The following is a 55,130-nucleotide window of genomic DNA, read 5'->3' on the forward strand; positions in this document are numbered from 1 at the left end:
GCCAGCATCCGATGAACCGACATGGCCCGGTCCATCGCCTCGGCGGTGACGTCCAGCCAGCGTTGTCCGCGCAGGGCCTGCCAGAGGATTTCGTAGCCCTCCGGGTTCGGGGCGTTGTTCAGGTATTCGAGTGAGGTCATCTGGCAGGCGGCGAGACGCCCTTCCGCCAGCAGCGTCTCGAAGCGCTTCCGAACGACCGGGTGACGAGCCTGGAGTACGTAGACCGAGGTGTCCGCGAGGTAGATCCGGCCAGCCATCAGGCGGCCGCCTCACCCTCACGTGCGTTCTCGGCCAGCCGGCTCAGGTCCCGCCCGCCGCCGTAGCGCCAGGCCGCGGCCGACTCACTGAAGTCCATCTCGACCTGGTCGAAGGCGGCGACGATCTCCCGGGCCTGCCGGCGGACCGCGAACGCGTGCAGCGCGGCGTTGATCGTGGCCACCTTGGTGTCGGTGCCCAGGGCTTCACGCGCCGCTTCGAGCCACTCGTCGTTCACATCCACCGTGATGCGTGTCATGCCTTCGAACGTACACCAGAATCGCCGCCGCGTAGGCATCAAAGGCGAGCCTGGCGTGGTGCGTCAGCGGGTCGTGAGGCCGCGCCAGGCGGAGCTGTCGGCGGGCTGGGTGTTCAGCTCGGCCCAGGTGAGTCCCCGGTCGCGGGCCTCGCGGTAGCCCGGCTGCGCCGGGAACCGCCCGGCGGAGTCGGCGGCCCGCCAGCTCTGCTCCGCGTCCTGCTGGAATCGGTCATTCGGATGATTCGGCATGACCACTACCGTCCCAGAGAAACTTGTCCATGTATGGAAATGAATATGACGCAGGATCGATGCGTGCGGTTCCGTCGGGGCGTCAGATTCCTGCGGCCGGCAGGCGGACCACGAATCGGCATCCGTCGCTGACGTTCTGCACCTCTACCCGCCCGCCGTGCGCCTCAACCAACCCGCGCACGATCGCCAGGCCGAGGCCGCCGGACCCGCCCGGCTCGACCGCCGGGGTGCGGGCCGGCTCACCGCGGAACGCCACGTCGAAGACGCGGGACAGGTCGTCCTCGGGGATCCCGCCACAGGTGTCGGCGACGGCCAGCCAGGCCGTGTCGACCTCGCACCCGGCGTCCACCCGCACCGTGCCGTCCTCCGGGGTGTAGCGGATCGCGTTGAGCAGCAGGTTGCCCACCACCCGGGCCAGCTCCCGCTCGCTGGCGGTGACCGTCGGCCAGCCCGCCTCGGGGGCGACGAGCCGGATCCGCCGGGCCGCCGCGAGCGGGGCCGCCCCGGCCAGCGCGTCCGAGACCACGTCGCCGAGCGGCACCGCGGACATCGACAGCCGCAGCGCGCCGGCATTGATCCGGGACAGTTCGAACAGGTCGTCGACCAGTCGGGTCATCCGGTCGGTCTCGACCCGGATCCGGCGGTGGTACTCGGCCACCGTGGCCGGGTCGCCGACCACCCCGTCCTCCAGCGCCTCGGCCATCGCGCGCAGGCCGGCCAGCGGTGTACGCAGGTCGTGCGAGACCCAGGCGACCAGGTCGCGCCGGCCCTTCTCGATCCGTCGCTCCCGCTCGCGCGCCTGGTCGGCCCAGACCGCGGCGGCGGCCAGCCGGCGGCCGAACAGCCAGCCCACCGCCAGGCTCACCACGCCGCCGGCGGCCACGGTGGCCAGCACCACCTGGAGGTCGTGCGGGGAGAGGAACATGGCCTGGGCGACCCCGGCCACCCCGGCGGCCACCGCGCCGACGGTCATGGCCAGCAGCACCGAGATGTGCACCGTGATCGACCGGCCGCGCAGCAGCCGCAACGTCACCGCGCCGACCAGCCCGACGGCGAGCGCAGCGGCCAGCGCCACACCGAAGATCAGCGCGAGGTCACGCATCGGCCGGCTCGTACCGGTAGCCGACGCCCCAGACCGTGACGATGCGGCGGGGTCGCGCCGGGTCGTCCTCGATCTTCTCCCGCAGCCGCCGCACGTGCACGGTCACCGTCGACTGGTCGCCGAAGCTCCAGCCCCACACCCGGTCCAGCAGTTCGGCCCGGCGGAACGCGCGGGCCGGATGCCGCATCAGGTGGGCCAGCAGGTCGAACTCGCGCAACGTGAGGGTCAGCTCGCGGCCGTGCAGGCGGGCCACGCGGGGGCCGGTCTCCACCTCCAGGCCGCCGTCGGCGAGCAGCTCCGGCGGCGCGGCGGCCGGCTCCCCGCCGGCCCGGCGCAGCACCGAGCGGACCCGCAGCACGAGCTCCCGCGGGGAGAACGGCTTGCCCAGGTAGTCGTCCGCGCCCAGTTGCAGGCCGAGGATCCGGTCGGCCTCGTCGCCGCGGGCGGTGAGCATGACGATGGGTACGCCGTCCGGCCGCTCCCGCAGCCGCCGGCACACCTCCAGCCCGTCCAGCACGGGCAGCATCAGGTCCAGCACCACCAGGTGCGGCGGACGGCGGGCCACGCTGTCCAGGGCCGCCGACCCGTCGCCGACGTGCTCGACCTCGTAGCCGGCGTGCTCCAGGTAGCGGCAGACCACGTCCGCGACCGTCCGGTCGTCGTCCACCACCAGCACCCGCTGCGCCACGCGCACCTCCCGCGTACGGAGAGGCCAGCGTAGCCACGGGCGGGAGCGTGAGCCATTGCCAGGTTCTTACGGTGTGCGCGGTTCGGAGCGGGTCCGGCGGGCGTACCGTGATCATGTGCTCGACCGACGGCTCTTCCTGCATCTGGCGACCTGGTTGGGGCAGTGGCCGGCGGCACCGGGATGGCACGTGGTCCGCTCCTACCGTCGTGCCCGCCCGGCCTGGGACGGTCGGCTGCGCCCGGCGATCGGGGTCGCGGTGGACGGCAGCGCGATCCTCTCCGTGGCGCCGGACCGGGTGGAGGCGGTCCGGGCGCTGATCCGCGGGCGTCCGCGCGACGAGTGGCTGCCCGCGCTGCCGGCGACGGTGGGCACGCCGGAGTTCACCACGCAGGCCGGAGCGTTCCGGTGGTGCACCGACCCGGCGCCGCTGCCCGACGTGGGGGAGTGGCTGCCGCCGACGGTGCCCGGCGCACCGCCCTGGCTGCGCCTGTTCGACCGGGAGGTGCTGGTGGTCCGGGACGACGACGGCGCGTACCTGGCCGGGGTGGGGATCAAGCGGCACGACGCGTACGGGCACGAGTTGGCGGTCGGCACGACGAAGGCGGCCCGGGGGCGCGGGCTGGCCCGACGGCTGGTCGCCCAGGCGGCCCGGCGGGTGTTGGACGAGGGCGCGATCCCCACCTACCTGCACGACGCGGACAACCACGCCTCCGCCCGGGTGGCCGAGGCGGCCGGGTTCCCGGACCGGGGGTGGACCTCGTTCGGCGTCTTCCCGCACTGAGCCCGACCGCGCGCGACGTGGGCGCGGACCGTGGATCCCGGGCCGGATCCACGGTCCGCTGCCTCTCCCCCCAGGTCCCGACCCTGGTAACGCTATGTGTGCGAACGGGTGACGGGCAAGGGACGTGGCGGCGGTTGACCCTGTCCGGTTACGGACTTGACCTGCGCACTCCCGTCGGGCGGGACCGCCGGGCTCAGTGACGCAGCGTGTGGATCACGCTGAGCGCCTGCCGGGTGACCGGTCGCAGCACCCGCAGGCGGGACAGCCCGACGAGCCGGTCGACCAGCGGCACCACGCCGTCGATGAGCTGGCGGGTCTTGACCTGTCCGGGCGAGCGGTCGTGCACCCAGTAGAGCACCACGCCCATGTAGCCGAGCCAGAGCAGTTCCGGCAGCGACTCCCGCAGTTCGTCGTCGAGCTTGGCGGTGGAGCCCGCGAGCACCTCGCGGAAGAGCGACACCGACGCCTCGCGGGGGGCGGACGACTCGGTGGAGAACGGGCTGAGCGGCGAGGTGGGCTCCGCCGCGGTCTTGAAGAACGTGCCGGCGAACGAGTGGTACGGGCTCAGCACGTCCACGCCGGCGTGCAGCACCCCGGCCAGTCGCGGCGCGAAGTCCCGTTCCCGGGCGAGCACCGGGGCGGCGACCGCCCGGTGCTCCTGCTGGGTCTCCGCGTAGAACTCCTGGATCAGGTGTTCCTTCGAGCCGAAGTAGTAGTAGGCGTTGCCCACCGCCACGCCGGCCTCCTGGGCCACCGCCCGCATGGTGGTGCGCGCGTACCCCCGCTCGCGGAACAGCCGCAGGGCGGTGTCCAGGATCAGCCGGCGGGTCTGCTCACCCCGGGCGGTCGACCCGGTGCTCGGGCCACCCGCAGCGGTCGTCGGCGCACTCTGCTCGGTCATCGTCGTCACCGTATCCCGGTTCCCGGATCCGTTCGCGGACCGCGGCGGCGGCCGCCACGACCCGCCGGGCCAGCGGCAGCAGGTGCGGGCGGGCCAGTCGTTCGGCCGTGCGGCGGTGCTCGGCCAGCGCCCACAGGCAGGCGAACCAGGCACCGTCGCCGGTGTAGACCGCGCCGGTGTCGGCCACCACGGTCAGGTCCCGCAGCGTGGCGTCGTGGTCCAGCCCGGGGAGGCGCCGCCGGGCCTCCGCCGACCCGGCCGGCACGAACTCCAGCGGTACGAGCTGGGCGCGCGAGGCGAGCCACCGCCGGGCGGCCCGGCACAGTGGGCAGTCCGCGTCGTAGAGGACGGTGAACCCGCGGATCCCACCGGCCCCGTGCCCGGTGGGATCCGACGGGTGCCCGCCCGGGGCGGACGTCACCGGGCCGGCGGGATCGGCCCCGCCGGTGGAACGGGGTGCGGGCCGCCCTGGGGCGGGAGCACGGCGACCGGAGGCAGCGGCGGGTGGGTCGCCTGCTGCCGCAGTCGGCCGCGCCGGTAGCGGCCGAGCGCGAACACGTTGAAGAAGTGCAGCGCGCCCAGGACCAGCAGCACCAGCCCCACCTTGAGCGAGAGCTGCTCCAGCGCCTGGCTGGCGTCGCCGACCGGGCCGGACTCCTTCATGGCCACCGTGACGTAGCCCAGGTTGAGCAGGTAGAAGCCGACCACCAGCAGGCTGTTGACCGCGTCGGCCAGCCGGCTGTCGGCGAACACGTCCTGCAGGAACACCAGCCCGTTGCGGGAGAGCGCCCGCGCCACCCAGATGGTCAGGCCGATGCTCACCGCGAGGTAGGTCAGGTACATCCACACCTTCACGTCCATCCCCCGTCGCCTCTCTTGAACGCGTTCAAATTGATGTCGCGCCGAGCGTACGACGTTTCTTGAACGTGTTCAAGTCCGGAACGTGCGCCGGCCCGCCGTCGCGGACGGCGGGCCGGGTCGGGCGGTACGGGTCAGTCGGTCAGGCCGAGCACCTTCGCGGCGGCGCGGCCGTTGGCGTGGCTGGCGCCGTAGGTGGCGACGAAGGCGCGCGCCCCGGCCGGCCGCCAGGCGCCCGGCCAACCCATCTCCACCACCGTCACCGGGTGCGTGGCGGCCAGCGCCTCGATCAGCTCCCGTGCTCCGGGCAGCCGGTGCAGGTGACGCCCGACCAGCACGACCGGCCGGTCCCCGGCGAGCGCGCGCAGCTCGGCCGGGTCGGTCTCCCCGGCCACCGCCCGGGCCTGCGCCACGTCGGCGGGCAGGTGCGGCCCGAGCCCCCACGGCACCCGTCCCTCGGCGATCGTGGAGGTCGCGTGCACCTGCACCACCAGCGGCGCGCCCGCGGCGGTCAGGTCGCCCTCGACGTGCACCGCCCGCAGCGCGGCGGCGTAGCCCAGGTCGGCGGCGACCGGCGCGGGCCCGTCGGCCGGGCCGGTCCAGGCGGCGAGCGCGGCGGTGCGGCCGGCGGCCTCCTCGACCCGGGCCCGGTCCAACCGACCGTCGCCGATCCCCGCGACGATCTCCGCGGCGACCAGCTCGACCAGGGCGGCGTCGACCTTCGCGCCGATGCAGAGCAGGTCGGCGCCGGCGGCCAGCGCCCGGACCGCGGCCGGACCCACCCCGCCGGCCGCCAGCGCGGCGCCCTTCATCTCCAGCGCGTCGGTGATCACCGCGCCGGTGAAGCCGTACTCGCCGCGCAGCAGGTCGACCAGCACGGCCCGGCTGAACGTGGCCGGACCGTCGCCGGTCAACGCCGGCACCCGGATGTGCGCGGTCATCACGGCCCGGACGCCGGCGTCGACCACGGCGGCGAACGGCGGCAGGTCGCGCTCGCGCAGCACGGCCGGCGGCACGTCGACGGTGGGCAGCTCGTGGTGGGAGTCGGCGACCGTGGCGCCGTGCCCGGGGAAGTGCTTGGCGCAGGCGGCGACGCCGGCCGACTGGAGGCCGGCCACGGCCGCGGCCGAGTGGACCGCCACCCGCTTCGGGTCCGCGCCGAACGACCGGGTGCCGATCACCGGGTTCTCGTCGGCGGTGTTCACGTCCACCGTCGGAGCCAGGTCGAGGGTGAGGCCGAGCGCGGCCAGCTCGCCGCCGATCGCCGCGTAGACCCGGCGGGTGAGGTCGGGGTCGTCCACCGCGCCGAGCGCCGCGTTGCCCGGGTAGGGGCTGCCGGTGGCGTGGGCCAGCCGGGTGACGTCCCCACCCTCCTCGTCGATCGCCAGGATCACGTCGGGACGGCCGGCGCGCAGCGCCGCGGTGGACGCCGCCACCTGGGCCGGGTCGTGGACGTTGGTGCCGAACAGGGTGTGCCCGGCGAGCCCGTCGGCGAGCAGGTCGACCGCCCAGTCCGGCGGGACCGGGCCGGCGTACGCGGCCAGCAACGTGCCCAGCGCGAGCCGACGGAGTCCTGGATCGAGCCCCACGAGTATCCCCTTTCCCTGCCGGGTCGTCCGACCTCTCGGGACCGGGGTGGCCGATACGCTAACGGGCACCCTTCGGCAGGCGTTTTATGGTTAGAAACTTTACGGAAAAATTGAGGACGTTGGCATGAGTGCGACCCGGCTGCCCGGCACCCCCCGACTGTTGCGGGCGCTCAACGACCGAGCGGCGCTGGAACTGCTGCTCGAACGCGGGCCGCTGACCCGGGCCCGGATCGGCGAGCTGACCGGGCTGTCCAAGGTCACCGCCTCCCAGCTCGTCGAGCGGCTGGAGGAGCGCGGGCTGGTCGCCCGGGTCGGTGAGCAGGCCGGCGGGCGGGGCCCGAACGCCCAGCTCTACGCGGTGCGACCGGGCAGCGCGTACGTGGTCGGCGTGGACGTCGGCGCCGAGCGGGTGGTGGCGGCCTGCGCCGACATCACCGGCGCGGTGGTCGGCCGGGTCGAGCAGTCCACCAGGGACACCGACGACCCGGTCGGCGTGGTGCACAACGCGGTGGTCCGGGCGGCCAGCAGCGCCGGGGCGGAGCTGTCCGCCGTCCGGCGCGTGGTGCTCGGCACCCCCGGCCTGGTCGACCCGCAGACCGGCGACATCACGTTCGCGTTCAACCTGCCGCGCTGGCACAGCGGCCTGCTCGCCGCACTCCGCGAGGACCTGGACACGCCGGTCGTCTTCGAGAACGACGTGAACCTGGCCGCGGTCGCCGAGGCGCAGTCGGGCGCGGCCCGGGGGACCGCCGACTTCGTACTGGTCTGGGTGGACGCGGGTGTCGGCCTGGCGATCATGCTGGGTGGCCGCCTGCACCACGGCAGCAGCGGCGCGGCCGGCGAGATCGGCTACCTGCCGGTGCCCGGCGCGCCGATCCCACGGGACGTGTCGAAGCGCGCCAAGCCGGCGTTCCAGCAGCTCGCCGGCGCCGACGCGGTCCGCGCGGTGGCCGCCGAGCACGGCTTCGCCACGGCGGACGCGGTGGAGCAGGGCGCCGCGGCGGCCCGGGCCGCCGAGGCGGTACGCGCCGCCGTCGCCGCCGGCGCCGACGGTGGCCCGGTGCTGGACGAACTGGCCCGCCGGCTCGCGCTCGGGGTGGCGAGCACCTGCGTGGTGCTCGACCCGCCGCTGGTGGTGCTCGCCGGCGCGGTCGGGCAGGCGGGCGGGTCGGCGCTGGCCGAGCGGGTGCAGCACGAGGTCGCCGCGATCACGCTGGTCCGGCCCCGGGTGGTGACCACCGGGCTGACCGAGGAGCCGATCCTGCGCGGCGCGCTGCGTACCGCGCTGGACGCGGTCCGGGACGAGGTGTTCGGCTCGACGGTCGGCTGACCGCGTGCACCCTGGCGCCATGTGAAGGAATCCTTCATCATGGCGCCAGGGTTCGCAAGGAGTTGCCGGGGCGGGGTCGCCCTCAGATCAGGTCGCGCCGACGGAACACGGTGAACGCGGCGGCCACCAGCGCGGCGGTGAGCCCGAGCAGGACCACCATGCCCGACACCCAGGTCAGCGTGTACGAGCCGTCGCAGAAGCCGGAGATCCCGGTGCTGCACGCGTTGCCGTCCCAGAACCGCACCTCGCCGTTGAGCCAGGCGGCCAGGTAGCTGGAGAGCATGAACCGGTCCGGGCGGCCGACCTCCAGGATCTGGAACACCAGCCGCGCGCCCAGTTCCCACACCACCACGTACGCGGCGACCGTGCCGAGCGCCGCCGAGGTGTGCCGGCCCAGCGTCGCGACGGCGAACCCGAGTGCCGCGGTGGCCAGCACCAGCACCAGCCCGCGCGCCCAGATCGCGCCGAGCGTCACCCAGAAGTCGCCGCCCGTCCGGCCGGTCAGCCCGGACGCCTGCCCGATCAACCAGAACGACCCCAGGTAGGCCACCGACGCCAGCACCGAGAGCGCCAGCAGCCCGCCCAGCAGCGTGCCGAGCTTCGCGGCCAGCACGGTCGGCCGTCGTGGCCGCCACAGCAGCAGGTTGACCACGCCGCCCGAGTTCAGGTCCGCCCCGATGTACGAGGCGCCGACCAGGAACCCGAACAGCGCGAGGAACGCGATCAGGAAGAACAGCAGCGGCTCGGCCTCCTTGGCGAAGACGAAGACGCCGCTGAGGTAGTCGGAGGCGGTCGGCAACGTGTCGGACTGGGCCGGGTCGATCTGGGCGCAGTCGCGCGGCAGGTAGTCGTTCTCGTCGGCGGTGAGCGTGCCCGCCTTGATCCGCAGGCAGCGGTCGTGCGCCAGCTCCAGCCGCCGTACCTCCTCCGCGGCCTGCGCCTGGGCCCGGCCCAGCTCCACCTCGGTCGGGCGGTGCGAGCCGCCCAGCGTGGTCACCACGGTCACCGCGAAGGCGGCCGCCAGCAGCACCACCATGAGTTGCACGAAGCGCCGGGCGGCGAGCCGCTCCAGCTCGGCACGGACCAGGTTCACGCGTCCACCTCCCGGCTCTCGCGGACGTCCAGGTCGATGACTCCGTCGCTCGGCGGCGCGCCGTCCACCTGCCGCGGCACCGCGACGTGCTCGTGCCCACCGGTGAGCTCCAGGAAGACGCTCTCCAGGTCGGGGCGGAGCGGGATCAGCTCGCGCACCCACAGGCCCTGCTCGCCCAGCGTGCGGCTGATCACCTCGGGGTCGACCACGCCGGTCACCACGAGGTGGTCCGGCCCGGCGGTGACCGTCAGCCCGGCCCGGCCCAGCAACTGCTCGGCCTGCTCCACGTCGGCCACCCGGACCTGCCACTGGTGCTGGTCGAAGCCGGCCAGCACCTCGTCCACCCGCCCGTACGCGACCCGCCGCCCCCGGCTGACGATCGTCACGTGGTCGCAGATCAGCTGGATCTCGGCCAGGATGTGGCTGGACAGCAGCACGGTCACCCCGGCCGCGGCGAGCGACCGGGTGAGATCGCGCATCTCGCGGATGCCGGCCGGGTCCAGCCCGTTCGCCGGCTCGTCCAGGATCAGCAGCTCCGGGCGCTTCAACAGGGCGGAGGCGACGGCCAGCCGCTGCTTCATGCCCAGCGAGTAGCCCTTGACCCGCTCGTCTCCCCGGTCCCGCAGGCCGACCTGCTCCAACACCTCGTCCACCCGGCTTGTGGGCACCCCACCGGCCACGGCCAGCAGGCGCAGCGTCCGGTGGGCGGTGAAGTTGCCGAAGAACTGCGGGCTCTCCACGATCGCGCCGACCCGGCCGGCCACCTCGGGGAGTCGCTCGGGGGACCGGACACCCAGCACCTGCATCGAGCCGGAGTCCGGCCGGACCAGCCCGAGCAGCGCCCGCAGCGTGGTCGTCTTGCCGGAGCCGTTCGGCCCCAGGAAGCCGTGCACCTGGCCCGCCTCGACCAGCATGTCGAAGTCGTCGACGGCGACCCGCCGCCCCTGGCGCACGGTGTGGAACGTCTTGCGCAGACCGGCGATCTCGATGACCGCGCTCATCCGCGTGCCTCCCGGCAGGGGTCGGGCATGAGTCGTCCTTCCGGATGCGGTGACCAACGACACGGCGCCCCACCCTATGGCGGCGGCCCCGCCCGTGGGGGGCGCCGGGCCGGGTGCGTGATTGGATGGGGCGGTGACTGGTGACCTGATCCCCGGCGCCCCGGGCGCCCCCGCCCCCTCGACCGTGGACGCGGATCTGGTGGTCAGCCTCGACGGGGTGGGCGTCACGCGCTCCGGCACCGCGCTGGTGCACGACGTCGACTGGCGGGTCGAGCTGGACGAACGGTGGGTGCTGCTCGGCCCGAACGGCGCCGGCAAGACCACCCTGCTCAACCTGGCCGCCGGCCGGCTGCACCCGAGCAGCGGCGTCGCGCACGTGCTCGGCGAGCGCATCGGCCGCACCGACGTCAACGAGCTGCGGACCCGGATCGGCCTCTCCACCGCCACCCTCGCCGAGCGGATCCCCGCCGAGGAGCGGGTCGTCGACGTGGTCGTGACCGCCGCCTGGTCGGTGGTCGGCCGCTGGCGGGAGAGCTACGACCGCACCGACGAGGCGCGCGCCGCCGCGCTGCTGAGCCAGCTCGGCGTCGGCCACCTCGCCGACCGCGCCTACGGCACGCTCTCCGAGGGCGAGCGCAAGCGCGTGCAGATCGCCCGCGCGCTGATGACCGACCCGGAGTTGCTGCTGCTGGACGAGCCCGCCGCCGGGCTCGACCTGGGCGGGCGGGAGGACCTGGTCGCCCGGCTCGCCGAGCTGGCGTACGACCCGGACGCGCCGGCCATGGTGCTGGTCACCCACCACGTCGAGGAGATCCCGCCGGGCTTCACGCACGCCTTGCTGCTGCGCGAGGGCACGGTGGTGGCGCAGGGTCTGCTCGCCGACGTGCTCACCGCCGACAACCTGTCGAAGACCTTCGGCCTGCCGCTGGTCGTCTCGCGGTCCGGCGACCGCTGGACCGCGCGCGCCGCCTGAGCGGACGGGACCCCGTCGTGCAGCAGACCCGGATCGCCGTCGTCGGCAGCGCCAACATGGACCTGGTCGGCACCGCCGCCGCGCTGCCCCGGCCGGGCGAGACCGTGCTCGGCAGCGAGTTCGTCATGCTGCCCGGCGGAAAGGGCGCCAACCAGGCGGTCGCCGCCGTGCGCGCCGGCGCGTCCTGCGTCTTCCTGGGCGCGATCGGGTCGGACGCGTTCGGGGTCACCCTCCGGGCCCGGATGACCGCGGCCGGCGTGGACACCGGTCACCTGCGGGTGATGTACGGCCCGTCCGGCGTCGCCCTGGTCATGGTCGGCGGCGCGGGGGAGAACGCCATCCTGGTCACCCCCGGCGCGAACGAGGCGTTCACCGCGCCGACCGAGGACGAGCTGACCGCCGTACGCGAGGCGGACGTGCTGGTCGCGCAGCTCGAGGTGCCGGTCGAGACGGTGACCGAGGCGGCGCTCGCGGCCCGTGCCGCCGGCACCCGGGTGGTGCTCAACGCGGCGCCGGCCCGGCCGCTGCCGGCCGACCTGCTGGCCGCGACCGACCTGCTGGTGGTCAACGAGCCCGAGGCGCAGGCGCTGACCGGGCACGGCCGGGACGCGCCGGCCGCGCTGCTCGACCTGGTGCCCCGGGCGGTGCTCACGCTCGGCGGCGACGGCGCGTGGTACGTCGACCGGGACCGCCCGGCGGTGCACGTGCCGGCGGTGCCGGTGGAGGTGGTCGACTCCACCGCCGCCGGGGACGCGTTCACGGCCGCGCTCGCCGTCGCCTGGGGCGAGGGACGGGACCTCGCCGAGGCGGTGCGGTGGGCCGCCGCGGCCGGGGCGGCCTGTGTCCGCAAGCTCGGCGCCTCGGTGGCGCTGCCGCACCGCGCGGAGATCGACGCGCTGTTCGCCGGGTGTTAACAAGGGCCCCTTCCACTACCGGAGGCGTTAAGAGGGGGCCCTTCCTTACGCACCCTCGGAGCGCTCGCCGCGCCGGCGCAGCATGCCGAGCCCGGGGATGCCGGCCACCGCGAGCTTGAGGTCACGGGTGACGTCGAGCAGGTCGTGCAGGTCCGGGCCGACCCGGTCCAGCGTGGCCAGGATCGGCAGCACGTCCGAGGTGAGGTGCTCCTTGAGCTTCGGCAGCTCGTCGACCAGCCGGATCGCGGCGGTCACCTCCTCCGGGCTGAGCTGCTCCACGAAGCGGGCCGCCATCGGCGCCGCGCGGCGCAGCGTCGACTCGTACGCCCCGAGCAGCTCGGTCGCGGTGCCGGCGGCCTGCTCGGCGGTGGCCACCGTGCCGGCCGCCCGGCCCGCCACCGCGTCCGCCTCGGCCACCACGACGGCCGCCGCCCGGGCCACCCGGTCGGCCTCGCCCACCACGGTCGCGGCCGCGGCCGAGACCCGCTCGGCCTCGCCGACCACCACGGCGGCCGCGGCGGCCACCTCGGTCGCGGTGTCGATCGCCACGGTCGCGGCGGCGCTGATGACGCCCACCTCGCGCACCGCGGCCTCGGCGTCGGTGAGCACCCGGTCGGTCCGGTCGAGCGTCCCCTCGATCCGGTCGACCACGCCGTTGATCCGGCGCACCAGCGCCTCCACCTCGTCGAGCACGGCGAAGGCGCGGGCGGGTACGGCGGCGAACGCGGCAGCCGAACCGAGCGCCTGGTCGAGGGCGGAGCGGGTGAGGCCGACGACGGCGCCGGGCCGGGGAAGTGGGATCGCCATGCCGACCAGTGTGCGTCGCCCCGGCCAGTCACGCCGGGTGAGGACGGGCGGCGCACGTCACGCCGGCTCTCCCGGTCGGGGGCCCGGACGCGTAGGGTGCCGGCATGCCCGACCCCGGCCCGGCTCCGCGGCGTCTCCTCGCGTTCGGCGCGGTCGCGCTGCTCGCCGTCGTCCTCGGCGCTCTGCTGCTGGTCCGTGCGGACGCCGGCCTGGACACCCGGCGGGCGACCGTCGCCGGGGTGCCGCTCACCGAGGTCCGGGCGGCCGGCGGGGGCGACGGTCCCCGGCCCGGGGTGGTGATCGCGCACGGGTTCGCCGGCTCGGCCCGGCTGATGCGGCCGCTGGCCGACTCGGTGGCCCGGCACGGCGGGGTCGCCGTGCTGCTCGATTTCTCCGGGCACGGCGCCAACCCGTCCCGGCTGCCCGGCGCGGGTCGGGACGACCAGCGGGCGCGGGCGCTCCTGCGGCACGACCTGGACGTCGCCGTCGGGTGGCTGCGGAGCCGGCCGGGCGTGGATCCGGATCGGGTCGTCCTGGTCGGACACTCGATGGGGGCCGGCGCGGTCACCCGTTACGCGGTCGACCACCCGGAACTCGCCCGCACCGTGGCGATCTCGCTGCCTGACGCCGGGGACGTGCCGGCGGGCTGGTCGGGCAACCTGACGCTGGTCGTCGGCGGGCTGGAGTTCCCCGACTTCCGCCGCGCCGCCGACCAGGCGGCACGCGGCGGCCCGCCGGGATCGCGGCAGCGGGTGGTGGCGCCCGGCACCGAGCACATCTCGGTGCTCTTCGCGCCGCGCACCCACGCCGCGGTGGTGGCCGCGATCCCCGGCCGTCCGGGTGGCCCGCCACCCGCGCCGCTGACCCGTCTGGCCGGCGCCGGCCTGCTCCTGCTCGGCCTGGGGCTGGGCTTCGTGCCGCTGGCCGCGGTGCTGCTGCGCCGCCCGCCGGACCCGGTGACCGCCGGCCCGCCCGAGACGGTCGCGCCCAGGGCTGCCGGCCCGCCCGCCCCGGTCGGGCCCGGGGCCGCCCGCCCGGGCGCCGCGTGGCCGGGTCGGTGGCTCGTCGTGGCGGTGGGGGCGGCCGGGCTCGGCGCGGTGCTCGCCGCCCCGCTGCCGACCGCCCGGCTGCCGCTCGCGGTGGGTGGGCATGTCGCCGTGTTCCTGCTGCTCACCGGCGGGCTGCTGACGGCCGCGCACCGCTGGTCGCGTCCGGCGGCGCCCGGGGTCACCGTCCGGGCGGGGCGAGCCGTCGGGGTGGCCGCGGCGCTCGTCGGGTACGCGGTGCTCGCCGTCGCGCTGCCGCTGCACCTCGGGTTCACCTCGGCCACGCCGGTCGGCGCCCGCTGGTGGCTGCTGCCCGTGGTGCTGCTCTGCTGCCTGGCCTTCCTGCTCGGCGCCGAGCTGGTCGCCGACGGCCGGGGCGGCCGGTACGCGGTGGTCGGCGGGCTCGGCGTGGTGGTCCTGGCCGCGGCCGCGGTGACCGGCCTGGCCCCCGGGTTCGTGCTGCTGGTGGTGCCGCTCTTCGCGGCGCTGGTCGCCTGGCAGGTGGCCTGGGCGGGGGTGCTGCGCCGGCGGGGCGCGCCGTGGTGGCTGCCGCCGCTGGTCGGCGCGGTGCTGCTGGCCTGGCCGATCGCCACCACGCTGCCGCTTGCCTGAGCCGGGGCGGGACCGCCCGCCCCGGCCCGCCCGCTCAGCGCACGCCCTCGAAGACCACCTGCGGGTCGGTCCGCGCCGGGGTGCCCCAGACCGCGTCCTCGTAGGCCGCGTCGCCGGCCAGGTGGCGCAGGAACCACTCGGTGAGCAGCCGTCGGGTCAGCTGGAGCTGGACCGTCCGGCTGATCGAGCCGCTGTCGCAGAAGAGCGAGCCGCTGTCCATGAAGCCGCAGTGCGAGCCGCCCCTGACGGTCCGGAGCTGCTTGGTCGGTGGCTTGGCGGCGTAGATCGGGCGCTGGTGGTCGGCCGGTGGCGCGATGCCGTCGCGTTCGCCGGCGATCAGCTGCACCGGGACGGTGACGCCGGCCGCGGCCGACACGGCGGAGGGGTTGGTCTCGGCGGCGGCCAGGTTCGCCACCGTCACGACGCGCGGGTTGCGGGCGGCGGCCAGGATGCTCGCCCCGCCGCCCATGGAGTGCCCGGACAGGCCCAGCCGGTCGACGGCGACGTGCCCGGCGAACCGGGAACCGGCCGTGGTGTCCTGGGCCACGGTCCAGGTCAGGGCCGCGTTCAGGTCGTCGGCGAAGGCGCTGTGGTTGGGCGACAGGCCGCCCTGCGAGGTCGGGGCGACGACGATGAACCCCCAGGTCGACAGGTGGGACAGCGTCGAGGAGTACTTCGACACCGACTGGAGGAAGCCGTGGCCGAACGCGATCGCCGGGAACCGGCCGGCGGCGACCGGCTGACCCTTGCCGGCGGCGGTGGCCGGGTAGGTGATCCGGGCCGAGAAGGAGCGGCCGGACGCGCTGACGGTGGCGTCGACGTAGCCGGCCGCGTACGGGCCGGGCGCGGACGGGTCGGCCGACGCCGCGCCGGCGGCGTGGACGCCACTCGCCGGCAGCGTCAGGCTGAGCGCCGCCGCGACCGCGACGGTGAGTCTCCGCAACATGGCACCCTCCTGCTGAGCGATGGACATGAATGTCCACTCAGGAGAGCAGGGTCGGCGGCCGGGGGTAACACCCCGGTTGGTCAATAACCGCTGTGTTATGACCGGGCGACCCGCAACGCCCACCAGATCAGCGGCGCCTGCATCGGCACCCGGCCGTAGGCGATCGCCCGCTGCGCCGGCCGGCGTCGGCGCCAGTCCCAGGCCATCTGCGCGTTCGCCGGCAGCACCGCGGCGAACAGGGCCGCCGCGGCCAGCCCGCCGCGCCGCCGGGTCGCCGGATGCGCCACCGCCGCCGCCACGGCCAGCTCGGCCACCCCGGAGGCGTACGTCCAGAAGCGGGCCGGCCCGGGCAGGGCGCGCGGCACGATCGGGTCGTAGAAGCCGGGGCGGGCGAAGTGCGTGACGCCCGCGGCGGCGAGCAGCCCGGCGAGCGCGACTGCTTCGCCGCGACGGTGGGTCATCGTCGGTCTCCCTGCTGTTCGACGGCGCGCTGCACGGCCCGGTAGATCTGCCCGAACCGTAACGCGTCCGGCGTACGCACCAGCATCGACTCCCGGCCGTGGTGCTGCACCCACAGCTCGTGCACCCGGTTGCCCCGCTCGTAGGAACGGTCCAGCCAGCCGAGCGGCACCTCCAGGAACGGGGTGAGCGCCAGCCCGCCGACCACGAACGCGGCCAGGATGATCAGCGCCAGCTGCCACTCGCCCCGGTCCTGCGCCGCCCACGCCAGCGAGAGCACGCAGACCAGCGCCACCAACGGGGGCAGCGAGAGCAGCAGGACCAGCACCCCGCGCCCGAGCACCCGGCCCCGGACCGCCAGCGTGGTCGCGCCGCGGGCGTGCCAGACGTACGTGACGTCGGCGAGCGCGATCACCTGGCCCCCCGCGTGGATGGCCTCCGAGGTGACCTGTACCGCGTCGTCCCGGTAATAGAGGGTCATAAATCAGCGTAACCATCTGTGCGCCACCCGTGCCGCTGCGTGTTCCGCCGGTCGTCGTGCCGCCGGTCGCCGTTGCTCGCCACTTCGGCGAAGTGGTCAGGTCCGCACTCGTGATCGACTCCATCTCGGCGAAGTGGCGGTATCGAAGCGTGTCCGGTCACGCCACCTCGGCGAAGTGGAGGGGATCAAGAAGGAGGGTGGCCTGGTCAGGAGGTGAGTCGTTCGTGCCATCAGCTCGAAAGGCACCGCGTACAGCCTCAGCGGGCGAGCGGGCAGGATCTTCGAGACGCTAGCGTGCCGGGCATGACGGATCGGGACGAGCGGGCGCGCAACGTCGAGGTGGTCCGGCGTTACCTGCGCACGTTCGTCACCAAGGACCTCGCCGAGTTGGCCGAGGTGGTGCACGAGGACGTGGAGGTCTACGGGTCCGGCACCCGCGTGCGCGGCCGGCGGTATGCCGAGGCGGCCGTCTCCTCGCCCGGCCTGACCGTGCTCGACCAGGAGATCCTGGAGATCTTCGCGGCGGAGGACCGGGTGGTGGTGTCGATGGCGCAGACCTACCGGCGGGACGCCACCGGGGCGACCACGGTGCAGAGCGCCTGCAAGATGTACCGGCTGGCCGGTGGGCGGATCGTGCAGTTCTGGGGCGAGCAGGACACCTACGGTCTGCTGCGCGGTCTCGGGCTGCTGCCGGACGAGCCGATCACGTTCTGACCGGGAGCGGTCCGGCCGGGAGCGGTCCGGCCGGGGCCGGCGGGCACGTGCTCCATGGCCCGCTGCACCGCCCGGTAGATCTGCCCGAAGCGCAGCGCGTCGCCGGTGCGCAGCAGTCGCACCGGGCGGCCGTGCCAGCGGGCCCACATCTCCAGTTGGCGGCTGCCCCGCACGTACGAGCGGTCCAGGTGTTCGAAGAGCACGTCCGCGAGCGGGCCGACGGCGAGGCCGACCAGCACCGAGGCGCCGACGATCGCGATGGTCACGGCGGGGGAGCGGTGCAGCCAGACGGCCAGCCCGATGCCGAGCAGGGCGGCCACCAGCGGGCCGGCGAGCGCGGCGCCGATCGCGCCCCGCCCGGCGAGCACCCGCCACGAGCGGTCGCCCCGCCGGTGCCACACCATGGTCAGCTCGGCCAGCGGGTAGCTGCGCCCGTCCACCCGTACCGTCGTGGACGTGACCTGGACCGACCGGTCGTCGTAGTAGGTGATCATGGCCTCACTCCCGGTGGCCGGCGACCCGGAGCCGTCGACACCACACTGTCTACCCCAACGATCCGGGTCGTAAGGTTGGCACGCTACTTCGACGCGGAAGTGAGGGCAGCGTGGGCGAGTTCGTCAGGCTGGAAGTGAAGGACGGCATCGGCACCATCCGGCTGGAGCGGCCGCCGATGAACGCGCTCAACACCCAGGTGCAGGAGGAGTTGCGCGCCGCCGCCGCGGCGGCCACCGCCGACGCCGAGGTCCGCGCCGTCATCGTGTACGGCGGGGAGAAGGTCTTCGCCGCCGGCGCGGACATCAAGGAGATGGCGGACATGTCCTACGTGGACATGGCCGAGCGGGCCGCCGACCTGTCCAGCGCGCTGGGCGCGATCGCCCGGATCCCCAAGCCGGTCGTCGCCGCGATCACCGGGTACGCGCTCGGCGGCGGCTGCGAGCTGGCGCTGGCCTGCGACTGGCGGATCGTCGCCGAGGACGCGAAGCTCGGCCAGCCGGAGATCAAGCTCGGCATCATCCCGGGCGCCGGTGGCACCCAGCGGCTGGCCCGGCTGGTCGGCCCGGCCCGCGCCAAGGATCTGATCATGACCGGGCGGATGGTCGACGCCGAGGAGGCGCTGCGCATCGGCCTGGCCGACCGGGTGGTCCCGGCCGCCGAGGTCTACGACGCCGCGGTGGCGTACGTGAAGCCGTTCCTGACCGGCCCGGTGCAGGCGCTGCGGGCGGCGAAGGCGGCGGTCGACGGCGGTCTGGACATGGACCTCACCTCCGGCCTGGCCTGGGAGAGCCAGCTCTTCGCGGCGTTGTTCGCCACCGACGACCGGCGCGAGGGCATGGCGGCGTTCGTGGAGAAGCGCAAGCCGGGCTTCACCGGCCGCTGACGCGAGAGCTGTTCACATCCACGCTACCGGCCAGTAGCGTGTGACTCCGGTCGGGCGACGAAGGGGAGTGGCATGACGGAACACCTCGAGGGGCACGGCGGCGAGCTGGCGCTCGCGGCGTTGCGCGCGCACGGCGTACGGGAGATGTTCACGCTCTCCGGCGGGCACGTCTTCCCGCTCTACGACGCCGCGCACAAGGCGGGTTTCCCCCTCTACGACGTCCGGCACGAGCAGTCCGCCGTGTTCGCCGCCGAGGCGGTGGCCAAGCTCCAGCGCCGCCCCGGCCTGGCCGTGCTCACCGCCGGTCCCGGCGTCACCAACGGCGTCTCCGGGCTGACCAGCGCGTTCTTCAACGCCTCACCGGTGCTGGTGATGGGTGGGCGCGCGCCGCAGTTCCGCTGGGGCTCCGGCAGCCTCCAGGAGATGGACCACCTGCCGCTGGTCGCCCCGGTGACCAAGCACGCCGAGACGGTGTTCAGCGTCGACGACATCCCGCGGGCCGTCTCCGCGGCGCTGACCACCGCGCTCACCCCGCACCGTGGCCCGGTCTTCCTGGACTTCCCGTTGGAGGCGGTCTTCTCGGTCGGCGACGCCGAGCTGCCGGCGGTCACCGCGCCGGCGCCGATCGAGCCCGACCCGGACGAGGTGGCCCGGGCGGCCGGCCTGATCGCCGGCGCGTCCCGGCCGGTGATCATCGCCGGTTCGGACGTGTACGCCGGGGACGCCGTCGAGGCGCTGCGTGCCGCCGCCGAGTCCCTCCAGGTGCCGGTGTTCACCAACGGCATGGGTCGGGGCGCGCTGCCGCCGACGCACCCGCTCGCCTTCGCCAAGGCCCGCCGGGTCGCGCTCAAGGGCGCCGACGTGGTCGTCGTGGTCGGCACGCCGCTGGACTTCCGGCTCTCCTTCGGCGACTTCGGCGACGCCACGGTGGTGCACGTGGTGGACGCGCCCAGCCAGCGCGCCGGGCACGTACAGCCGGCCGCCGCGCCCGCCGGCGACCTGCGGCTGATCCTCGGCGCGTTCGCCGACCACACCGGCGAGAGGGCCGACCACGCCGACTGGATCGCCGAGCTGCGCACCGCCGAGGACGCGGCGAAGGCCCGCGACGGCGAGGAGATGGCCGCCGAGACCGACCCGATCCGGCCGGCCCGGATCTACGGCGAGCTGCGCAAGGTGCTCGCCCCGGACGCCATCACCATCGGCGACGGCGGCGACTTCGTCTCGTACGCGGGCAGGTACCTGGAGCCCGCCCAGCCCGGCACGTGGCTCGACCCCGGCCCGTACGGCTGCCTCGGCACCGGCATGGGCTACGCGATGGGCGCCCGGGTCAGCCACCCGGACCGGCAGATCTGCGTGCTGATGGGCGACGGCGCGGCCGGCTTCTCGCTGATGGACGTGGAGTCGCTGGTCCGGCAGAAGCTGCCGGTGGTGATCGTGGTCGGCAACAACGGCATCTGGGGCCTGGAGAAGCACCCGATGCGGGCCATGTACGGCTACGACGTCGCCGCCGACCTCCAGCCGGGGCTGCGCTACGACAAGGTGGTCGAGGCGCTGGGCGGCGCGGGCGAGACGGTGGAGAAGGCCGCCGACCTCGGGCCGGCGCTGGGCCGCGCGTTCGACGCCGGCGTGCCGTACCTGGTCAACGTGCTGACCGACCCGACGGACGCGTACCCCCGCTCGTCGAACCTGGCCTGAACGCGACGGCCGCTCGCCGGGTGACCGGCGGGCGGCCCGCCCGCCTCAGACCTCCGGGCGGTCCCGGTCGTCCGGCCGGTCGCGCAGCTCCTGCTCGCGGCGGCGCAGGTCCTCCTCCCAAGTGCGGAGGCGTTCCTGGTCCTCGTCGCGGGAGCGCTTGTCGAGCGAGGCGAGGAAGTCGGGGTCGTCGTCCGGCGCGAGCGGGCGGCGGGCCGGGGCGGCCGGACTCCCGGAACCGAGGACGCCGGCCGACCCGGCCGGGCGCTCGCGGCCGGCGACGAACCAGGCGATCGACCCGACCAGCGGGAAGAAGAGGATCACCAGCACCCACACCGTCCGGGGCAGCGCCTTGACCTGCCCGTCCTCGGCGGAGAGGCAGCTGATCAGCGCGCAGACGGCGAGCACGATCTGGGCCAGGAAGAGCAGCACGTAGAGGCGGGCCATGCCCCATGATGGCGCACCCGGGTGGGTCAGTGCACCCCACCGAGCACGTGGGCGACGCCGAGCAGCGCCAGCCCGGCCGCGCCGAGCGCGGTCAGCGGCACCGACCAGCGGGCGAGCCGGCGCGGCCCGGCGCCGGTGGCCCGACGCCAGTCCGCCAGCAGCACGGTCAGCCAGACCACGACCGCCGCGCCGGCCAGCGCCGCGTCGACGACCCGACCGGTGAACGCCGGACGGAGCTGGAGCAGCAGCACGGCGGTCAGCGTGAGCAGCGTCCGCCGCCAGGCCAGCCGGGTGCGTTCCGGCTGAAGCCCGGGATCCCGGGTCCCGGCGCGGGCGGTCATGAGGCTCCCCGCAGCAGCACCGCGACCACCAGGGCCAGCGCGCCGAGCGCGACGATCAGGGCGAGCACGGCCGGGAAGCGGGAGGCCGGCAGCTCCTCGCCCAGTCGCATGGCCCGTTCGGTGCGGGCCCAGTGGTCCACCGCCCGGATCGACACGGTCGCGCCGAGCAGCAGCAACGCGACGGCGAGGATCTCCCGCAGGTGGACCAGCGGCAGCGGCGGGAGGAACTGGGCGGCGGCCAGCCCGCCGGCGACCAGCGCCAGCCCGGTCCGCAGCCAGGCCAGGAACGTCCGCTCGTTGGCCAGCGAGAAACGGTAGTCCGGCGGGCTGCCGACCGAGCGCAGCTCACGCGGGTCGAACCAGCGCCTGATCGACTCCCACACGCCGCCGATTATCCGCTTTGCCCCACGCCTAGCCTGAGGGGATGACCGATCTTGACGCGCGCGGTCTGCGCGACGCCTACGACAGCCAGATCCGCCCGGAGCTGCCCGACCCGATGCCGGCCGGGGTGACCGTGGACCGGGACGGGCCGCTGTTCCGTGTCCTCGGCCTGGACCAGCGCGGCTTCATCACCTACCGGACGCTGGACGGCCTGGTCGGCGCCGAGCTGGACGCGCTGATCGCGCGCCAGGTCGAGTTCTTCCGCGCCCGGGGCGAGGCGGTCGAGTGGAAGCTCGCCGGCCACGACGAGCCGGCCGACCTCGCCGACCGGTTGCGCGCCGCCGGCTTCGTCCCGGAGGACCTGGAGACCGTCGTGGTCGGCCCGGTGGCGCCGCTCGCCGCCGCCGTCCCGGTGCTCCCCGAGGGGGTACGCCTGCGCGAGGTCACCGGCCGGGCCGACCTGGAGCGGATCGCCGCCATGGAGGAGGAGGTCTGGCACGACGACCGCAGCCACCTGGTCCACGCGCTGGCCCGGGAGATCGAGGCCGACCCGCAGTCGATCACGATCGTGGTGGCCGAGGCGGGCGAGACGGTGGTCAGCGCCGGCTGGATCCGCTACCAGGCGGGCACCGGGTTCGCCAGCCTCTGGGGCGGCTCGACGTTGCCGCAGTGGCGGAAGAAGGGCATCTACCGGGCGCTCGTCGCGTACCGGGCGCGGCTGGCGCAGCAGCGCGGCAAGACGCTGGTGCAGGTGGACTGCTCCCCGGACAGCCGACCCATCCTGGAGCGGCTCGGGCTCGTTGCGGTCACCACCACCACGCCCTACGTCTACACTCCGTGATCATGGACCGGTTGACGGCGGACGAGCAGCTCACCCTGAAGACCGGCGCGTTCGGCGCCGTCTTCCTGGTCTCCAACGCCGTGCCCGGGGTGCTGGCCATGGTGCGGGAGAGCATCGCCGCCTCCGGCGCGTTGGCCGACGTTGACGGCGTGGTCAAGGAGGCGTTGACCACCGGGCCGCTGCCGCAGCTGCCCCGGGACTCCGCGTTGGAGATCGAGTCCGTGGTGCTGCCCGCGCTGGGCCGGGCGGTGGAGATCCTGCGGGCCAAGTCGCCGGGGGACGTCGAGGCGTACCGGTCGGTGGTGCTGGCCGCGGCGGACCGGGTGGCCGAGGCGCACCGGGGGGTCGAGCCGGCCGAGGCCGCGGCCATCGACAAGATCAGGCGGGCGCTGGCCGAGCCGGTCTGAGGGACCGATTCGCGCGCGGTGAGCTGCGTCACTCCGGGCCCCCGGGGTGGCGATGCTACTTGCGGGTAACATTGGCCCGTGGGCAAGTGCACAGCACCCTGCGGTTGACCGACCGTTAAGTCACGCGGGAGGCTGCGCCCGTGACCGGGCGAGTGATCGCTACACCAAACAGGAGGGTCGTCGAAGCGCGATGAACATCGTCGTACTCGTCAAGCAGGTGCCCGATTCGGGCGCGGACCGCAACCTGCGTTCAGACGACAACACCGTCGACCGCGGTTCGGCGAACAACGTCATCAACGAGATGGACGAGTACGCCATCGAGGAGGCGTTGAAGATCAAGGAGGCGCACGGCGGCGAGGTCACCATCCTGACCATGGGTCCGGACCGGGCGACCGAGTCGATCCGCAAGGCGCTCTCCATGGGGCCGGACAAGGCCGTCCACGTCGTCGACGACGCGCTGCACGGCTCCTGCGCCGTGGCCACCTCGAAGGTGCTCGCGGCCGCCCTCGGGCAGCTCAACGCCGACCTGGTCATCTGCGGCGCCGAGTCGACCGACGGTCGGGTCCAGGTCATGCCGCACATGATCGCCGAGCGGCTGGGCGTCGCCGCCCTCACCGGTGCGCGCAAGCTCACCGTCGACGGCTCGACCCTGACCGCCGAGCGGCAGACCGAGGAGGGCTACGAGGTGGTCACCGCCTCGACCCCGGCCGTCGTGTCGGTCTGGGACACCATCAACGAGCCGCGCTACCCGTCCTTCAAGGGCATCATGGCCGCCAAGAAGAAGCCGGTGCAGACGCTCTCCCTGGGCGACCTGGGCGTGGCCCCGGCCGAGGTGGGCTTCGACGGCGCCACCAGCGCCGTGGTCGAGCACTCGAAGCGCCCGCCGCGCTCCGGCGGCGAGAAGATCACCGACGAGGGCGAGGGCGGCGTCAAGCTGGTCGAGTTCCTCGCCACCGAGAAGTTCGTGTGAGAGGTCTGGACATGTCTGAGGTTCTCGTCGTCGTCGAAGCCACCAAGGAATTCGGCGTCAAGAAGGTCACCCTGGAGATGCTCACCCTCGCCCGCGAGCTGGGCACGCCGAGCGCGGTCGTGCTCGGCGGCGCCGGCGCCGCCGAGGCGCTGAGCGCCAAGCTGGGCGAGTACGGCGCGGAGAAGATCTACGCGGCCGAGGGCGAGGAGATCGACGGCTTCCTGGTGGCGCCGAAGGCCACCGTGGTCGCCGAGCTGGTCAAGCGCGTGCAGCCGGCCGCCGTCCTGCTCGCCTCGTCGCAGGAGGGCAAGGAGATCGCCGCCCGCCTCGCGGTCAAGCTGGACAACGGCATCCTGACCGACGTGGTCGCGCTGGACGCCGACGGCACCGCGACCCAGGTCGCGTTCGCCGGCTCCACCATCGTCAAGTCCAAGGTCACCAAGGGCCTGCCGCTGGTCACCGTCCGGCCCAACTCGCTCAACCCGACCCCGGCCGCGGCCACCCCGGCCGTCGAGCAGCTCACCGTGTCGGTCACCGACGCGGACAAGCTGGCCAAGGTCGTCGAGCGGGTCGCCGAGCAGAAGGGCTCCCGCCCGGAGCTGACCGAGGCGTCGGTGGTCGTCTCCGGCGGTCGCGGCGTCGGCAACGCCGACAACTTCAAGCTGGTCGAGGAGCTGGCCGACCTGCTCGGCGGCGCGGTCGGCGCGTCCCGCGCGGCGGTCGACTCCGGCTTCTACCCGCACCAGTTCCAGGTCGGCCAGACCGGCAAGACCGTCTCCCCGCAGCTCTACGTCGCGCTCGGCATCTCCGGCGCGATCCAGCACCGGGCCGGCATGCAGACCTCGAAGACCATCGTCGCGGTGAACAAGGACGCCGAGGCGCCGATCTTCGAGCTGGCCGACTACGGCGTGGTCGGTGACCTGTTCAAGATCGTGCCGCAGGCCGCCGAGGAGATCCGCAAGCGTAAGTGACCCCTGGTCACGAACGAAGGCCGCCGCCCGGTGCACCGGGCGGCGGCCTTCTTCTTTCGGGAGCTGATCGGCGGGCCGGGGAGCTGAGCCGGCCCGCCGATCAGCCCGTCAGGGTGCCCCTCACCAGGCTGTCGCCGGAGTGGCGGGTGTTGTTGTCGTACTGCTCGGCGCTGATGTCGACCACCGAGTAGGTGCGCAGGTCGACGTTCGGAGGGATGGGCAGCAGCGCGTCCCCCGATCCGTTGCTCAGCGTACCCACCGAGAACATCTCCATCGTCCGGGGATCGATCAGCCAGACCTCGTAGTACCCCGGAACGTTCGGGAGATTCGCCACGTGCAGGTGCAACTGGTTGTCGCCGAGCACCCGGGCGTCGCCGGAGGCGTCCTTCGGGGTCGCCCCGAACGCGGCCAGCGGCGCGCTGGCCAGCACCGTCGGCTGCGGCGTGGGTTCGTCGCCGCCGGTGCCGAGCACCGCGACCGTGCCCGCCACACCGATCACCGCGGCGGCGGTGGCGGTGACCGCGGTGGTCGCCCAGCCCGGCCAGCCCCGCCCCCGACGCCGACGCGCCGTGGTGACCGGACGCTCCTGCACCGCGACCTGCTCGCCGGCGCGCGGCGGACGCCGGTCGGCCAACGTGGGCAGCTCGTCGGCGGCCCGGATCTCCGCGACGATGCCCTGCCAGACGTGCTCCGGCGGGTCGGGCAGGTCGGTCAGGCCCTGGGTGCCGGCGCCCAGCCCGGCGACGTGCTGGAGCGTCTCCAGCTCCCCCCGGCAGTGCCCGCAGGTGTCGAGATGGGTGGCTTCACCGTCGGCCGCCTCGCTCTCACCGAGCGCCAGAAAGACCAGCCGGTCGTGGTCCAGGTGCTGCACCGTCCACCTCCCATCTGCGCTTCAGGCTCTGCATGCCGCGCCGGATATGGCTCTTGACCGTGCCGAGCGGCACTCCGGTCACGGTCGCGATCTGCTGGTGTGTCAGGTCGTCGTAGAACGCCAGCTCCAGCATCCGACGCTGCTCGTCGGGGAGCCGGGCCAGCTCGTCGGCGACCACCAGCCGGTCGACCACCGTGTCGGGGTCGGGGCCGGTGGAGACCGGCTCGGGCAGTTGCCTGACGGTCTCGACCACCCGGGTCTCCCGGGCCGAGGCCCGGATCCGGTCGATCACCTTGCGCCGCCCGATGCCGAGCAGCCAGCCGATGAGTGATCCCTTCGCCGGGTCGAACGTCTCCCGGCCGAGCCAGGCGGCCACGAAGGTCGCCTGCGTCACGTCCTCGGCGTCGCTCCGGTTGACCAGCGTCGTGGTGGCCAGGTGCAGCACCGCTCGGCCGTACCGGTCGTACGCCTCTCGCAGGGCGGCCTCGTCGCCGTCGCGGAACCGCGTCGCGAGGTCGTCCTCGCCGGGCGGTTCGGGGCCCTGCCTCGCCGCCGTCACCGGGCGGCTCGCCTTCCGTGGGGCATGCCCGACTGTAACTCCCACAGTCACCGCCCCACGCTCCCGGTCTGTCCGTCACGACGCTGGTCACCTTCTCTTCGTCGCCGAGGGGGTCGACGGATGCGTCCGGGAGGAAGAAAAGAAATCGGATCCGGGGCGCATCCGGGGGTGCGGGAGCCGGCGTAACCCGTTCTGCAAGCCAGGCCTGACGAATCAGCACCAACTACCAGGAGGCAGACAATGCAGCTCGCCATGTTCCGTCGGGTCGCCGCGGGCGGCGCGGTGGCCGCCCTCACCTTCGCCGGTGTCGGCGCCGCCACCATGAGCCCGGCCTACGCCGCCTCGTCGAAGGTCTCCGTGGTGCACGGCATCCCGGACACCCCGGTCGACGTGTACGTCAACGGCAAGAAGACGCTGGACAACTTCAAGCCCGGCGACGTGGCCGGCCCGCTGACCCTGCCCGAGGGGGAGTACGACATCGCCCTGACCAAGCCCGGTGAGGCGATCGACAAGGCGATCCTCAAGGTCGACGACGCCGAGGTGCCGGGCGGGGCGAACATCAGCCTCGCCGCCCACCTGAGCGCCGACGGCAAGCCGCAGATCACCCCGTTCGTCAACGACGTGTCCAAGGTGGGCGCCGGCAAGGCCCGGCTGATCGTCCGGCACACCGCCGCCGCGCCGGCCGTCGACGTGCGGGCCGGTGGCAAGCCGGTCTTCGAGGGCCTGACCAACCCCAAGGAGGCTAAGGCCGACGTGGCCGCCGGCTCCGTGAAGGCGGACGTGGTGCTCGCCGGCACCGACACCGTCGCCATCGGCCCGGCCGACCTGAACCTCAAGGAGGGCACCGCCACCATCGTCTACGCGATCGGCTCCGCCGACGCCAAGAACCTGGACCTGGTCGCGCAGACCATCAGCGGTCTGCACTCGGCGCCGGGCGGCGTGCCCAGCGGCACCGGCGGTCAGGCCGGCACCGGCGTGGACACCTGGTGGTACGTGCTGGCCGGCGCCGGCGTGCTGCTGCTGGTCGGCGGCGGGGCGCGGGTGGCCACCGCCCGGGCCGGTCGCCGGTGACGGTGCGCAACCGCGGGGCGCTGGCGGCGATGGCCGCCGGCGCCGCCGCGCTCTCCGTCGCGGCCCTGGTGGCCTGCGGTTCGCAGCCCGCCGAGGACGTCGGGGCCGACGAGGCGGCGACCCTGGCCAGCTCCACGCCCGCCCCGTCGGCGACGCCCACGACGGCCGGGGACGCGTCGGTGCCGGTGAACGCGGGCACCCTCCCGGCGGACGGCGCGACAGTGCCCCCGGTCCGGCTGAGCATCCCGCCGATCAAGGTCACCGCCACGGTGAACCCGGTCGGCATCAACGACCGCACGAACGAGTTCGAGGTGCCGCCGAGCGTGGACCAGGTCGGCTGGTACCGCTACGGCCCGGGCCTGGAGGCCGGTGCCGGTTCGGTGGTCATCGCCGGGCACGTGGACAGCGCCGAGCAGGGCAAGGGAGCGTTCTTCCGGCTGCGTGAGCTGGACCGGGGAGACACGCTCACCGCCACCGGCTCGGACGGCGAGGAGCGCCGCTACCGGGTGGTGGCCCGGGAGGAGTACACGAAGACGAAGATCCCGCTGGACCGGTACTTCGCCCGGGACGGCAAGCCGCGCCTGACGTTGATCACCTGCGGCGGTCCGTTCGACCCGAAGACCCGCCACTACCGGGACAACATCGTCGTCACCGCGGTTCCCGCATGACGGACCGGACCACCCGTCCCACCGCCGTGCGGGACGGGTGGTCCGGCCCCCGGTGGCGCGCCCACCGGCCGTTAGGCTGAACGGTGATGGCATACCTGGATCACGCGGCGACGACCCCGATGCTCGACGAGGCACTCGAGGCGTACGTCGCCACCGCCCGCGAGGTGGGCAACGCGTCGTCGCTGCACGCGGCGGGCCGCCGCGCCCGACGGCGGGTGGAGGAGTCCCGGGAGCGGGTGGCCGCCGCGCTCGGCGCCCGCCCCTCCGAGGTGATCTTCACCGGCGGCGGCACGGAGAGCGACAACCTCGCCGTGAAGGGCATCTTCTGGGCCCGGCGGGCCGACCGGGCCGAGCGGGTCCGGGTGGTCTCCAGCGCGGTCGAGCACCACGCCGTGCTCGACGCGGTCGACTGGCTGGTCGCGCACGAGGGCGCGCAGGTCGGTTGGCTGCCGGTGGACGCGGCCGGGCGGCTCGACCCGGAGCGGCTCGGGGCCGAGCTGGCCGAGCACGGCGACCGCGTGGCGGTGGTCACGGCGATGTGGGCGAACAACGAGGTGGGCACCGTCCAGCCGGTGGCCGAGCTGGCCGCGGTCGCCGCCGCTCGCGGCGTGCCGTTCCACACCGACGCGATCCAGGCGGTCGGGCAGGTCCCGGTCGACTTCGCCGCGAGCGGCGTGTCCGCGCTCACCGTGACCGGGCACAAGCTGGGCGGTCCGGCCGGCGTCGGCGCGCTGCTGCTGGCCCGCGACGTCGCCGCCACCCCGCTGCTGCACGGCGGCGGCCAGGAGCGCGACGTGCGCTCCGGCACCCTGGACACGGCCGGCATCGTCGCGTTCGCGGTCGCCGTCGAGGCCGCGGTCAAGAACCAGCAGGAGTACGCGGCCCGGATCGCCGCGCTTCGCGACGAGCTGGTCGAGCGGGTCCGCCGGGCGGTCCCCGAGGTGGTCTTCAACGGCGACCCGGCCGACCGGCTCCCCGGCAACGCGCACTTCTCCTTCCCCGGATGCGAGGGCGACGCGTTGCTGCTGCTCCTCGACGCCCAGGGCATCGCCTGCTCGACCGGGTCGGCCTGCTCGGCCGGCGTGGCCCAGCCCTCGCACGTGCTGCTGGCCATGGGCGCCGACGACGACCGGGCCCGGTCCTCGCTGCGGTTCACGCTGGGGCACACCAGCACCGGCGCCGACGTCGACGCGCTGATCGCCGCGCTGCCGGCCGCCGTGGAGCGGGCCCGCCGCGCGGCCGCCCTCCGTACGCCCCGTTGACCCGGATACCCTCGGTGAGGACGAGGGGAGTGGGCTGGTGAGGGTTCTGGCGGCGATGTCGGGCGGAGTGGACTCCGCCGTGGCGGCGGCGCGGGCGGTGGAGGCCGGGCACGACGTGACCGGGGTGCACCTGGCGCTGGCCCGCAACCCGCAGACCTACCGCACCGGCGCGCGGGGGTGCTGCACGCTGGAGGACTCCCGGGACGCCCGGCGGGCCGCCGACGTGCTGGGCATTCCGTTCTACGTGTGGGACATGGCGGACCGGTTCCACGACGACGTGGTCGACGACTTCGTCGCCGAGTACGCGGCCGGCCGTACCCCGAACCCGTGTCTGCGCTGCAACGAGAAGATCAAGTTCGCCGCGGTGCTGGACCGGGCCGTGGCCCTGGGCTTCGACGCCGTGGTCACCGGCCACCACGCCCGGCTGGGCCCGGACGGACTGCTGCGGCGCAGCGTCGACGCGGCCAAGGACCAGTCGTACGTCCTCGCGGTGCTGACCCGCGCGCAGCTCGACCGGTCGATCTTCCCGCTGGGCGACTCGACCAAGGCCGAGGTCCGCGCGGAGGCGGCCCGGCGCGGCCTCGCCGTCGCCGACAAGCCGGACTCGCACGACATCTGCTTCATCGCCGACGGTGACACCCGCGGCTTCCTGGCCGAGCGGCTGGGCGAGGCCCCCGGTCAGGTCGTGGACGCGCTCACCGGCGCGGTGGTGGGCAGCCACAGCGGCGCCTACCAGTACACCGTCGGACAGCGGCGCGGGCTGCACCTGGACCGGCCGGCGCCGGACGGCCGGCCGCGCTACGTGCTCTCCATCACCCCGACGACCAACACGGTGACCGTCGGCCCGGCCGAGGCGCTGGAGGTCTCCTCGGTGCGTGCCCTGCGGCCGGTCTGGACCGGCGGGCCGCGCCCGGACGGGCCGATCGAGTGTGAGGTGCAGTTGCGGGCGCACGGCGACGTGGTCCCGGCCGCCGTCTCGGTGGACGCCGACGGCCTGCGCGCGTCGCTGCGTCGCCCGGTCCGCGGGGTCGCCGCCGGTCAGGCCATCGTGGCCTACCGGCCGGACCCGGCCGGCGACGTGGTCCTCGGCTCCGCCACCATCACCGCCTGACCGCGGTCCCTGGTCGGCGGGTCCCCGGCGGCGGGTCCCTGGCCGCGTGGGTCCTGGCCGCCGGACCCTGGCCGCGTGGGTCCTGGCCGCCGGACCCTGGCCGCGTGGACCCGGCCGCGACGGGCCGGGCCAGCCGGGGGCGGGGAGCGCGCCCCCGGAACTGGCCGTCGAGGTTGACGCCCGCCGCCGTGCCGGTCTGCTCCGCCCAGGTCGCCCAGGTCGCCCAGGTCGCCCAGGTCGCCCAGGTCGCCCAGGTCGCCCAGGTCGCCCAGGTCGCCCAGGTCGCCCAGGTCGCCCAGGTCGCCCAGGTCGCCCAGGTCGCCCAGGTCGCCCAGGTCGCCCAGGTCGCCCAGGTCGCCCAGGTCGCCCAGGTCGCCCAGGTCGCTCCGGCAGGCCGTCGGCGTGCCCGACGGTTGCCTTTCGAGCTGATAGCGCAGACGACTCAACCGCCGCGCGGGCCCGCTGAGTCGTTCCCGATATCAGCTCGAAAGCGTGCTCCGAGCGACCATCCACCGCCGGTCCCGCGCGAACGGGGGCGGGCAGTGCCCGCGTCGATGTGTGGGGACGGTGCGTCCACGGGCGGCGTGACCGGTGCGGGCTGCCAGGTCGTGCCGTCGTGGCGGGCGAGGGGGCGTCGGCCCCGGGCCCGCGTCCCCCCGCGCCCGGCCGGAGGCAGCGGATAGGCTGCGGCGGTGACTGAGCAGGCGTGGCCCTGGCCCACCGGCGCGGCGACCGGGATCGGGTCGCTGCCCGGCACCGACATCGCCGAGGCGCAGCGGATCGTGCTCGGTGAGCTGCCGGCACTGCCGCACCTGCCGGAGCTGCCCGCCCGGGGCCCCGGCGCGGACCTGCTCGGGCGCACCGCCGGCCTGCTGGTCGAGCTTCCGGTCGAGCTGTACGCGGCCCGCTGGCGGATCGCCCCGCGCCCCGGCCGCGACCTGCGCCGGGCCCGGGACCTGATGGAACGCGACCTCGACCAGCTCGCCGAGCAGGCCGAGGAGTACGCCGGTCCGGTCAAGGTCCAGGCCGCCGGCCCGTTCACCCTGGCCGCCGCGCTGGAGCTGCCGATCGGTGGCCGGCTGCTGCGCGACCCCGGCGCGGTACGCGACCTCGCCGGCTCGCTGGGCGAGGGGCTGCGGGGGCACGTCGCGGCGGTGGCCCGGCGGCTGCCCCGCGCCTCGGTGCTGCTCCAGCTCGACGAGCCGTCCCTGCCGGCGGTGCTGGCCGGCCGCGTGCCCACCGAGAGCGGGCTCGGCACCCACCGTCCGGTGGAGGGCGAGGTGGCCCGGGCGCTGCTGGGTGGCGTGATCGAGGCGGCCGGGGCGCCCACGCTGGTGCACTGCTGCGCGCCGGACGTGCCGCTGGAGCTGATCCGCTCCGCCGGGGCGGTCGGCGTCGCCCTCGACCTGTCGCTGCTCACCGACCTGGACCCGCTCGGCGAGGCGATCGACGCCGGGCTCGGGCTGCTGGCCGGCGCCGCGCCGACGCTGCCGCCGGCCGGTGGGCGGGCACCCACGTCCGCCGAGGTGGCCGCCCGGGTCCGCCGGGTCTGGGACCAGCTCGGCTTCCCCCGTCGCCGGCTCGCCGAGCAGGTGGTGGTCACCCCGGCGTGCGGCCTGGCCGGCGCCAGCCCGGCGTACGCCCGCGCGGTGCTGGCCGCCTGCCGGGACGCCGGGCGGCGGCTCGCCGAGGAGTGACGTTTCCCGTCGTACCCCGGGGGCAGGATGACCGGCATGATCGGACGACTGCGTTCCACGGTGATCGACTGCCCTGACCCGCGTGCGTTGGCCGGCTTCTACGCCGAGCTGCTCGGCCTGCCGGTGATCGAGGAGAGTTCCGAGGGTGACGACTGGGTGGTGCTCGGCGGCCCGCCCGGGCACCAGCCCCGCCTCGCCTTCCAGAAGGCGCTCGACCTGCGCGCCCCGGCGTGGCCCGACCCGGAGCGTCCGCAGCAGTTCCACCTGGACGTGACCGTGGACGACATCGAGGCGGCCGAGAAGGCGGCGCTGGCACTCGGAGCGCGGCGGCTGCGCGGCGAGGGTGACGGCTGGCGGGTCTACGCCGATCCGGCCGGCCACCCGTTCTGCCTCTGCTGGGACTGACCGGCCCGGGTTTGCGCGGCCGGGGCATGATCGCCACCGTGACCGCCTCCACCCCCCGCCGCGCCGCCGGGTCGCTCTTCGGCCTGGCCTACGGCGACGCCCTGGGCAAGCCGACCGAGTTCCTCACCGTCACCGAGATCGTCCGGCGCTACGGCCCGGCCGGTCCGCGCGAGCTGGAGGGTGATCCGGCGCTGGTCACCGACGACACCCAGATGGCGCTGGCGGTCGCCTGGGCGGTGCACGACGCGCCGGCCCTCACCGCGGAGGCGGTGGAGCCGCTGCTGCGGCAGCGCTTCCTCGACTGGGCGGCCAGCCCGGAGAACAACCGCGCCCCCGGCATGACGTGCCTGCGGGCCTGTGCCGAGCTGGCCCGGGGCACCCGCTGGCAGGAGGCCACCGTGGCCGGCTCGAAGGGCTGCGGGGCGAACATGCGGGTCACCCCGCTCGGGCTGCTCGACGTCGATCTCGACACCCTCGCCGGGCTGGCGCAGCTCCAGGCCGGCCTCACCCACGGCCACCCGACCGCCCTGGCGGCGAGCGAGCTGACCGCGTACGCGGTCCGGCTGCTGCGCGACGGCGCGGCGCTGCCCGAGCTGCCCGGCCTGCTCACCGACCGGGCCCACGAGCAGCGCACGGTCTACCGGGACGACTGGCTCGGCGACCTGTGGCAGCGGCCGGGGGAGCGCAGCGCGGCCGAGTTCGCGGCCCGGGGCTGGGACGACTGCCTGCGGGTGCTCGGCCGGTTGGAGGCGGCGCTGGCCCGCCCCGACGACGGCGGCGACCCGTGCCGGCTCACCGGCGAGGGGTGGATCGCCGAGGAGGCGCTGGCCACCGCGCTGCTCTGCGCGCTGCGGCACCCCGACGACCCGGTCGGCGCGCTGGCCCGGGGCGCCACCACCGCCGGCGACTCGGACTCCATCGCCGCGCTGGCCGGCGCCTTCGTCGGGGCCGCGCACGGGATGGCGGCCTGGCCGGCCGGGTGGGCCGACCGGATCGAATACGCCGACCAGCTCGGCGCGCTCGCCGACGCGCTCGACTGAGCGGCCGTCGTCCCCCGGCTCAGGCGGCCAGGTGGGGGAGCCGGCGGACGCCGCGCCAGAGATCGGGGTCGCAGGTGCCGGCGCGGTCGGCGAACGCGGCCAGCGGCACCGGGATCGGCTCGCTGACGTCGAGGAAGCTGTCGTGGTCCGCGCCCGGGTCCCAGCTGCGGGTCGGGATCGGCAGGTGGTCGTCCCGGTCCGACTTGTCCTGGCTGGTGATCTTCAGGACGTCGGCGTCCCGGCCGTCGACCCGCAGCACCAGGCAGGGGCGCACCTTCGAACCGGTCCCGTCCGCGTAGGGCACGTCGGCCCACCAGATCTCGCCGGGCCGGGGCCGGTCTCCGGCCGGCGCGCCGCCGTCGCGCGGCCTCGGCGGCGCGCCGGTCCGGCCGCCCCGGGGACCCCGCTCGGGCCGCCCGGCGCCCGGGCGACGTCGGTCGGCCGACCGGGTACGCGGGCCGGTCCCGGTGGACCGGCGGCGCCACTCGCTCCACAGCCAGCCGGCGGCCACGCAGACCACGATCACCAGTGCCCAGATCAGTCCGTCGCGCATCCGTACCCCGCCTTCCGTCCGTTCCGGCCCAGCGCCGCCGCCGCGATCGTCGCACGGCCGGGGCCGGCCCGCCCGGTGGCGCGACGCGCGCCGGGCCCGCGCCGGGTCGCCTGGTCAGCGCGGGTGGCCGGACGGTTGTCACCCCCGACCGCTACGGTGCGGGGGTAGCACGAGCACGGGAGGTCGACAGCGTGTCCGAACACGGCGGCGTGTCCGAAGAAGCGGTTCCCTCGGCGGTCGACGCCGCCCAGGAGGCGGCGGCGGGCGCCGAGCCGACCCCGGAGGCCCGGGAGCGGCACGCCCTGCTGAGCCAGGAGCTCACCGAGCACCAGTACCGCTACTACGTGCTGGACGCGCCGACCGTCACCGACGCGGAGTTCGACAGGCAGCTGCGCGAGCTGGAGGCGCTGGAGGCCGAATACCCGGCGCTGCGCACCCCCGACTCGCCCACCCAGCGGGTCGGTGGCACCTTCTCCACCGACTTCACCCCGGTCACCCACGCCGAACGGATGCTCTCGCTCGACAACGCCTTCGCCGACGAGGAGCTGGCCGCCTGGGCCGAGCGGGTCGAGCGCGACGCCGGCGGCCCGGTGCCCTACCTGTGCGAGCTGAAGGTCGACGGGCTGGCCATCAACCTGACCTACGAGAAGGGCCGGCTGGTGCGCGCCGCCACCCGGGGCGACGGGCGCACCGGCGAGGACGTCACCGCCAACGTGCGCAGCATCAAGGGTGTGCCGGCCCGGCTGACCCCGTCCGACGACTTTCCCGCCGTGCCGGAGCTGATCGAGGTGCGCGGCGAGATCTACTTCCCGGTGGCCGCGTTCGCCGATCTCAACGCGAGCCTGGTCGAGCAGGGCAAGGCCCCGTTCGCCAACCCGCGCAACGCCGCCGCCGGCAGCCTCCGGCAGAAGGACCCGCGGGTCACCGCCTCCCGCCCGCTGCGCCTGGTGGTGCACGGCATCGGCGCGCGCACCGGGTTCCGGCCGGCCGCGCAGTCCGAGTCGTACGTCGCGCTCAGGGCGTGGGGCCTGCCCACCAGCGACCGCTGGAAGGTGGTGGACGACCTGGCCGGGGTGGCGGACTACATCGCCTACTACGGCAAGCACCGGCACGACGTCGAGCACGAGATCGACGGCGTCGTGGTCAAGGTCGACCCGGTCTCCATCCAGGGCCGCCTCGGCTCGACCAGCCGCGCCCCCCGCTGGGCGATCGCCTTCAAATATCCGCCGGAGGAGGTCAACACCAAGCTCCTCGACATCGACGTCAACGTCGGGCGCACCGGCCGGGTGACACCGTTCGCCGTCCTCGAACCGGTCCGGGTGGCCGGCTCCACGGTCGCGCTGGCGACCCTGCACAACGCCCGCGAGGTCGAGCGCAAGGGCGTGCTCATCGGCGACACGGTGGTGCTGCGCAAGGCCGGCGACGTGATCCCCGAGGTGCTCGGCCCGGTGGTCGAGCTGCGGCCGCCCGACGCCCGCCCGTTCGTCATGCCGACCACCTGCCCGGCCTGCGGCACGCCGCTCGCACCGGCCAAGGAGAGCGACGTCGACATCCGCTGCCCCAACGCCCGTGGCTGCCCCGGGCAGATCCGGGAACGGGTCTTCTACCTGGCCAGCCGCAAGGTGTTCGACATCGAGGCGCTGGGTGAGAAGGGTGCGGCGGCGCTGCTGGACGCGCAGATCATCACCAACGAGGGCGATCTCTTCCACCTCGACGCCGACCAGCTGCGCCACTCGCCGTTCTTCGTCAACAAGGACGGCAGCCTGGGCAGCAACGCGGTCAAGCTGCTCGACAACCTGGCCGAGGCCAAGGAACGCGACCTGTGGCGGGTGCTGGTGGCGCTCTCCATCCGGCACGTCGGCCCGACCGCGGCGCAGGCGCTGGCCCGGCACTTCCGGTCGATCGACGCCATCGAGGCCGCGAGCGAGGAGGAGCTGTCCTCGGTGGACGGCGTCGGCCCGACCATCGCCGCCAGCCTGAAGGAGTGGTTCGCCGTCGACTGGCACCGCGACGTGGTCCGCAAGTGGGCCGAGGCGGGCGTCCGGATGGCCGAGGAGGGCGGCGACGAGGGGCCGCGACCGCTGGACGGGATCACCGTGGTGGTCACCGGCACGCTGGCCGGGTTCAGCCGCGACCAGGCCGCCGAGGCGATCCAGAGCCGGGGCGGCAAGGTGAGCGGGTCGGTCTCCAAGAAGACCGGTTTCGTGGTGGTCGGCGACAACCCCGGGTCCAAGGCCGACAAGGCGGCCACCCTGAAGCTGCCGATCCTCGACGAGGACGGGTTCCGGGTGCTGCTGGAGTCCGGCCCCGACGCGGCCCACGCGGTGGCCCGGGTGGAGGACTGACCCGGCCCTGACGACGGCTGCGCCGTATACCAACTTAATTACGACTACGACCGATTCGTGACTGTCGTGTCGGGGAAATCGACCCGGAGGGCGTTTCATTGGCGTACGGCGCGTGACCGCGCGTGCCGATGCCGCTTCCGGGAGGTGCGATGGAGAACGGCGACCCGCGCAACTCCGTCCCGCCCGGGCGGACCGGGCCGTTCTTCGGCTTCGTCGCCGGCGTCGGCGTGCTCGCCCTGCTCGTCTCGGTCGGGCCGCTGGTCGCGCTCCCCGACCGGCTGACCGAGCTGCCGGCCGCATTCTGGACCATGGCGGCGCTCGCCGTCGCCTGCGACGCCCGACCGTTCGTCCCGCCCGGCCGGCGGCAGACCTCGGCGGTCTTCCCGTCGACCTGCTTCACCTTCGCCATCCTGCTCGGCTGGGGGCTCGGCCCGGCCGTCGCGGTGCAGGCCGTCGCGGTGGCCGTCTCCGGCTGGCGCCTCGGCTACGCCCCCTGGCGCACCGCCTTCAACGCCGCCCAGTACGCCTGCGCGCTCGCCGCCGCGTACGCCGTCACCCGGCTCGGCCCGGGTGAGCTGTTCGGCGGCGGCCGGCTGCACTGGACCGACGTGGCGGCGGTGGGTGGCGCCACGGTGGCCTGGTTCGTGGTCAACTACGGCCTGGTCACCACCGCCATCCGGCTGCGCTTCGGCGACCGGTGGTGGCCCAGCGTCCGGCACGGGCTGGCCTACGAGCTGCTCTCCACCGGCTCGCTGCTGCTGCTCGCGCCGGTGCTGGTGGCCGCCGCCCGGGCCAGCGCGGCGCTGATCCCGCTGGTGCTGGTCCCGCTGTTCGCGGTCTACCGGATGGCCCGGCTCTCCGCCGAGCGGGAACAGCTCGCCGACGTGGACCCGCTCACCGGGCTGCCCAACCGCAAGGCGCTGCTCACCGAGGTGGCCGAGCAGGTGCACCTGCACGCCGAACGGGCCGCCCGTGGCGAGCCGGCCGCCCACCTGGCCCTGCTGCTGCTCGACCTCGACCGGTTCAAGCACGTCAACGACGCGCTCGGGCACGCGGTCGGCGACCGACTGCTGGTCGAGGTGAGCGCCCGCCTGATCGACGTGGTCGGCGAACGGGACCTGGTGGCGCGCCTCGGCGGGGACGAGTTCGCCATCGTCGTACCCCGGCTGGCCGGCCTCGACGAGGCCCGCGAGCGGGCCGACCGGGTGGTCGCCGCGCTCGCCGAGCCGGTGCCGCTGGACGGGCTGCCGTTGGACGTGGGCGGCTCCATCGGCGTCGCGCTCTTCCCCGACCACGGCGAGGACTTCGCCACCCTGATGCGGCACGCCGACGTCGCGATGTACGACGCCAAGCACCGCAACGACACCGTCGCGGTCTACGCGCCGGAGTCCGACCACAACTCGGCGGAACGGTTGAGTCTCCTGGCCGACCTGCGTCGGGTGCTGGAGTCGCCGCCGGCCGGGGAGCCGGTCGGCGTACGCGGGGGTGACGGTGCGGCGCTGGCGCCGGACCTGCCCGCCGCGCCGGCGCACGACGGGCCGGCGGACGACGGGCGGCCGGCCTCCGACGCGCGGCCGGGCCGGGACGACGGCCGCGGTGGGGTCCGGCCGGACGGCGGTCCGGCCCGGTGGCGGCTGCGGCGCCGCCGGGAACGCGTCGAGGTGCGGCCCGGCGACGACCTGATCGAGCAGATCCTCACCGGCGCCGACCCGATCCGCCGCCGTGGCGCCCGCGCCGGCGCGCCCGTCGGCCCGGCGGCCTGGTCCGGCGGTGACGCCGTGCCGGCCGGTGCCGCGGCCGAGGTTCCGCCGCCCGCCCACGCGCTGACGGCCACGGAGACGGCACCCGTCGCCCGGGCCGCCCACGCCACCGAGGCTGCCGAGGCCGTCGTGACGTCCGGCGCCGCGCCGGGCGAGCCCGACGGCGGTCCCGTCGCCTCCCACCGACCGGCGGCGCGGGAGGCGGACGACCCGGGTGAGATCACCATGTACTACCAGCCGCAGATCGCCATCGCGACCGGCGAGGTGGTCGGCGTCGAGGCGCTGCTGCGGTGGCGGCACCCACGCCGCGGGATGGTCGACCCGGGTGAGCTGATCCAGGTCGCCGAGCAGAGCGCGGTCATGCGGCTGCTCACCCGCCGGGTGGTGGACGACGTGGTGGAGCAGCTCGCCAAGTGGTCCGCGGCCGGGCTCACGCTGCGCGCCGCGCTCAACGTCAGCGTCCGGGACCTGCACACCGGCGAGATCGCCGACCAGATCGCCGACCGGCTGGCCCGCTACGGCGTGCCGCCGGAGCGACTCCAGGTGGAGATCACCGAGGGCGCGTTGATGGCCGACCCCCGGCGGGTGCTGGCCAGCATCACCCAGTTGCACCGGATCGGGGTCGGCATCGCCCTGGACGACTTCGGCACCGGCTACTCCTCGTTGCAGCATCTGCGCCGGCTGCCGCTGTCCGAGGTGAAGGTGGACCGGTCGTTCGTGCTGGGGATGGCCGACGACCCGGACGACGCCGCGATCGTCCGCTCGATGATCGAGCTGGCCGGCGCGCTCGGGCTGCGGGTGGTGGCCGAGGGCGTGGAGGACGAGCGCACCTGGCGGCTGCTGCACGCCGCCGGTTGCGACGTGGCGCAGGGCTGGTTCCACGCCCGGCCGATGCCGGCGGAGGAACTGGCCGCCTGGCTGTCGCGTTACCGCCCGGTGCGTCCGGCGGTCGCCGAGGCGGGCGGCCGGGGCGGCCCGGAGGGGGAGTCGAAGGCGTCGTCGTGACCGCGGGACAATAGACTCGCTCCGGTCACCGCGCGTCATCGCTCAGCCGTCGCGCGCGGCCGGCACACGCAGACGTCTCAGGACAGCCACGAAGGGGGCACCCGATGGCCGCCATCTCCCGCGAGGAGGTCGCGCACCTCGCGCGACTGTCGCGGCTCGCCGTCACCGAGGAGGAGTTGGACACCTTCGCCGGTCAGCTGGACGTGATCCTCCAGTCGGTCGCGCAGGTCGGCGAGGTCGCCGCGGCGGACATCCCGCCGACGTCCCACTCGGTGCCGCTGACCAACGTGCTCCGCGAGGACGTGGTGACCCCGAGCCTGACCCCGCAGGAGGTGCTGTCGGGCGCGCCCGACGCCGAGGAGCAGCGGTTCCGCGTCCCGCGGATCCTGGACGAGGATGTGGCATCGTGACCGACCTGACCAAGCTCAGCGCCGCCGACCTCGCCGGTCTGGTGGCGACCGGCGAGACCTCCGCGGTCGAGGTCACCCGGGCCCACCTGGACCGGATCGGCGCCGTCGACGACCGGGTGCACGCCTTCCTGCACGTCGACACCGAGGGGGCGCTGGCCGCCGCGCGGGCCGTGGACGAGCGTCGCGCCGCCGGCGAGGAGCTGGGCCCGCTGGCCGGCGTGCCGGTCGCGGTGAAGGACGTGCTCACCACCAAGGGCGTGCCCACCACGGTCGGGTCGAAGATCCTGGAGGGCTGGCGTCCGCCGTACGACTCGACGATCGTCGAGCGGCTGCGCGCCGCCGGCACGGTGATGCTCGGCAAGACCAACATGGACGAGTTCGCCATGGGCTCCTCCACCGAATACTCCGCGTACGGCCCGACCCGCAACCCGTGGGACCTGGAGCGGATCCCCGGCGGCTCCGGCGGCGGCAGCGCCGCGGCGCTGGCCGCGTACGAGGCGCCGCTGTCGATCGGCTCGGACACCGGCGGCTCGATCCGCCAGCCCGGCGCGGTCACCGGCACCGTCGGCGCCAAGCCCACCTACGGCGGCACCTCCCGGTACGGCCTGGTCGCGTTCTCCTCGTCGCTGGACACGCCCGGCCCGTGCGCGCGCAACGTGCTCGACGCCGCGCTGCTGCACCAGGTGATCGGCGGTCACGACCCGCGCGACTCCACCTCGATCCCGGCCCCGGTGCCGGACGTGGTGGGCGCGGCCCGGTTGGGCGCGAGCGGTGACCTGACCGGCGTGCGGCTCGGTGTGGTCACCGAGTTCACCGGCGAGGGCGCCGAGCCGGGCGTGATGGCCGCGTTCCGTGAGTCGGTGGAGGCCCTGGCCAAGCTGGGCGCGGAGATCGTGGAGATCTCCTGCCCGCACTTCAGGTACGCGCTGCCGGCCTACTACCTGATCGCGCCGAGCGAGTGCTCCTCCAACCTGGCCCGGTTCGACGGCGTCCGGTTCGGCCTGCGGGTCGGCGACGACGGCAACCGGTCCCTGGAGGAGGTCATGTCGCTGACCCGGGAGGCCGGCTTCGGCCCGGAGGTCAAGCGCCGCATCATGATCGGCACGTACGCCCTCTCCTCGGGCTACTACGACGCCTACTACGGCCAGGCGCAGAAGGTCCGCACCCTGATCACCCGCGACTTCACCGCCGCGTTCGAGCAGGTGGACGCGCTGGTCTCGCCGACCACGCCGTTCGTGGCGTTCCCGATCGGGGCGCGCACCTCCGACCCCTACCAGATGTACCTGGCCGACCTGTTCACCATTCCGACGAACCTGTACGGCGGCCCGGCGATCTCGGTCCCGTGCGGTCTGTCCGACGGGCTCCCGGTCGGTCTGCAGATCATGGCGCCGACCATGGCCGACGACCGGATGTACCGGGTCGCCGCCGCGCTGGAGTCGACGGTCGGCACGTTCACCCCACCGGCACTGTGAGGCAGGAGCAGATGACGACGACACTGCCCGCGTACGACGAGGTCGTGGCGCGCTGGGAACCGGTGATCGGCCTGGAGACCCACGTCGAGCTGGGCACGAACACCAAGATGTGGTGCGGCTGCCCGACCGACTTCGGCGGCGAGCCGAACACCCGGGTCTGCCCGGTCTGCCTGGGCCTGCCCGGTTCGCTGCCGGTGGCCAACAAGGCCGCCATCGAGGCGACGATCCGGATCGGTCTGGCGCTCAACTGCTCGATCGCCGAGTGGTGCCGGTTCGCCCGGAAGAACTACTTCTACCCGGACATGCCGAAGAACTTCCAGATCAGCCAGTACGACGAGCCGCTCTGCTTCGACGGCTACCTGGACGTCGAGGTCAACGGCGAGCTGGTGCGCATCGGCATCGAGCGGGTGCACCTGGAGGAGGACACCGGCAAGACGCTGCACGTCGGCGGCGCCACCGGCCGGATCCACGGCGCCACCGAATCGCTCGTCGACTACAACCGGGCCGGCATCCCGCTGGTCGAGATCGTCACCAAGCCGATCCCGGGCACCGGCGCGCTCGCGCCGGAGGTCGCCCGCGCGTACGTCGCCGAGCTGCGCGACGTGATCCGCTCCCTGGGCGTCTCCGACGTCCGGATGGAGGAGGGCTCGCTGCGCTGCGACGTCAACACCTCGCTGAACCTGCCGGGCGAGGAGTGGGGCACCCGCACCGAGACCAAGAACGTCAACTCGCTGCGCTCGGTCGAGCGGGCGGTGCGCTCGGAGATGCTGCGCCAGGCGTCCGTGCTGGACGCGGGGGGCCGGATCACCCAGGAGACCCGGCACTTCCACGAGGACACCGGCGACACCACCCCGGGCCGGTCCAAGGAGACCGCCACCGACTACCGGTACTTCCCGGAGCCGGACCTGGTGCCGCTCGCGCCGGACACCGCCTGGGTGGCCGAGCTGAAGGCCGCCCTGCCGGAGCTGCCGCGGCTGCGCCGCAAGCGGATCCAGCAGGACTGGGGCCTGTCGGACCTGGACATGCAGTCGGTGGTGAACGCGGGCGCGGTCGAGCTGATCGAGGCGACCGTGGCCGCCGGCGCCACCCCGGCCGCCGCCCGCAAGTGGTGGCTGGGTGAGCTGTCCCGCCGGGCCAACGAGACCGGCGTGGAGCTGGCCGACGTCGGGGCCACCCCGGCGCAGGTCGCCGAGCTGCAGGGCCTGGTGGACGCGGGCAAGCTCAACGACAAGCTGGCCCGTACGGTGCTGGAGGGCGTGGTGGCCGGCGAGGGTTCGCCGACCGAGATCATGACCAACCGCAACCTGGAGGTCGTCTCGGACACCGGCGCGCTCACCGCCGCCGTGGACGAGGCGATCGCGGCCAACCCCGACGTCGCCGACAAGATCCGCAGCGGCAAGGTCGCGGCGGCCGGCGCGCTGGTCGGCGCGGTCATGAAGACCACCCGCGGCCAGGCGGACGCGAAGACCGTCCGCGAGCTGATCCTGGAGCGTCTCGGCGCCGCCTGACGTGCAAGGAAGGGCCCCTTCTTAACGCCTGGTGCATAAGAAGGGGCCCTTCCTAACGCCTCACCCCCACACCACAGTGGGCGTCAACGGCGACGCCCGGATGGAGTCACCGTGAACCAGCACGACCTCGACGTCCTCGACGAGATCCAGCGCCGGGTGCTCTGGCTCGCCACCCGCATCGTCGATGCCGCCAACCACGACCGGGACACCGGCGACGGGGTGAAGGTCGGCGGCCACCAGGCGTCCAGCGCCTCGCTGGTCACCGCGATGACCGCGCTCTGGTTCGAGCACCTGGACGCCGAGGACCGGGTCGCGGTGAAGCCGCACGCCTCGCCGGTGTTCCACGCCATCCAGTACCTGCTCGGCAACCTCGACCGGTCCTACCTGCCGAAGCTGCGGGCGCGCGGCGGCCTCCAGTCGTACCCGTCGCGGACCAAGGACCCGGACGCTGTGGACTTCTCCACCGGTTCCGTCGGCCTGGGCGCCGCCGCGCCGCTGTTCGCCGCCGTCACCCGCCGCTACGTCGACGCGCACTTCGGCGCGCGGCCGCACTCCCGGTTCGTCGCCATCATCGGCGACGCCGAGCTGGACGAGGGCAACATCTGGGAGGCGGTCGCCGACCCGGCCACCACCGGCCTGGGCAACGTGATGTGGCTCGTCGACTTCAACCGCCAGTCGCTGGACCGGGTCGTCCCCGGCATCCGGATCAACCAGTGGCGGGGCCAGTTCGAGGCCGCCGGCTGGCACGTCGTGGAGGTCAAGTACGGCCGCAAGCTGGCCGAGGCGTACGCCCGGCCGGGCGGGGCGGCGCTGCGCGACTGGATCGACCGGATGCCGAACGAGCAGTACCAGTCGCTGTTCGGGCTGGCCGGGCCGGCCCTGCGCAAGCAGTTCCTGGACGGCGCGCCGGCCGAGGTGGCCGCGTTCGTCGCCGAGATCGGCGACGACGAGCTGGGCCCGCTCGTCACCGACCTGGGCGGGCACGACGCGCAGGCGATGCTCGACGCGTACGCCCAGTGCGACGCGGTCACCGACCGGCCCAGCGTGGTGTTCGCGTACACGGTCAAGGGCTGGGGCCTGCCGATCGCCGGCAACCCGCGCAACCACTCGGCGCTGCTGAGCACCGAGCAGGTGGACGCGTTGCGCGCCGCGCAGGGCCTGACCCGGGAGACCGAGTGGGACCGCCTCGACCCGGCGTCCCCGGCCGGTATCCGGGCCGGCGAGCGCCGGGAGGCGCTGTCCCGCCCGCCGCGCGAGCGGGCGCTGGGCGTCACCGTCCCGGAGACCACCCGGGTACGCGCGAACAAGCCCGTCTCCACCCAGGAGGTCTTCGGCCGGGTGCTGGTCGACCTGGCCCGCGATCCGCAGGTGGCGCCCTACCTGGTGACCACCGCGCCGGACGTGGCCACCTCGACCAACCTGGCCGGGTTCATCAACAAGACCGGCGTCTTCGCCCCCACCGAGCAGCGTTCCTGGACCGAGGACCGGATGCTGCGCTGGACGGAGAGCCCGGCCGGGCAGCACATCGAGCTGGGCATCTCGGAGATGAACCTGTTCCTGCTGCTGGGCCAGCTCGGCCTGTCGTGGGACCTGTCCGGCCAGCCGCTGCTGCCGGTGGGCACGGTCTACGACCCGTTCGTGCTGCGCGGACTCGACGCGTTCCTCTACGGCACCTACTCGGGTTCCCGGTTCGTGGTGGCCGGCACCCCGTCCGGCATCACGCTGGCCCCCGAGGGCGGCGCGCACCAGTCCACCATCACCGCCTCGGTCGGGCTGGAGCTGCCCGGCGTGACGTTCCTGGAGCCCGCGTACGCGGGCAGCCTCGACTGGCTGCTCTGCGACGCGCTCGGGCAGATCGCCGGCGGATCCGCGCCGGCCGCGACCGCCGCGCCGGCCGAGGACGGGGCGTACTACTTCCGGCTCAGCACCCGGCCGGTCGACCAGGCCCCGTTCGAGGCGGCCCGGGCCCGGCTCGGCGAGGCGGTGCTGCGCCGGCAGGTGGTGGCCGGCGCGTACCGGCTCGTCGACGCGCACCAGGCGTACCCCGATCTGGCGGACGCCCCGGTCGTGCAGCTCGCGGCCTCCGGCGCGGTGTTGCCGGAGGTCCTGGCCGCCGCCGCGGAGCTGGCGGAGGAGGGCGTCGCGGCGCACGTGGTGGACGTGACCAGCCTGGACCGGCTCTACCGGGCGTGGCAGCGGACGCTGCGCCAGGGCGTGCGGACCGCCACCGTGCCGAGCGTGCCCGGCGCGCTACGGTCGGCGTTCGTGGACCGGGTGCCGGTGGTCACCGTGCACGACGCCGCCTCGCACGCGATGGCCTGGCTCGGCTCGGCGGTCGGGGCCCCGGCGGTGCCGCTCGGGGTGGACGAGTTCGGCCAGTCCGGCAGCGTCCGTGACCTGTACGAGCTGCACGACCTGCTGCCGGGCAGCATCGTCAACGCCGCGCTCGCCGCGCTCGCGCTGCGCTGACCGGTCAGCCGGTGGTGGTCGGGCTCGGGGAGGTGGCGCTCGACGAGGGCGACGGTGACTCCGACGGGCCGCGGGTGGGGGTCGGGGTGACCGGCACCTGGTCGCCCTTGGCCGGGTCCCGGATGACGTGTCGCTCCAGGTTGACCTGGGACTGCCCGGTGCCGCCGACGGTGATCTCGTCGTAGGCCTGGAGCAGCTTCTGCTGGTCGAAGTAGAGCACCGTCATGGTCAGCGGGGTGGGCTTCTCGCCCTCCAACCCGCGCAGCCCGGCCCCGCCGGTCGAGCCCTCCACCATCAACGTGGTCGGCTGCTTGCCCGGCGCCTGCGGCAGCTTCGACACCTGCCGGGAGTGGGTGTGCCCGGACAACACCAACGGCGCGAGGCCGGAGAGCGGCCCGGCCGACGCCGGGTCGTGCACCAGCGCGACGTCCACCTTCCGTGGCGACTTCTCGACCGTGGTCGCGAGCTGCTCGCCGGCGCCGATCACCTGGTCGGCGACGGCCGAGGTGAGGCCACTGCCGGCCGGTGAGGTCTCCTTGTCCGGGGTGAACCGGGGGTCGCCGATCCCGGCGATGGTCAGCCCGCCGACCGTCGTGACGGAGTTGTTCAGCACGATCGCGTTCGGCTGCTGGGCCACGGCCGCGGCCGTGCGGGGCGAGTCGTGGTTGCCGCGGATGAACACGTACGGCTTCTTGAGCAGGCCGATCGAGCCGACGAAGGAGGCCTCCGGCTCGCTGCCCCAGTCGGTGATGTCGCCGGTGTCGATCACGACGTCGATGCCGAACTGCTCGACCACGGTGCGGATCAACTGCCAGCCGGTCGGGTTCAGGTGCATGTCCGACACGTGCAGCACCCGGGTGGTGCCCGGGGACGGCTGCACCACCGGCAGCGCGGAGACCGTGGTGTAGAGCTTGCTGACGTTGCCGACCAGCCGCTGCAACTGCTCCGCGTACTTGGTGTAGTCGTTGGCGATCCGCCGCGCGTCACCGACGATCGCGGGTGCGTTGACCAGCAGGCCCTCGTACCGGGGCTCCTCGATCGCCTGCGGCCGCAGGGTGGCGGCGCCGAGGCCGAGGCTGCCGGCGGTGACCACCAGCGCCAGGCCGCCGGCCCAGGCGGTACGCCGGACGTCCCGGAACACGAGCGCGGCCAGGAGCAGGGTGGCCAGCACCGTCGAGGCGAGCGTCTTCAACCCGAGCCGCATCACGCCCGCGCGGACGTCCTCCACCGCCGACTGGCTGGCCCGGCTGATGCTGGCCGGGTCGTCGATCAGCGCCTCGGTGCGGCCCTGGTCCAGCGCGCCCACCTCGACGGTCAGGTAGGCCGGCCCGTCGTGACTGTCCAGCAGCAGCGCGCCCAGCGGCGGGATGTCGACGGTGGTGCCGCCGGTCACCGACGGGCTGAGCTTCAGTTCGGCGCGGAACGGGCCGATGTCGGTGCCGACGTGGCCGCCCGCGTACGTGCCCACCACGATGCCGCCGAGAGTGACCGCGAGCAGCGCGAGCACCACGCCCACCCGGCGCAGCCGGTGGCCGGGCCGCCACGCCGTCCGGCGGCGGGCAGGCGCGGTCTGCGGGGGCGTCGTGTCCCCGGCGCGGTGCTGTTCGTTCTCGTGGTCGTCCATGCTGAGATTCTGACCTGCCCCTTGAGCGATCTTGGTAAACCCGGCCGAAGCCGGTCAGCTCCGCCCGGCCCCGCCGTCGGCGAAGACCAGGCGCAGGATCCGGTCGTCCTCCGCGGCGGGCCTGCCCCGGCCGTCCCGGTTGGAGGTGCTCACCCAGATCGAGCCGTCCGGCGCCACGGCGGCGGCCCGCAGCCGGCCGTACTTCCCGGTGAGCAGCTCACGCGGCTGGCCCAGCACGGTGCCGTTGCCGGCCAGCTCGACCAGCCACAGCCGCTGGCCGCGCAGGCAGGCGGTGACCAGCAGCCGCTCGACCGCGGCCAGCCCGGAGCAGGACGCGTCGGCGGTGCGCCACTGCACGATCGGGTTCACGTAGCGCTTGTCGTCGCCCCGCCCCTCGACCTGCGGCCAGCCGTAGTTGCCGCCCTGGTTGATCTGGTTGATCTCGTCCCAGGTGTTCTGGCCGAACTCCACCGCGTACATCCGCTTGTTCGGCGTCCAGGCGAAGCCCTGCACGTTGCGGTGCCCCGTCGACCAGACCGGGGATCCGGCGGTCGGGTTGCCGGGGGCCGGCTTGCCGTCCGGGGTGATCCGCAGGATCTTGCCGCCGAGGCTCTTCGGGTCCTGCGCGTTCTCGGTGCGCCCGGCGTCGCCGGTGCTCGCGTAGAGGTAGCCGTCCGGGCCGAAGCCCAACCCGCCGCCGTCGTGGTTGCCGGCCTTGGGGATGCCGGTGAGGATCGGGGTCGGCGGCTGGCCGAGGCGCAGCTTCGCGATCCGGTTGTCGTCCTGCGCGGTGTAGTAGACGAAGACGGTGCGGTCCCGCGCGTAGCCCGGGGAGACGGCGATGCCGAGCAGGCCGCCCTCACCGCCGGACGCCACGCCCGGCACGGTCTGCACCGGCCGCACGGTGAGCCCGTCCGGCCCGGACTCCGGCCCGACCTGGAGGATCCGCCCGCTGTCCCGTTCGGTGACCAGGGCCGCACCGTCGGGCAGGAACGCGATGGCCCACGGCACCTCCAGCCCCTTGGCCAGCACCGTGGCCACCACCTGCTGGCCGGCCCCACCGGGACTGGCCGTGGCCGAGGGCGTCGGCAGGTTGGGTGGCTCGCCGGCCGGGTCCGGCTCGGGCTCGCCGAGGGCACAGCCGGCGGTGCCCAGCAGCAACGCCGCGCACGAGGCCGCCAGCGCCGTCCGGAGGCGGCGGATGCGGGGGTACGTCAGACGCGGGCTCACCCGGCCCAGCCTAGCCGGGCGGGTCGGGGAACCCGGCGTGTCGAGCGCGGACGCGACGGTGTCCGGTCAGCCGGCCCGCAGCGCGAGCAGGGCGACGTCGTCCTCGCGGCGGTGCGCGGCGGCGAGCAGCCGGTCGCAGAGGAGGCTGAGCGGCACCCCGGACCCGGCCGCGGCGAGGTGGGCCAGCAGTTCCGCCTGCCCCTCGTCGATCGGCTGGTCGCGGCGCTCGATCAGCCCGTCGGTGTGCAGCAGCAGCGTGTCGCCCGGCGCGAGGGTGAGAGCCCGCCCGGTGCGCCGGGGCGGGCGGGCCAGGCCGAGCAGCGGACCCCGTCCCTCGGCCACCGACACCGTGCCGTCGGCGCGGATCAGCAGTGGTGGCGGGTGGCCGGCGTTGCACCAGCAGACCCGCAGCCCGTCGCCGTGCGGGCGGACCCGGGCCAGCACCGCGGTGGCGACCGTGGGCACCCGCAGCCCGCCGATGGCCCGGTCGAGGTTGGCCACCAGCTCCTCCACCGGGTCGTCCCGCCCGTACGCGTTGCCCCGGACCAGGTTGCGCAGCTGGCCCATGGAGGCCGCCGCCTCGATGTCGTGCCCGGCGACGTCGCCGATCGCGGCCACCAGCTCGCCGTCGGGCTGGACGAACGCGTCGTACCAGTCGCCGCCGACCTCGACCCGGTCGGCGGCCGGCAGGTAGCGGGCGGCCAGCTCGATTCCCGGCACCGCCGGCAGCGTGGGCAGCATGCTGTGCTGGAGCACCTCGGCGACGTGCCGCTGCTCGCCGTAGAGCCGGCTGTTGCCGACGGCCTGGCCGGCCCGTACGCCGATGTCCTGGGCGGTGCGCAGGTCGCTCGCGTCGAAGCCGCGCCGGCCGGGGCGGTTGACGAGCGTGACCGCGCCGATCACCCGGTCGCCGGCCGCGGTGATCGGCACGGTGAGGTGGGAGCTGATGCCGAGCCGCTCGGCCAGCGTCACCAGCTCCGGACGGGTGGTGCCGCGCGCCACGTCGTCGAGGCCGGCGACGCCGCGCATCACCGGCCGGCCGCTGCGCAGCACCGACCGGATCAGCGACTCCGGGCCGAGCCCGGTGGTCAGCAGCGCGGTGAAGCGGGCGAGGTCGGCGTCGCGCTCCGGGTCGCGGTGCACCCCGGAGACGGTGCGCGGGCGGCCGGCCGGGTCGACCAGGGTGATCAGGCACCAGTCGCCGAGCAGCGGCACCATGGCGTGCGCGAGCCGGTCGACGGCGGTGGACACGTCGAGGGTGCCGCCGAGCATCTCGCTCATCCCGGCCAGCATGGCGAGCCGGTCGTGTGCCTCCTCGGCGCGGCGGCGGGCCTCGTCGGCGCTGCGGACGGCGATCCGCAGCCGCAGCTCCGAGGAGCAGGCGGCGGCCAGGTCGCCGAGCGTCCGCAACTGCTCCTTGGTCCAGGCCCGGGGCTTGCTGTCGATCGCGCAGAGCGAGCCGAGCACCCGCCCGTCCAGGTCGGTCAGCGGCATGCCCGCGTACGCCACCACGCCCAGGTCCTCGATGGCGAGGTTCAGCCGTACCCGGGGGTAGAGGCGGGCGTCGGGCAGCACCATCGGCACCTCGATGTCGACGACGTGCTGGCAGAACGAGTGGCTGAGCGGGGTCTCCCGGCGGGCCGCCCAGGGCTCGGGCAGTCCGGTCGCGCCGGGGAAGAACTGGCGCTCCGCGTCGACCAGGGAGACCAGCGCGACGGGTACGTCGAGCAGGTCACCGACCAGTCGGGCGAAGCGGTCGAACGCCTCGTCCGGCACGGAGTCGAGGCGGGTCTCGTCGAGGGAGCGCAGCCGCTCGGGGTCGGTCAGCGCCGGAATCGGCGCGGCCGTCCGTCCGGGGCCGTCCTCGCTCATCGTCACCCGCTCCCCTTACCCCGGGCACCGGCCGGCGTCCCGCCCTCGATTAAACCCTGTCGCACGTGTGTCCGACCCCCGGCGGGGTGTTCGTCACGGCCCCCGCCGCGCCGACCGGCGCGGACGGATATGGTCGGCGGTCGTGAAGGCATGGATTCCGCACCCCGACGGCCGCCGCCTGCTCGGCGAGGTCCCGCCCGGCGTCACCGTGGAGGTGCTGGAGGACCCGTCCCGGCTTCCGTCCGCCCCGGCCGGCGTGCGGTTCTGGGTGCCGCCCTTCCTGTCCGGCCCGGACGCCGGCGCGCTCCTGACCGAGCTGCCCGACGTCGAGGTGGTGCAACTCCTCTCCGCCGGCGCGGACGCGTGGGTGGGCCGGGTGCCGGCGGGTGTGACGCTCTGCGACGCCCGCGGCGTGCACGACTCGGCCACCGCCGAGTGGGTGGTCACCGCGATCCTGGCCGCCCTGCGCGGGTTCGCTCCGCTGGCCCGCGCCCAGGCGCGGCGGGAGTGGGCGTACGACGAGGTGGCCCCGACCGACGAGCTGGCCGGCAAGCGGGTGCTGATCGTCGGCGCCGGCTCGATCGGCGCGGCCGTGCGCGCCCGGCTCGCCCCGTTCGAGGTGAGCTTCACGCTGGTCGCCCGCACGCCCCGCCCGGCCGACGGCGTGCACGGGGTGGCCGAGCTGCCCACCCTGCTGCCCGAGGCGGACGTGGTGGTGCTGCTGGTCCCGCTGACCGACCGGACCCGGGGCCTGGTCGACGAGCGCTTCCTCGCCGCGATGCCGGACGGCGCGCTGCTGGTGAACGCCGCGCGTGGACCGGTCGCCCGCACCTCGGCGCTGGTCACCGAGCTGTCGTCGGGGCGCCTGCGGGCCGCGCTGGACGTCACCGACCCGGAGCCGTTGCCCGCCGACCATCCCCTGTGGGAGCTGCCCAACGTGCTGCTCACCCCGCACGTGGCCGGCTCGGTGCGCGGCCTGCTGCCGCGGGCCTACCGGCTGGTGGGGGAGCAGTTGCGGCGCTTCGCGGGTGGGGAGGACCTGGCGAACCGGGTGGTCGACGGCTACTGACCCGGTGCGTCGTCGTCGGGCATCTCCTGCCCGGTCGCGGTGATCAGCCGGGGCAGGTCGGTGGCGCGGACCGCGGGCAGCACCAGCACCTGCCCGTCGTCGAGCCGGGCGACCGCCCGCCCCCGGGGGTCACCGGCCAGCTCCGCCACCCGGGCCCAGGGCACCCGCCGCTGCCCGAGGAGCGCGCGCAGCCGCAGCTCCCGGGCGTCCGCGTCGGTGCCGGAGCGCCACGCCCAGACGCCGACCGCGAGCGGCACGAGCAGCACCCAGAGCAGCCACCAGCGGGCACTCGCCAGCGGCAGCGCGCCGATGAAGGCGACGATCGCGGCGGCCAGGATGGCCTGGTTGTGGCGGAAACGGACGGTGTCGGCGCGACTCACCCCCCGATGATCCCATCCGGTCGGCCCACCCTCCCGATCGGGCGTCACGGCCGCCCGATCGAGCCCTCGCCGTTACGGGATCCTGGTTCGGGGGCGCCCCTCCGAGGGCGCTTCCTACCAAGATCGTTGCCGACTCCCGGGGTCGTCACTGTGACGGAGGTCACTGTCGCGTCACCGGTCGCGTCCGGGATCGTTCTTAGGCATGGCCGCAGCGGTCCCCGCCGATGCGGCCCCGCCCGCCCGCGCTCCTACCCGCACGTCGCACCGCAACCGCAACGCCCCGTGCCCCCTCACGAAGGCGACCGCCGTGCCCGTCACCCCTCCCGCCGGTCCCCGCCGGCTCCCGCCCCTGCCCGACCTCGCCGCGTCGCTCGGCGGCGCGCTCCTCCTCCTGGCGGGCATCGCCGGGCTCGTGCCCGGTCCCGCCGCCGTGGCGCTCGCCGTCGCCGGGGGCTCCGCCCTCGCCTGCGTGCGGCTCGCCTGGCTGGCCGGCCTCCCACCGACCCCGTCCCCGGGCGCCGCCCCGGCTCCGCGCCCGCCCGCACCGGCGGCGAGGGACCACGCGGTCCCGCGTCCGGCTCCGGGGACGAGGCGCCCCGCGCCGGGGCCGGGCCGGTCCGGGACCGTCGATCCAGGACGGTCCGAACCGACCGGACGGCAGGCGCGCCGGGTGGCGCTGTCCCGTCGGGTGGCCGCGATCCTCGACGCCGCCGTCCTGGTCGCCGGGCTCACCGTGGCGGTGCTGCCGCTCAGCGATCCGGCGCACCGGCTGCCGGTGGCGCTGGTCGGTCTCGGCCTCACCGCGCCGCTGCACGCCGCCGCGTTGCTGCGGCTGCCCGGCCGGTCCCGGCTGCCGGGGCGGGAGCGGTTGCGCCGTGGCGTCGACATGCTCGCCCTCGCCGTCAGCCTGGTCTTCGCCGGCTGGATGGTGCTGCCGGTCGGTCCGGTGCCGGTGGCCGCACGGGTCGCCAGCGTCGGCGGGGCGGTGGCGCTGGCCGTGCTCGCGGTGGCGGCGCTGGCCGAGCGGCGTCGCCGGCCCGGCGCCGCGCGCTGCCACGCCGGCGCCGGTCTCACGCTGGCCGGGCTGTCGCTGCTGGTGGTGCTGTTGGCGTACGACGCCCCGGACCGGGCGATGTCGGCCGTCGGGCCGCCGCTGCTCGCCGGCGCGCTGCTGACCGCGGCCGGCGCCCGGCGTACGTCGGCGGGGGAGCGACCGCACCCCGGCGTGGCGCCGGCCGCGTGGCCCCGGCTCACCGCGCCGGCCGGCGTGGCGGCCCTGGCCGCCGGCGTGCACCTCGGCACGGCGGGAGAGTTCACGCCCGCCGCCATGGCGCTCGGGCTGGCGGTCATCCCACCGATCATGGTGGGCGAGCTGCTCGCCGCCGCCGACCACCGCCGTCGGGTCGAGCGGCTCGCGGCCAGCGAGGCGTCGCTGCGGCGGCTCGTCGGCGGGGCGGCCGACCCCGCCGACTTCGCGCCGTTGACCCGGGCCGACCTGGTCCGGGTGCTGCCCCGGCGCAGTGGCGGCGCGCTGCTTGTAGTGGACCTGCACGGCGAGCACGCGACGGCGCCGGACGCGGCGGTGCTGGCCGAGGTGCTTCGGCGGCTCCGGGCCGGCTGCGGCCCGCACGACCTGGTCGCCCGCGTCGGCGACACCGAGTACGCCGTCCTCACCGATCTCGGTCCGGTGCTCGCGTACGCGCTGGGCACCCGGCTGCTGGCGGCGCTCGTGGAGCCGTATCCCCGGGCCGGGGGTGTGGTCCGACTGGCGGTGAGCGTGGGGTTGGCCGAGACCACCGGCGGCGAGCCGGAGGACGTGTTCCGTCAGGCCGGCCTGGCCCGGCGGCGGGCGGTGCAGATGGGTCGGGACCGGGTCGAGTGGTACGACGCCTACCTGGAGGAGCAGCTGGTCCGCCGGCTCGACCTGGAGCGGGAGCTGCCCGGCGCGGTGGCCCGCGGCGAGCTGGACCTGGTCTACCAGCCGGTGGTGGCGCTGGCCGACCGGATGCCGGTGGGCACCGAGGCGCTGCTGCGCTGGCGCAACCCGGCGTTGGGCACCGTGCTGCCGGCGGAGCTGCTGCCGGTGGCGGCCGACCTCGACCTGCTCGGCGAGGTCGGACGGTGGGTGGTGGACCGGGCCTGCCGGCAGCTGGCCGCCTGGTCGGAGGGGGGCCGGGAGCTGTGGATGGCGGTGAACGTGACCCCGCGCGAGCTGGCCGCGCCGGACTTCGTGGCCCGCGTCGCGACCGCGCTGGCCGCGTACGACGTGCCGCCGGAACGGCTGGTGGTGGAGGTGGCGGAGCCGGCGGTGGGCGCGGAGCTGTCCACGGTGGTGGCCCGGCTGGCCGGTCTCCGGTCGCTCGGGGTGCGCACCGCGCTGGACGACTTCCGCGCCGAGCACGCCTCGCTGGCCCAGCTGCGCCGGCTGCCGATCGACCTGCTCAAGGTCGGACCGCATCTGGTCGCGCCCGGCGCCGAGGGACAGCGCCCGTTGATCGACGTGGTGGCCAACCTCGGCGACCGGCTCGGCGTGGAGGTGGTGGTGGAGGGGCTGGAGTCGGACGGTCAGGTGGCCGGCGCGCGCCGGGCCGGCTGCCGCTACGGGCAGGGCTTCGCGTTGGCCCGGCCGGCGACCGCGGAGCGGGTCGAGGCGTGGTTCGAGGAGTTTCCCTCGGCGTCCCGATGAGCGTCCGCGGGACGATAGCTGAACCGGTTCAGCGAGCGCGCGGCGGCGCGGTGCTGCCGCGCGGGGTGAGGTGGGCGGTCTCGTCCTGGAGTCCGCTCACCGGCTCCCCGGCGATCACCGCGAGGAGCTGCCGGGCGGCGTGCGACCCGTACGCCGGGATGTCCCGGCCCAGCGCGGTCAGCGGCGGGTGCACCAGCTGGCAGAGCGGGGAGTCGTCCCACGCGACGATGGACAGGTCGCCGGGGACGGCGAGCCCCATCTCCTGGGCCACGGAGAGCCCGGCGATCGCCATCACGTCGTTGTCGTAGATCACCGCCGTCGGGCGGTGGGCGGAGCTGAGCAGGCGCCGGGTGGCCCGCGCCCCCTCCTCGCCGGTGTAGTCGGACCAGACCGTGCTCGCCTCGTCCAGCCCGAGCCGCCGGCACACGTCGGTGAACGCGTCGGTGCGGATCTCGGTGTGCAGCAGCGAGGGGAGGCCGCCGACCCGGGCGATCCGCCGGTGGCCGAGCGCGACCAGATACTCGACGGTCTCGACCAGGGCCGCCGCGTCGTCCGACCAGACGCTGGCCAGGCTGCCGGTGTGCCCCGGGCCGCCGATCACCACCGCGGGCAGTTGCAGCTCCTCCAGCGCCGGCACCCGGCGGTCGTCGGTGCGCAGGTCGCAGACGAAGACGCCGTCCACCCGACGCTCGGCCCACCAGCGGCGGTAGACCGCGATCTCCGCCTCCTGGTCGGTCACCACCTGGAGGGTCAGCGCGTACGAGCGGGCGGACAGTTCGGCCTCGACGCCGCTGATCAGCTCCATGAAGAACGGCTCGATGCCGAGTATCCGGGCGGGCCGGCACAGCGCCAGCCCGACCGCCTTGGCGGTGGCGCCGGAGAGCGCCCGGGCGGCGCTGCTCGGGCTGAACCCGATCTCGGCCGCGATCGCCAGGATGCGCTGGCGGGTCGCCTCGGAGACGCCGGGCTGCCCGTTGAGCGCGTACGACACCGCGCCCTTGGAGACCCCGGCACGTCGGGCGACGTCGGCGATGGTCGGCCGCTTCACCGCAGCGTCCTCCACTGTGTCCGGCCCTCGCGGGCGCTGTCGACCGCCGGGGTGGCCGGCGGGAAGTGACGCTACTGCACCGGGCCCGCCGGCCGGTCGGCGCGGCGGACCTCGGCGACTGAACCGCACAGTTCGTCACTTGTGCGGTTCAGCGTACGGCCACCCCCACCCCTGTCCGCCACCCCTGCGCTCACGAAACTGCTCCGGAAAGCGCTCCACCGCGCATGGTCGCGCTCCCATCCGGCCCCGAAGGTTACGGGACGGCCTCGCTGTTAACCGGCCGTTGACAGTGCCGGAGGTGAACCGTACGGTGGCCTCACTTATCCGGTTCAGTCAACGTCTCTCGATCTCGGGAGCGTTCCCATTCGGCGCGGAGGATGACATGAAACGGTCCTGGACGCACTGGGCGCGCACGGCCGCCGTCGGTGCCGTCAGCCTGGTCATGGTCGCCGCCTGCAGCGGCAGGAGCACCACCGGCGGCGCGGACGCGGCCGACGGTCAGGTCACGTTGAAGATCAATTTCTGGGGC

Annotated in this window: 56 protein-coding genes (2 of these 56 running past the window's edge); 28 read left to right on the forward strand and 28 right to left on the reverse strand. The window is 74.8% G+C overall.

Going from position 1 to position 55,130, the window contains the following annotated elements:
* The 5 genes from ACN27B_RS16160 to ACN27B_RS16180 all read right to left on the reverse strand — a co-directional run.
* Positions 1-257, reverse strand: partial view of a PIN domain nuclease gene (locus ACN27B_RS16160; RefSeq protein WP_422745782.1) — the 5' portion only. It extends 163 nt beyond the left edge of the window; only the first 257 of its 420 coding nucleotides appear in the window; the start codon lies at positions 255-257; its stop codon lies beyond the left edge, outside the window.
* Entirely contained in the window at positions 257-514 is a 258-nt protein-coding gene (locus ACN27B_RS16165; protein WP_099162240.1) for a type II toxin-antitoxin system VapB family antitoxin, read from the reverse strand. The genes ACN27B_RS16160 and ACN27B_RS16165 overlap by 1 nt, the downstream gene beginning before the upstream one ends.
* A gap of 63 nt (positions 515-577) precedes the next feature.
* On the reverse strand, positions 578-763 hold the full coding sequence (locus ACN27B_RS16170) for a DNA repair protein (protein WP_422745784.1): 186 nt from the start codon (positions 761-763) through the stop codon (positions 578-580).
* Positions 764-845: 82 nt separating this feature from the next.
* Entirely contained in the window at positions 846-1,865 is a 1,020-nt protein-coding gene (locus tag ACN27B_RS16175; RefSeq protein WP_396822820.1) for a sensor histidine kinase, read from the reverse strand.
* The gene (locus ACN27B_RS16180; RefSeq protein ID WP_099162238.1) at positions 1,858-2,553 is read right to left on the reverse strand and encodes a response regulator transcription factor; all 696 of its coding nucleotides are present in this window, start codon (positions 2,551-2,553) and stop codon (positions 1,858-1,860) included. Before ACN27B_RS16180 ends, ACN27B_RS16175 begins: the two co-directional genes overlap by 8 nt.
* A gap of 115 nt (positions 2,554-2,668) precedes the next feature.
* Here ACN27B_RS16180 and ACN27B_RS16185 point away from each other — a divergent pair, with 115 nt between their 5' ends.
* Entirely contained in the window at positions 2,669-3,334 is a 666-nt protein-coding gene (locus ACN27B_RS16185) for a GNAT family N-acetyltransferase (RefSeq protein ID WP_099162237.1), read from the forward strand.
* A gap of 193 nt (positions 3,335-3,527) precedes the next feature.
* On the opposite strand, the gene ACN27B_RS16190 is transcribed toward ACN27B_RS16185, so the two are convergent.
* The 4 genes from ACN27B_RS16190 to ACN27B_RS16205 all read right to left on the reverse strand — a co-directional run bounded on the left by ACN27B_RS16190 (position 3,528) and on the right by ACN27B_RS16205 (position 6,682).
* Positions 3,528-4,235 carry a TetR/AcrR family transcriptional regulator gene (locus tag ACN27B_RS16190; RefSeq protein ID WP_099162236.1) on the reverse strand — a complete coding sequence of 236 codons (708 nt, stop codon included), beginning with the start codon at positions 4,233-4,235 and terminating at the stop codon, positions 3,528-3,530.
* Entirely contained in the window at positions 4,168-4,656 is a 489-nt protein-coding gene (locus ACN27B_RS16195; RefSeq protein WP_099162235.1) for a thiol-disulfide oxidoreductase DCC family protein, read from the reverse strand. The genes ACN27B_RS16190 and ACN27B_RS16195 overlap by 68 nt, the downstream gene beginning before the upstream one ends.
* Positions 4,653-5,096, reverse strand: coding sequence for a hypothetical protein (locus ACN27B_RS16200; protein ID WP_091580796.1), 444 nt, complete (start codon positions 5,094-5,096; stop codon positions 4,653-4,655). The genes ACN27B_RS16195 and ACN27B_RS16200 overlap by 4 nt, the downstream gene beginning before the upstream one ends.
* 131 nt (positions 5,097-5,227) lie before the next feature.
* Positions 5,228-6,682 (reverse strand): glycoside hydrolase family 3 N-terminal domain-containing protein, encoded by a 1,455-nt coding sequence (locus tag ACN27B_RS16205; RefSeq protein WP_422745788.1) that lies wholly within the window; start codon positions 6,680-6,682, stop codon positions 5,228-5,230.
* 124 nt (positions 6,683-6,806) lie between these two features.
* Between ACN27B_RS16205 and ACN27B_RS16210 the strand changes: the two genes are divergently transcribed.
* Positions 6,807-8,012 (forward strand): ROK family transcriptional regulator, encoded by a 1,206-nt coding sequence (locus tag ACN27B_RS16210; RefSeq protein WP_422745790.1) that lies wholly within the window; start codon positions 6,807-6,809, stop codon positions 8,010-8,012.
* An 82-nt stretch (positions 8,013-8,094) separates the two neighbouring features.
* On the opposite strand, the gene ACN27B_RS16215 is transcribed toward ACN27B_RS16210, so the two are convergent.
* Entirely contained in the window at positions 8,095-9,105 is a 1,011-nt protein-coding gene (locus tag ACN27B_RS16215) for an ABC transporter permease subunit (protein ID WP_099162232.1), read from the reverse strand.
* Positions 9,102-10,106, reverse strand: coding sequence for an ATP-binding cassette domain-containing protein (locus ACN27B_RS16220; protein WP_099162231.1), 1,005 nt, complete (start codon positions 10,104-10,106; stop codon positions 9,102-9,104). The genes ACN27B_RS16215 and ACN27B_RS16220 overlap by 4 nt, the downstream gene beginning before the upstream one ends.
* A 133-nt stretch (positions 10,107-10,239) precedes the next feature.
* On the opposite strand from ACN27B_RS16220, the gene ACN27B_RS16225 reads away from it, so the two are divergent.
* Both ACN27B_RS16225 and ACN27B_RS16230 read left to right on the forward strand, forming a co-directional pair.
* The gene (locus ACN27B_RS16225; protein ID WP_091580776.1) at positions 10,240-11,079 is read left to right on the forward strand and encodes an ABC transporter ATP-binding protein; all 840 of its coding nucleotides are present in this window, start codon (positions 10,240-10,242) and stop codon (positions 11,077-11,079) included.
* A gap of 17 nt (positions 11,080-11,096) precedes the next feature.
* Complete coding sequence (locus tag ACN27B_RS16230; protein ID WP_422745793.1) at positions 11,097-11,993, forward strand: ribokinase; 897 nt, start codon at positions 11,097-11,099, stop codon at positions 11,991-11,993.
* Positions 11,994-12,038: 45 nt separating this feature from the next.
* Here the strand turns inward: ACN27B_RS16230 and ACN27B_RS16235 are convergent, their stop codons facing one another.
* The gene (locus ACN27B_RS16235; RefSeq protein WP_422745795.1) at positions 12,039-12,800 is read right to left on the reverse strand and encodes a hypothetical protein; all 762 of its coding nucleotides are present in this window, start codon (positions 12,798-12,800) and stop codon (positions 12,039-12,041) included.
* Between the two features lie 104 nt (positions 12,801-12,904).
* Between ACN27B_RS16235 and ACN27B_RS16240 the strand changes: the two genes are divergently transcribed.
* Complete coding sequence (locus ACN27B_RS16240; RefSeq protein ID WP_422745796.1) at positions 12,905-14,458, forward strand: alpha/beta fold hydrolase; 1,554 nt, start codon at positions 12,905-12,907, stop codon at positions 14,456-14,458.
* Between the two features lie 34 nt (positions 14,459-14,492).
* Here ACN27B_RS16240 and ACN27B_RS16245 read toward each other — a convergent pair whose 3' ends face one another.
* The 3 genes from ACN27B_RS16245 to ACN27B_RS16255 all read right to left on the reverse strand — a co-directional run bounded on the left by ACN27B_RS16245 (position 14,493) and on the right by ACN27B_RS16255 (position 16,344).
* On the reverse strand, positions 14,493-15,404 hold the full coding sequence (locus ACN27B_RS16245) for an alpha/beta hydrolase family protein (protein ID WP_099162226.1): 912 nt from the start codon (positions 15,402-15,404) through the stop codon (positions 14,493-14,495).
* A 95-nt stretch (positions 15,405-15,499) separates the two neighbouring features.
* Entirely contained in the window at positions 15,500-15,865 is a 366-nt protein-coding gene (locus ACN27B_RS16250; protein WP_091580757.1) for a hypothetical protein, read from the reverse strand.
* Complete coding sequence (locus tag ACN27B_RS16255; protein ID WP_422745797.1) at positions 15,862-16,344, reverse strand: DUF6232 family protein; 483 nt, start codon at positions 16,342-16,344, stop codon at positions 15,862-15,864. Before ACN27B_RS16255 ends, ACN27B_RS16250 begins: the two co-directional genes overlap by 4 nt.
* Positions 16,345-16,647: 303 nt before the next feature.
* On the opposite strand from ACN27B_RS16255, the gene ACN27B_RS16260 reads away from it, so the two are divergent.
* Positions 16,648-17,058: a nuclear transport factor 2 family protein gene (locus tag ACN27B_RS16260; protein ID WP_099162225.1), complete on the forward strand. Its 411-nt coding sequence runs from the start codon at positions 16,648-16,650 to the stop codon at positions 17,056-17,058.
* On the opposite strand, the gene ACN27B_RS16265 is transcribed toward ACN27B_RS16260, so the two are convergent.
* On the reverse strand, positions 17,004-17,552 hold the full coding sequence (locus ACN27B_RS16265) for a DUF6232 family protein (RefSeq protein WP_422745800.1): 549 nt from the start codon (positions 17,550-17,552) through the stop codon (positions 17,004-17,006). The two genes, ACN27B_RS16260 and ACN27B_RS16265, sit on opposite strands and share 55 nt — an antisense overlap.
* A 110-nt stretch (positions 17,553-17,662) precedes the next feature.
* On the opposite strand from ACN27B_RS16265, the gene ACN27B_RS16270 reads away from it, so the two are divergent.
* Positions 17,663-18,436, forward strand: a complete 774-nt coding sequence (locus ACN27B_RS16270; protein WP_422745802.1) for an enoyl-CoA hydratase/isomerase family protein — start codon at positions 17,663-17,665, stop codon at positions 18,434-18,436.
* Between the two features lie 72 nt (positions 18,437-18,508).
* Complete coding sequence (locus ACN27B_RS16275) at positions 18,509-20,131, forward strand: acetolactate synthase (RefSeq protein WP_422745804.1); 1,623 nt, start codon at positions 18,509-18,511, stop codon at positions 20,129-20,131.
* A gap of 45 nt (positions 20,132-20,176) precedes the next feature.
* Here ACN27B_RS16275 and ACN27B_RS16280 read toward each other — a convergent pair whose 3' ends face one another.
* The 3 genes from ACN27B_RS16280 to ACN27B_RS16290 are packed head-to-tail and all read right to left on the reverse strand — an operon-like array spanning position 20,177 to position 21,299.
* On the reverse strand, positions 20,177-20,575 hold the full coding sequence (locus ACN27B_RS16280) for a PLD nuclease N-terminal domain-containing protein (protein WP_099162221.1): 399 nt from the start codon (positions 20,573-20,575) through the stop codon (positions 20,177-20,179).
* 26 nt (positions 20,576-20,601) lie between these two features.
* On the reverse strand, positions 20,602-20,916 hold the full coding sequence (locus ACN27B_RS16285) for a DUF202 domain-containing protein (RefSeq protein WP_099162220.1): 315 nt from the start codon (positions 20,914-20,916) through the stop codon (positions 20,602-20,604).
* The gene (locus tag ACN27B_RS16290) at positions 20,913-21,299 is read right to left on the reverse strand and encodes a YidH family protein (RefSeq protein WP_355526611.1); all 387 of its coding nucleotides are present in this window, start codon (positions 21,297-21,299) and stop codon (positions 20,913-20,915) included. Before ACN27B_RS16290 ends, ACN27B_RS16285 begins: the two co-directional genes overlap by 4 nt.
* A 41-nt stretch (positions 21,300-21,340) precedes the next feature.
* Between ACN27B_RS16290 and ACN27B_RS16295 the strand changes: the two genes are divergently transcribed.
* The 4 genes from ACN27B_RS16295 to ACN27B_RS16310 all read left to right on the forward strand — a co-directional run bounded on the left by ACN27B_RS16295 (position 21,341) and on the right by ACN27B_RS16310 (position 24,486).
* Positions 21,341-22,138, forward strand: coding sequence for a GNAT family N-acetyltransferase (locus ACN27B_RS16295; protein ID WP_099162218.1), 798 nt, complete (start codon positions 21,341-21,343; stop codon positions 22,136-22,138).
* 2 nt (positions 22,139-22,140) lie between these two features.
* On the forward strand, positions 22,141-22,545 hold the full coding sequence (locus ACN27B_RS16300; RefSeq protein WP_099164737.1) for a hypothetical protein: 405 nt from the start codon (positions 22,141-22,143) through the stop codon (positions 22,543-22,545).
* Positions 22,546-22,735: 190 nt separating this feature from the next.
* Positions 22,736-23,515, forward strand: coding sequence for an electron transfer flavoprotein subunit beta/FixA family protein (locus ACN27B_RS16305; protein WP_091580717.1), 780 nt, complete (start codon positions 22,736-22,738; stop codon positions 23,513-23,515).
* A gap of 11 nt (positions 23,516-23,526) precedes the next feature.
* The gene (locus ACN27B_RS16310; protein WP_091580710.1) at positions 23,527-24,486 is read left to right on the forward strand and encodes an electron transfer flavoprotein subunit alpha/FixB family protein; all 960 of its coding nucleotides are present in this window, start codon (positions 23,527-23,529) and stop codon (positions 24,484-24,486) included.
* A gap of 100 nt (positions 24,487-24,586) precedes the next feature.
* On the opposite strand, the gene ACN27B_RS16315 is transcribed toward ACN27B_RS16310, so the two are convergent.
* Positions 24,587-25,357 carry an anti-sigma factor gene (locus ACN27B_RS16315; protein ID WP_422745808.1) on the reverse strand — a complete coding sequence of 257 codons (771 nt, stop codon included), beginning with the start codon at positions 25,355-25,357 and terminating at the stop codon, positions 24,587-24,589.
* Complete coding sequence (locus tag ACN27B_RS16320) at positions 25,311-25,916, reverse strand: RNA polymerase sigma factor (protein ID WP_091580702.1); 606 nt, start codon at positions 25,914-25,916, stop codon at positions 25,311-25,313. Before ACN27B_RS16320 ends, ACN27B_RS16315 begins: the two co-directional genes overlap by 47 nt.
* Before the next feature lie 240 nt (positions 25,917-26,156).
* Here ACN27B_RS16320 and ACN27B_RS16325 point away from each other — a divergent pair, with 240 nt between their 5' ends.
* The 4 genes from ACN27B_RS16325 (at position 26,157) to mnmA (ending at position 30,028) form a co-directional block, all read left to right on the forward strand.
* Complete coding sequence (locus tag ACN27B_RS16325; RefSeq protein WP_091580697.1) at positions 26,157-26,987, forward strand: DUF4397 domain-containing protein; 831 nt, start codon at positions 26,157-26,159, stop codon at positions 26,985-26,987.
* Positions 26,984-27,655: a class F sortase gene (locus ACN27B_RS16330; protein ID WP_099162215.1), complete on the forward strand. Its 672-nt coding sequence runs from the start codon at positions 26,984-26,986 to the stop codon at positions 27,653-27,655. The genes ACN27B_RS16325 and ACN27B_RS16330 overlap by 4 nt, the downstream gene beginning before the upstream one ends.
* An 86-nt stretch (positions 27,656-27,741) precedes the next feature.
* Positions 27,742-28,917: a cysteine desulfurase family protein gene (locus tag ACN27B_RS16335; RefSeq protein ID WP_091580688.1), complete on the forward strand. Its 1,176-nt coding sequence runs from the start codon at positions 27,742-27,744 to the stop codon at positions 28,915-28,917.
* Between the two features lie 37 nt (positions 28,918-28,954).
* A complete protein-coding gene (mnmA, locus tag ACN27B_RS16340) occupies positions 28,955-30,028 on the forward strand; it encodes a tRNA 2-thiouridine(34) synthase MnmA (protein WP_216642363.1) in 1,074 nt (357 codons plus the stop codon).
* Here the strand turns inward: mnmA and ACN27B_RS16345 are convergent.
* A complete protein-coding gene (locus ACN27B_RS16345) occupies positions 29,971-30,474 on the reverse strand; it encodes a hypothetical protein (RefSeq protein ID WP_422740930.1) in 504 nt (167 codons plus the stop codon). The two genes, mnmA and ACN27B_RS16345, sit on opposite strands and share 58 nt — an antisense overlap.
* A gap of 246 nt (positions 30,475-30,720) precedes the next feature.
* On the opposite strand from ACN27B_RS16345, the gene ACN27B_RS16350 reads away from it, so the two are divergent.
* From ACN27B_RS16350 to ACN27B_RS16360, 3 genes are read left to right on the forward strand one after another with little or no spacing between them, the layout of a single operon-like run.
* Positions 30,721-31,725 (forward strand): methionine synthase, encoded by a 1,005-nt coding sequence (locus ACN27B_RS16350; RefSeq protein WP_099162213.1) that lies wholly within the window; start codon positions 30,721-30,723, stop codon positions 31,723-31,725.
* 36 nt (positions 31,726-31,761) lie between these two features.
* On the forward strand, positions 31,762-32,130 hold the full coding sequence (locus ACN27B_RS16355) for a VOC family protein (protein ID WP_172967842.1): 369 nt from the start codon (positions 31,762-31,764) through the stop codon (positions 32,128-32,130).
* 26 nt (positions 32,131-32,156) lie between these two features.
* Positions 32,157-33,170: an ADP-ribosylglycohydrolase family protein gene (locus tag ACN27B_RS16360; RefSeq protein ID WP_099162212.1), complete on the forward strand. Its 1,014-nt coding sequence runs from the start codon at positions 32,157-32,159 to the stop codon at positions 33,168-33,170.
* 19 nt (positions 33,171-33,189) lie between these two features.
* On the opposite strand, the gene ACN27B_RS16365 is transcribed toward ACN27B_RS16360, so the two are convergent.
* On the reverse strand, positions 33,190-33,723 hold the full coding sequence (locus ACN27B_RS16365; RefSeq protein WP_099162211.1) for a type II toxin-antitoxin system PemK/MazF family toxin: 534 nt from the start codon (positions 33,721-33,723) through the stop codon (positions 33,190-33,192).
* A 191-nt stretch (positions 33,724-33,914) separates the two neighbouring features.
* Between ACN27B_RS16365 and ligA the strand changes: the two genes are divergently transcribed.
* The 6 genes from ligA to ACN27B_RS16395 all read left to right on the forward strand — a co-directional run bounded on the left by ligA (position 33,915) and on the right by ACN27B_RS16395 (position 44,692).
* A complete protein-coding gene (gene ligA / locus ACN27B_RS16370; protein WP_422740931.1) occupies positions 33,915-36,068 on the forward strand; it encodes an NAD-dependent DNA ligase LigA in 2,154 nt (717 codons plus the stop codon).
* Positions 36,069-36,217: 149 nt separating this feature from the next.
* Complete coding sequence (locus tag ACN27B_RS16375) at positions 36,218-38,833, forward strand: EAL domain-containing protein (RefSeq protein ID WP_422740932.1); 2,616 nt, start codon at positions 36,218-36,220, stop codon at positions 38,831-38,833.
* 104 nt (positions 38,834-38,937) lie between these two features.
* Positions 38,938-39,243, forward strand: coding sequence for an Asp-tRNA(Asn)/Glu-tRNA(Gln) amidotransferase subunit GatC (gatC, locus tag ACN27B_RS16380; RefSeq protein ID WP_091580658.1), 306 nt, complete (start codon positions 38,938-38,940; stop codon positions 39,241-39,243).
* Positions 39,240-40,715: an Asp-tRNA(Asn)/Glu-tRNA(Gln) amidotransferase subunit GatA gene (gene gatA, locus ACN27B_RS16385; RefSeq protein ID WP_422740933.1), complete on the forward strand. Its 1,476-nt coding sequence runs from the start codon at positions 39,240-39,242 to the stop codon at positions 40,713-40,715. The genes gatC and gatA overlap by 4 nt, the downstream gene beginning before the upstream one ends.
* An 11-nt stretch (positions 40,716-40,726) precedes the next feature.
* Positions 40,727-42,223, forward strand: coding sequence for an Asp-tRNA(Asn)/Glu-tRNA(Gln) amidotransferase subunit GatB (gene gatB / locus ACN27B_RS16390; RefSeq protein ID WP_091580649.1), 1,497 nt, complete (start codon positions 40,727-40,729; stop codon positions 42,221-42,223).
* 111 nt (positions 42,224-42,334) lie between these two features.
* Positions 42,335-44,692 carry a transketolase-like TK C-terminal-containing protein gene (locus ACN27B_RS16395; RefSeq protein ID WP_422740935.1) on the forward strand — a complete coding sequence of 786 codons (2,358 nt, stop codon included), beginning with the start codon at positions 42,335-42,337 and terminating at the stop codon, positions 44,690-44,692.
* 4 nt (positions 44,693-44,696) lie between these two features.
* Here ACN27B_RS16395 and ACN27B_RS16400 read toward each other — a convergent pair whose 3' ends face one another.
* The 3 genes from ACN27B_RS16400 to ACN27B_RS16410 form a co-directional block, all read right to left on the reverse strand.
* Positions 44,697-46,316, reverse strand: coding sequence for a metallophosphoesterase family protein (locus ACN27B_RS16400; RefSeq protein WP_422740936.1), 1,620 nt, complete (start codon positions 46,314-46,316; stop codon positions 44,697-44,699).
* Positions 46,317-46,370: 54 nt separating this feature from the next.
* Positions 46,371-47,546: a PQQ-dependent sugar dehydrogenase gene (locus ACN27B_RS16405; RefSeq protein WP_091580636.1), complete on the reverse strand. Its 1,176-nt coding sequence runs from the start codon at positions 47,544-47,546 to the stop codon at positions 46,371-46,373.
* Positions 47,547-47,612: 66 nt separating this feature from the next.
* A complete protein-coding gene (locus ACN27B_RS16410; RefSeq protein WP_099164736.1) occupies positions 47,613-49,418 on the reverse strand; it encodes a SpoIIE family protein phosphatase in 1,806 nt (601 codons plus the stop codon).
* Positions 49,419-49,560: 142 nt separating this feature from the next.
* Between ACN27B_RS16410 and ACN27B_RS16415 the strand changes: the two genes are divergently transcribed.
* On the forward strand, positions 49,561-50,487 hold the full coding sequence (locus ACN27B_RS16415; protein ID WP_422740937.1) for a 2-hydroxyacid dehydrogenase: 927 nt from the start codon (positions 49,561-49,563) through the stop codon (positions 50,485-50,487).
* Here ACN27B_RS16415 and ACN27B_RS16420 read toward each other — a convergent pair.
* On the reverse strand, positions 50,481-50,867 hold the full coding sequence (locus tag ACN27B_RS16420; protein WP_098743391.1) for a PH domain-containing protein: 387 nt from the start codon (positions 50,865-50,867) through the stop codon (positions 50,481-50,483). The two genes, ACN27B_RS16415 and ACN27B_RS16420, sit on opposite strands and share 7 nt — an antisense overlap.
* A 307-nt stretch (positions 50,868-51,174) precedes the next feature.
* Here ACN27B_RS16420 and ACN27B_RS16425 point away from each other — a divergent pair, with 307 nt between their 5' ends.
* The gene (locus ACN27B_RS16425) at positions 51,175-53,553 is read left to right on the forward strand and encodes a putative bifunctional diguanylate cyclase/phosphodiesterase (RefSeq protein ID WP_422740938.1); all 2,379 of its coding nucleotides are present in this window, start codon (positions 51,175-51,177) and stop codon (positions 53,551-53,553) included.
* Positions 53,554-53,581: 28 nt separating this feature from the next.
* Here ACN27B_RS16425 and ACN27B_RS16430 read toward each other — a convergent pair whose 3' ends face one another.
* Positions 53,582-54,601, reverse strand: a complete 1,020-nt coding sequence (locus ACN27B_RS16430; RefSeq protein WP_099162203.1) for a LacI family DNA-binding transcriptional regulator — start codon at positions 54,599-54,601, stop codon at positions 53,582-53,584.
* A gap of 382 nt (positions 54,602-54,983) precedes the next feature.
* Here ACN27B_RS16430 and ACN27B_RS16435 point away from each other — a divergent pair, with 382 nt between their 5' ends.
* Positions 54,984-55,130: the beginning of an ABC transporter substrate-binding protein gene (locus ACN27B_RS16435; protein WP_099162202.1), read on the forward strand. Its footprint extends 1,137 nt past the window's final position; the window shows 147 of its 1,284 coding nt (coding positions 1-147); the start codon lies at positions 54,984-54,986; the stop codon falls past the right edge of the window.

This window comes from Micromonospora sp. WMMD754, from assembly GCF_049315235.1.
Lineage (GTDB): Bacteria > Actinomycetota > Actinomycetes > Mycobacteriales > Micromonosporaceae > Micromonospora > Micromonospora sediminicola.

Bases quoted from the DNA above. Each gene is read 5' to 3' on its own strand.
- ACN27B_RS16355 (WP_172967842.1), top strand. From the start codon at position 31,762: ATGATCGGACGACTGCGTTCCACGGTGATCGACTGCCCTGACCCGCGT.
- ACN27B_RS16240 (WP_422745796.1), top strand. From the start codon at position 12,905: ATGCCCGACCCCGGCCCGGCTCCGCGGCGTCTCCTCGCGTTCGGCGCG.
- ACN27B_RS16255 (WP_422745797.1), bottom strand. From the start codon at position 16,344: ATGACCCTCTATTACCGGGACGACGCGGTACAGGTCACCTCGGAGGCC.
- ACN27B_RS16365 (WP_099162211.1), bottom strand. From the start codon at position 33,723: ATGCGCGACGGACTGATCTGGGCACTGGTGATCGTGGTCTGCGTGGCC.
- ACN27B_RS16260 (WP_099162225.1), top strand. From the start codon at position 16,648: ATGACGGATCGGGACGAGCGGGCGCGCAACGTCGAGGTGGTCCGGCGT.
- ACN27B_RS16400 (WP_422740936.1), bottom strand. From the start codon at position 46,316: ATGGACGACCACGAGAACGAACAGCACCGCGCCGGGGACACGACGCCC.
- ACN27B_RS16200 (WP_091580796.1), bottom strand. From the start codon at position 5,096: ATGGACGTGAAGGTGTGGATGTACCTGACCTACCTCGCGGTGAGCATC.
- ACN27B_RS16335 (WP_091580688.1), top strand. From the start codon at position 27,742: ATGGCATACCTGGATCACGCGGCGACGACCCCGATGCTCGACGAGGCA.
- ACN27B_RS16210 (WP_422745790.1), top strand. From the start codon at position 6,807: ATGAGTGCGACCCGGCTGCCCGGCACCCCCCGACTGTTGCGGGCGCTC.
- gatB (WP_091580649.1), top strand. From the start codon at position 40,727: ATGACGACGACACTGCCCGCGTACGACGAGGTCGTGGCGCGCTGGGAA.
- ACN27B_RS16175 (WP_396822820.1), bottom strand. From the start codon at position 1,865: ATGCGTGACCTCGCGCTGATCTTCGGTGTGGCGCTGGCCGCTGCGCTC.
- ACN27B_RS16235 (WP_422745795.1), bottom strand. From the start codon at position 12,800: ATGGCGATCCCACTTCCCCGGCCCGGCGCCGTCGTCGGCCTCACCCGC.
- ACN27B_RS16220 (WP_099162231.1), bottom strand. From the start codon at position 10,106: ATGAGCGCGGTCATCGAGATCGCCGGTCTGCGCAAGACGTTCCACACC.
- ACN27B_RS16285 (WP_099162220.1), bottom strand. From the start codon at position 20,916: ATGACCGCCCGCGCCGGGACCCGGGATCCCGGGCTTCAGCCGGAACGC.
- ACN27B_RS16250 (WP_091580757.1), bottom strand. From the start codon at position 15,865: ATGACCCACCGTCGCGGCGAAGCAGTCGCGCTCGCCGGGCTGCTCGCC.
- ACN27B_RS16275 (WP_422745804.1), top strand. From the start codon at position 18,509: ATGACGGAACACCTCGAGGGGCACGGCGGCGAGCTGGCGCTCGCGGCG.
- ACN27B_RS16305 (WP_091580717.1), top strand. From the start codon at position 22,736: ATGAACATCGTCGTACTCGTCAAGCAGGTGCCCGATTCGGGCGCGGAC.
- ACN27B_RS16245 (WP_099162226.1), bottom strand. From the start codon at position 15,404: ATGTTGCGGAGACTCACCGTCGCGGTCGCGGCGGCGCTCAGCCTGACG.
- ACN27B_RS16310 (WP_091580710.1), top strand. From the start codon at position 23,527: ATGTCTGAGGTTCTCGTCGTCGTCGAAGCCACCAAGGAATTCGGCGTC.
- ACN27B_RS16165 (WP_099162240.1), bottom strand. From the start codon at position 514: ATGACACGCATCACGGTGGATGTGAACGACGAGTGGCTCGAAGCGGCG.
- ACN27B_RS16280 (WP_099162221.1), bottom strand. From the start codon at position 20,575: ATGGCCCGCCTCTACGTGCTGCTCTTCCTGGCCCAGATCGTGCTCGCC.
- ACN27B_RS16170 (WP_422745784.1), bottom strand. From the start codon at position 763: ATGCCGAATCATCCGAATGACCGATTCCAGCAGGACGCGGAGCAGAGC.
- ACN27B_RS16265 (WP_422745800.1), bottom strand. From the start codon at position 17,552: ATGATCACCTACTACGACGACCGGTCGGTCCAGGTCACGTCCACGACG.
- ACN27B_RS16190 (WP_099162236.1), bottom strand. From the start codon at position 4,235: ATGACCGAGCAGAGTGCGCCGACGACCGCTGCGGGTGGCCCGAGCACC.
- gatC (WP_091580658.1), top strand. From the start codon at position 38,938: ATGGCCGCCATCTCCCGCGAGGAGGTCGCGCACCTCGCGCGACTGTCG.
- ACN27B_RS16300 (WP_099164737.1), top strand. From the start codon at position 22,141: ATGGACCGGTTGACGGCGGACGAGCAGCTCACCCTGAAGACCGGCGCG.
- ACN27B_RS16360 (WP_099162212.1), top strand. From the start codon at position 32,157: ATGATCGCCACCGTGACCGCCTCCACCCCCCGCCGCGCCGCCGGGTCG.
- ACN27B_RS16375 (WP_422740932.1), top strand. From the start codon at position 36,218: ATGGAGAACGGCGACCCGCGCAACTCCGTCCCGCCCGGGCGGACCGGG.
- ACN27B_RS16325 (WP_091580697.1), top strand. From the start codon at position 26,157: ATGCAGCTCGCCATGTTCCGTCGGGTCGCCGCGGGCGGCGCGGTGGCC.
- ACN27B_RS16410 (WP_099164736.1), bottom strand. From the start codon at position 49,418: ATGAGCGAGGACGGCCCCGGACGGACGGCCGCGCCGATTCCGGCGCTG.
- ACN27B_RS16295 (WP_099162218.1), top strand. From the start codon at position 21,341: ATGACCGATCTTGACGCGCGCGGTCTGCGCGACGCCTACGACAGCCAG.